This window comes from Patescibacteria group bacterium (assembly GCA_018897195.1).
In the GTDB taxonomy this organism is placed as follows: Bacteria; Patescibacteriota; Patescibacteriia; order Patescibacteriales; family UBA12075; genus JAHILH01.
The window spans coordinates 1-55,511 of record JAHILH010000002.1; the positions used below are offsets into that span (position 1 = coordinate 1).

Here is a 55,511-nt window from a genome sequence, read left to right on the forward strand (position 1 = left end):
AGGTTCCTGTCCCGCTAATTTTAATCCTAAAACTTGTTGGGACGAAAAGGAAAGAAAATTCGCCGACAGCGATCCAAATAATTCACAAGTAAATCTACCAGCCGGTAGCAGCGCCTTTGTTTATCAGACAGATAGCAAGGGGCTCGCTTATGATTTGTGTTCCACAATGGAATCTGGTTATATACAAGGACTAAATAATGGCTCTTGTAATATAGTTAATAATTATCATTTAACTGAATTAAGAGATGAGCATGCTCCGCAGTTTATTGGTGTCAGTCTGCCAACGATTAACTCTGGCTTAGAGTTTGTTGGTTTTGTCAAAGCTACAGATCAAGATGGTGATGATTTGATTTGGACTTTTGATTTTCAGCCATCATTTGCTCCGGCCAATCAATGGTCATCTTGGGGTGATGGCAAAGCACCAACTGTTAGTAATTCACCCAATGAAAATGAAAAAAAAATTATCGCACTAAAAACTGGCAAAAGGGGTTCCTATGTTTTCACCGCTAAAATTAGTGACGGTAAAGCCTCAACAACACAAATATTTACTATTACAGTTGTTAATTTTGGTCCCGTTGTTTTATCTACTGATAGGGAGTATGTTGCTAGCACAACTAATCCTCTTAATATTTCATTTAAGGTTTATGACTTGATTACTGACTATCCCCTTGGACGTGCCTTGAGCTACGGTGTTAGTTTTTTAGAATCTAGCGTAATCGATTTTTTTGAAAAAATTGCTCCAGATAATAAAGAATATTTATTTTCATTTTCCGGAATTATAAAGCCGGATAATACTAGTAATATTGCCGGTGTTTATCCATTTACACTTAATGTGAATGATCAGTATGGCGCAACCACCTCTAAGGAGTTTAATATTAAGGTTGTTAATAATCCGCCAATGATTACCGTGCCCCTGGGTTGTCAGCAAAGTACTAGGCAGAATAATCTCTATCAGGCTTGTCAGATTAAGGCTACTGATGTAGATGGAAATTTGGTTAATAAATTTGTATTAACTCAAGCAGCTCTCGGTGTTAGTATCGATAATAATGGCTTGATTCAGGGCGCGCCAACTACTGTTGGCATTCAGCCGATTGAAATTACCGCCACGGATGAGTACGGCGCTACTAGTCAAGCAGTGAGTTATGACATGCATGTAAATAATTATTGCGGTGATGGTGTTCGGCAGAATCAAAATACTGAGGGTAGGGGCGGTGTTAATGATAATGGGCAAGAGCAATGTGATGGAAGCGATAATGTGGCGTTTACTCCAGGTGAAAGCAGCTTCACCATGCAATATTCGTGTAGTGGCACCTGTCCTATTGGTTCTATTAATTGTGGCGGTTGCCTTTCTGTTGGTGGTTGGTGTGGCGATGGAGGCACTCCGCAGTTTTCTTATGGTGAGGGTTGTGATTTTGGACTGACTAACGGTTTTATTTGTTCTGCTGCATATGGAAGTAGTTGCGCGTATTGTGATGGAATCTGTCAGTGGCAGACTGAGATCGGTCCTTATTGTGGTAATGGTGTAAAAGACGGTCCAGAACAATGTGATACCGGATCGTCTAACGGCGTTCTTTGCACGGCCCCTTATGGAGGTAGCTGTTTGTATTGTGATGCAAGTTGCCATTCACAAACTATACAGGGTTTGAGCTGCGGTGATGGTATTGTTAGTAATGGTGAGCAATGTGATGGTGTGAATGTTAGTGGTAATACGTGCGCCGCATTGGGATTCACCGGAGGCACATTGAGTTGCGCCACTGACTGCTCCTCTTTGAATACGGCTAATTGTTATAATCAAATTTGTGGAAATAATGTGGCCGAAGGGAGTGAGGCATGTGATGGTTCCGACCTAAAGGGTAAAACTTGCGCTGCGCTTGGGTATAATGGAGGATCTTTAAGTTGTTCGGGTTGCTCATTTGTTACTTCAAATTGTTGCTCGACTAATTTGGCAGGAATACAAGTTTGTGCTGATAATTGGCATCAAACATATTTTAATGGTGCATTTATTGGCACGTCTGCTGACTGGCACGATGTGACATCATATAGTGTTACAGTACAACCAGGAAAAAATGTCATCGCCTTTAAGGCATCTGACGCAGGCGGTTGGTGGGGCGTTTCATTGACATTAAACAGAAGTACTTGTAATAATATGACTACTAATGACTTGAGCAATTGGAAATGCTCCGGTACTCCTGGTGCGAGCTGGGAACAGATAAATTACGATGATTCATCTTGGCCGGCGGCGACATTTGGTTATCCGGGAACGGTTGGCGTCAGACCAGGTAATTACATGAGTGGCATTAGTCAAATATGGGCATCAGGGTATGGTGAGTATGCGACGGTTTATTGTCGTTATACATTTATGTATTAATTAGAAGTATTAAGAAATTTTATGTCAGCAAAAACAACAACAATTTATACTTGTGCAAAATGCGATGCTCAATCTCAAAAGTGGAGCGGGCGTTGTTTGTCGTGTGGAGCGTGGGGAACGCTCGGAGAAGAAACTTTGAATCGGCAGGAGGTGGAGAAACGAGGAACGGCAGCAACGGCACCAGCTGAAATCATAAGATTGGACCAAATCAAGAATGATAATTATGAAAAACGCATCAAGACTGGTATTTCAGAAGTAGATCGCGTCTTTGGCGGCGGCATTGTGCCTGGATCTTTAATCTTGTTGTCAGGTGAGCCGGGAATCGGTAAGTCGACGATTTTGGCACAGATTGCGAATGCAATTGCATTGAACAGTGATAGTGGGGAAGTGTTTTATGCGAGTGGCGAAGAATCAGCGAGTCAGGTAAAGGCGCGTTTGGCACGCCTGAGTTGTGATTTCGCTAAGATTGGTTTTATTAGTGAGACGAACGTTGAGAAGATTGTGGCGGCGGCGAAGAAGCACAAGCCGAAATTATTAATCATTGACTCGATTCAAACGATGTATTCATCTGAGGCAATCTCAGAGGCGGGTGGTGTCAACCAGATTCGCGTTTCAACGGTGAAGTTTTTGGAACTAGCCAAGATTGATGGTATTTCGATTATTTTGATTGGGCATATTACCAAGGATGGATCAGTGGCTGGGCCGAAGAGCTTGGAGCATATGGTGGATACGGTGATTTATCTGGAGAGCGATGCGAATAAGGATTATCGGATGTTGCGTTCGACGAAAAATCGTTTCGGCTCGGTGAATGAGTTGGGCGTATTTGAGATGACGGGAGCGGGTTTCGTGGAAATAAAAAATCCCTCGGCGATTTTTATGCACGAGGGTAATGAGTTGATTTCCGGTTCCGCGGTGTGCTGCGTCATGGACGGCACGCGACCATTCTTGGTCGAGGTGCAGGCTTTGGTAACGAAGACACTCTTTGGCTATCCGCAACGCAAGGTGTCTGGTTTTGATTTGAATCGTTTGCAAGTCCTGACCGCGGTCTTGACCAAACGTGGCGGTCTGAATCTGACCACGCAAGATGTGATTTTAAATATTGTCGGCGGCATGAAAATTACGGATCCAGTCTTGGATCTCTCGGTTTGCGCGGCCATCATCTCGGCGCTACTCAATCAAAAGATCGACCACAAAACAATCTTCCTCGGCGAAGTGGGTCTGGGCGGCGAGGTGCGTAATGTTGGCAAGTTGAAAGAAAGACTGGCTGAGGCGGCTAAATTGGGCTATACGCGCGCAATTGTTCCCAATGTGGATGTGAAGGCGGGGAAGATGGAGTTGATCAAGGTAAAGAATTTGAGTGAGGTGGTGAATCGGATTATGCATGCTGCTTAACTCGCTTGTCTTGCGGGAAATAGTCGAGGTGAGGCGGGAGACACGATGATTTATAATTTTTTAAAAAAGAAAAAAGCAGACCACGAATGATCTGCTTGTTTTTTTGTTATTTGCGTCCTCCTTAGTAAAGGAGGTGTACTTTTGAGATGTTGATTGGCTGACCAAATGTTTTCTGGAATTTTTTTGCCATCAGATCGACATGTGCCAAGGGATGTATTGCGGAAGTAGTATCCAGGATTTCCCTGGCGATTTTCCGCGTTGCCAGTATACCGTAAATATTGACCGGGCTTCTGAAGAAGTCCTGGTGTAGGGCGTTTACCAGATCGATTTTTTTTTGGTCTGGTTTTTTGTCGTAAAAAAGAGTGGCAAATGCCTCTTCAAGGGTTGCCCTGGGAGAAGATGACATTCGTGGCACTGACAAGCCGGCTTTTTTGAAAGCCGCCATGATGATTTTGTGCAGACAGTCATTGTGCACAGTACCAATAACCGTTTGGCTTCTTTTTTCGCCGTGACCAATGGTCATGAAGCATTGGCAACAGTGGTCGTTGCTACTTTTGATTAGCGACCTGGTAACGGTGACAGTATGACCACCTTTGCCTTGTTTTTCATATATGATTCTTGTCTCACCCATCTTTATCTCCTCTTTAGTTTAAGAAATGCAAAAAAGTTAAAACAACCACTTGTATTATACATTAAAAATTAAAATTTGCAAAGAGCATACAGTCCTAGAGGGTGTTTTTGTTTTAATTTTACTAATTTTATGCTATACTATTATTAGCTGTTGATAACTTTATTTTATTAATTTTTGGCTAATATTGAAAAATATTGCAACATCTGAATAATTTTACTATAGTTAGTTTATACAATTATTTAAAATAATTCATAATCTTTATGAAAAAAGATAACAATAAAGAAGGTTTTACCTTAATTGAGTTGTTGATCGTTATTGCCGTGATGGCGATTTTGACAACCGTGGTCTTTGTGGCCTTAAATCCTTTGGCTAGATTTCAGGACTCAAGAAATTCTCGTCGTTGGTCAGATGTAAATGCTATCTTAGGAGCCATTAAATTAAATCAAGTTGATAATGGTGGTGCATATTTACCGTCGGTTACCACGAATGGGTTTTTGGATGGTGTTGGTAATCAAAACAACTTTTTAATAAGTACTAAAGATGATAATGCGCTCGCTACTGGCGTTACTTGTAATGGTGGCACTCTTGCGGGTGTTGTAGATCTAAAAGAATTAGTAGATAAAGGATATTTGCCGAAAATGCCGTTTGATCCGAATGATATTCAGGTTGTTCAGGCTGACGGCGATGTTGATAAGTCTATGTATTATTTGAGAGTGGAGGCTAATAGTGCAGTTACTGTTGGTGCTTGTAGCTCCGAGAAGGGATCCGCAGCTACTGCGCCGATCGTTGAGGTAACAAGATAGGGAAAATATAATAATTGAATAGAGCTTATAAAAACTGTTCCAAGTATTTGGAACAGTTTTTTATATTGTAACATCAGAGTCTTCCGAACGGGGATTTTGACGCGGTGGTTAAGCACTCAGAATGTCGGAGTCCTGAGCTGAGAGACTCAGACTTAACCACTTTGAGAGACTTTGATGATGTTGGATAGATTTTTTTTGCGTGATATTCTGGGTTTGCAGTTTATAGTTAAAAAATGGCATAATATATTTCATATTTTGTAAATTTTGTGATATAATATAGGCATCTGTTGATAACTTTTTATCATCAAATTTTCCCTAATATCACAAAAATATTTCCGTTTTGAAATATTTTATTTTCCATGCTAAAAATATTTATTCGAAAAAATAAAATATGGTGGTTTTTTTTGCTGTTTTTTGCGTTTACGCAGGCAGTTTTTTTGTTTAAATTTGATAATTTTGACTACTCAGCGCTTAAGGCTTCAGGTGGTGATAAGATTAATATTTATCCTGGTAAATTTAAATTAGAAAAAAACAAGCAAATGGTTGATTGGCAGAATGTGTCAGGTGGCTTGGGTCAAGACTTGGATGATATGGCCGACGTTTCCGCTTTTACTGCCATGAATTCAATTTTTATTGCTATTGGCCAAGAGGCGCAAGTTGAGACTGTGGCTACGGGGACAGTTGTTGAAATGCCATCGTCTGATACTGGAGAGCCGTTGGTGTCAGGGTTAGCGCAGGATCAAGATCAGGAGTTGCTGGTAGCGCCGGTTTTTAATGAAGCTCTTGAAAATCAAGAAAGTGGCTCAGTTGAATTGGTTGTTCCTGGCGGGCAATGTTATGAGCCAAGTACGGAGCAACTCGAAAAAATTAACAATGAAGCCAATATTGAAGCAGTTTCTGGTTCCAATATTGAAGCAGAGCCAGGTGTTGAGCAATTTATTGCACCAGAGTCGGCACCTATTCCAGATGTGGTGCCGGCGTCAGAATCAGTGCCTACGCCTTCGTCAGATGCTAGCTCAGAATCTAGTGGCGAGGTTTCGGTTTTGAATCGTCTTTGGGGTAACACCAAGACATTGTTTTCTTATTTTAAATCTGGGGAATTTGCAAAATCAGAGTCAGTTAAGGCGGATGAAAATCTAATAAGCGACACGGATGGCGATAATGCCACTTCGACTGTTGAGATAAGTGAGCCTGTTTTTAATAAACAGAGTTTTATTTATTCTGATTTTAGTATCCCGGGTGATTATGAAGAATCTGATATTAGCAATATCCAATTGCGCTTATCAATGTCAGCGCTCAGCAATAAACAAAAAGATGCTTTAGTTTTTGAATATCGCATTGGCGGGGGTGGCGATTGGGCCTTGTTAAATGATTTTTTGATTAATAATACTATTTCTAATGCCAACAACGGCGGCTACTTCCTGATTGGTATGCCAGTTTTCCAGGATTGGAGCAATATCAATGACCTGCAAATTAGGGTTAGCTACAAGAGTGAAGACAAGGAAATCATTGACCAAAAGACTAGTATTTACATTGATGCTTTGTGGTTGGAGATTGATTCCAGTTTATCAGGTCAACATTTTCAAGCGGAAACCGACGACGCGGAATTACAGGCCCTAAAAGAACAATTTTCTCTAGATTTTTTATCAGATAAAAGCAGTTTTAAAATCGGTGATAATCCAAAATTCAAATTTAAATTTAAGAAAAATCGAGGTCTATTGGATGGCATTGGGGCTGGACTCAAGAGCTTGGTGAACGATGAATATAAAAATATCGAAATTATTGCGCGTTTAATGCGTGGCGATGAGGAGGTGCGAACTTTTGATTTGACTGCGCAGTATTTGAAAAATGGTGAGTTTGAGATTGATTTAGGCAAGCAACCACGCGAGTTTAAGCCGGGTGAGTATCGTTTAGAGATTGAGATTAAGGAAAATAATTTGACCTTGGGGCGCTTTATTGATTTTGTTCAGGATTTTTCTTGGGGCGTTCTGGCTTTCAACTCAAATAAATCCATTTACAGTCCGAATGAAGATGCTTATTTGCAAATGGGTGTTTTGAACGACTTAGGACATACGCTCTGCGACGCTGACTTGGTTTTGGAAATTACTGCCCCTGATGGCACGGTAACGACGCAAAAAACAGAAGTATCAGACAATGCTATCGTGCGTAATCCAGAGTGCGGACCGGATAATGTAATCAGCACGCCGGATTATTATAGCCATTACCAGACTAGCGGCGTAGGTATTTATGCGGTGCATTTGATTGCCAATACGGACAATGGACAAAAGGAAATCAAGGATCAATTTGAAGTGCGCGACTATGTGCCTTTTGATATCGACCGCACCGGTCCGACACGTGTTTATCCTTATGCGGGTTATGAGGTGACTTTTACCATTAAGGTGAATGAGGATTATCAAGGTGATTTTATCGAGAAAATGCCCGTGTCTTTTAAAGTGGTTTATGCGAGTGGCACAGTGGAAACGATAAATGGCGAGGATCGGGAATTGAGCTGGGCAGTTGATTGGAAGAAAGGGGAGTCGTATTTTTATCGCTATATCTTGGATCCGCCCAATGTGTCACCGGAGTTTTTCTTGCTTGGTCCGGCAGCTTTTTCTAATAATACTTTTATCGAAGCACGTCAGTGGCAAATCGCCTCTGATGCTGATGTTGGTTATGTCTTGGCTCAGTCAATCGCTTTGAGTGCTGGTTCAGCTGATACAGTGAATTACACAACGGCGGTAACAGCGGCTTCTGGTGCCTTTGTGGGTGGTAAGAAATATTTTGTCTATGTAACCGGTGGTTTTACCGGTTCTGGTACAACGGTGAATAACGATTTTGAAATTCGCTATGATACGACAGTGCAATACACGGGCTTGGTCGAAGCGCCAGGTACGGCGGCCGATGCTTTCCAGATTTCCTGGATGGATGTTTATGATCAGCCGAGTACGCCGACGAGTATTGATTTGCGTTATCGTCCAAATTCCGGAACGACGAATTCTTTACATGCCCAGATATTGGCAATCAATCTGAGCGACTTACGTCCAACAGATTGGTCTTATGCTGTTGATGCGACTCCAGCGGTGCATACCACTACTTTTACTGCGAAAACGAGTGTTACCCTGGATTATGCCAATGGCGTTAAGGATTGGTTGGTGTTTGGCATGGGCGATGTTGGGGTTAACGACAGTAATGGCGGCACTAGTTATGCCGGCCACATTTGGAATGGCTCGACAGCTTATATGCAATATGTAATGGAGGGCGAAAACAATGCGGAAATTTTACCCTATGTCTTGATTGCGCCCTTTACCGCGGTGGCGACCAGCACCACTTTTAGTATGCGCGTGGCCGATGTTGGTTCAGCGGCCAATGATTATAATAGTAGCAAGCTCTTTGCCTTGAATATGAGCGCCTTTGAATCGCATAAGTCGATGTATACCGGCACAGATGTGACCTTTCCAGCGCTAGCAACTTGGTATAATATTGGCAATCTTAATGCCGGTAGTAATTATCAGCCGACTTCAAGTGGTAATCAATTTGTCTTTACTTCTTGGATTGATAATGCCGCTAATGCAAGTGCGGGAACTGATGATCGTTTGCAAATTAATGGGGCAATTGCGCCGGTTGGTTGGAGTTGGATGCAGGGGGCGGCTTTGGATAAAACCGGTCATGGTGCGGCTGATTATTCTTTGTTTAATATTATGACCGTGGCCAATATTCCAACTACCGGCTATACCATTAATGCGTCAGCCTTGGCTAACTCACAAACAACTCAAAGAATGGATCAAATCTCGATGGCGGTTTTTAGTACAGCCATGGCACCGAATATTTTGCCGACAGGTATTTTTAATTCTGTGAGTCAGGCGACTAGTACGCCTGACGTGGTTGATATTTCTATCAAAGTTAATGATCAAAACTTTGATGAGGTGCGGGTGAAGATTGAATATGCGACTGGTACGACTTGTATTTTTTCACCGGCTGGCGATCCAACCTTAAATGAAAATGCGGCTTCGACTACAGCTGATTTTGGCACGGTGCATGTTGATAATATCCAGCCTTATCAGGTGGGCACAAGTACTTATAAAATTATTACTTCTTCGGGAGCAAATAATGTCAATTTTGATTGGAATCCGGTATTGGATATTCCGAACCAAGAAGGCTATTATTGTTTACGCTTAACCGCTAATGATGGTTATAGTGATCAAACAATGCCAGCAACAACAACGGTTTATATTGACAACAAGTCGCCTACGGTGCCTGGGTCTTTGACAGAGTATGCCAAGACAGACACTTCAATTACTTTGAAATTTGGGGCTCAAGCCAGCGATCCTAATTTTTCTGAATATCGAATTTTTTATAAGGTTGGCACGAGTGGGGTAACTGAGGGTGACATGGAGCAGGTTGACAACAACTTGAACTTTATTAATTATAACGGTTTTACTACCACAGAGGTAAGTGGTTTGGTTTCAAATACGGATTACGTTTTTAATATTTGGGCTTATGATGCTTATGGGCACAGGTCTTCATCGACAGAAAATTATATCAAGACAGAATTAGGCTTTAATCCGCCAACGGGTATATTTAATTCGGTTGCGCAAAAAACTGACGGCTCGGGAATAATTGATTTATCAATTGAGGTTTATGACATGGATCATGACAATGTGCAGGCCAAATTGGAATATCAACCAGGCTTGACCTGTAGTTTTTCACCAAGCAGTGACCCAACTTTGGATGAAACTGATGCCAATATCACGGCTGATTTTGGTGATCCGCGTATTGATAATAATAGTGTCTATCAAATCGGTACCAGTACGTCTTGGATTACAACTGCTTCGGGGTCCAACTCGGTGATGTTTGATTGGAATTCAATGGCGAATGTCCCGACAGCGGATGGTGATTACTGTTTGCGCTTGACCACTAACGATGGAGTTCAGGACCAAACAATAGCGGCAACGACGACGATTACTATTGACAATGTGGCGCCGACAACGCCAAGCTCTTTATCGTTAGTGAGCGATGAGTGGGGTCAGATCACCTTAGCTTTGGGCGCACCAGTTACGGAAGCAAATTTTTCCGAGTATAAGATTTTTTATAAAGTTGGCACCTCGGGTGTTACCGAGGGGGACACGGCTTTTACAAAGGCAGATAATCCAAATTTGGGGGTCAAAAATTTTAACGGCGCGAGCTCAGTGGTTATTAGTGGCTTGGCAGCCAAGACCCAGTATGTCTTTAATATTTGGGCTTATGATGCTTATGGTCATAAGGCAAGCGGAGCGCAGGAATTAGCGATTACCACTAATACAGTGGTGTCAACTGATGCTCAGTACTGGTTAACACCGAATAGCGGCACGAATGTGGGAGCTGATATTACTGATACAGTTTGCGGTTCTTTGTATACCAATGTTATTCCGAAACGCTCATTATTGATAACCACTCCTTCGACTTGTGGTATTCGTACCAGAACGCGATTTACACCGGCAGCGGCTGGCTCTTATTTAATGAATTTTTCCGTTTATAATACGGCCTATGCTAAGGATACTTTTATTTCTGGCACCAGTACGGTTTCGGCTATTTCAGTAATCCAGGCCACAGCGAATGCAGTGAATTGGTATTATGAATTTTGTGAATATGATCCAAATGGCTCACCTTTAAATTGTAATTCACTCGGTACCTCCACTTCGGTAACTGCCCCTGGAACAGTCTTGGTTACGCTTTATCCATCGACACAAAATATGACTGGTGGTGTGGTTCGTGCTGGTTATAAGTTGGCTGTCAAAACCTGGTTAGTGGAACCACGAACATCGGGTTGGACTTTGTCTACTTTTTACTTGGATACAAGTGCTGCCTCTAACGTGACTTATGTTAATGTGAAGCAATCGGTTATTTACGTGGCTCCGGATGCGGCCATGTCTTTGCAACAATATCGAAGTGATGGTGTAAGTACAATTGCAAATGGGTCCTTGCATAATGAAAATAATGTTGTCTTGGGCGCAGCGGTCAATGATGGTGATACTAGCGATACCGTATCGCTTTATTTCCAAATGGCGACCACAAGCGGTGCTTTTGAGACCTCGTCGGGCGTGCCAGGTGCGACTTGCGCGAGTGGAGTAGCTTATGATTCGTGCGCGAGTAAGATTTGGAGCCGTACCAGTGCGCTTGGTAATTATAGTGTTACACCATTTACGGCGACGACTAGCATTATTAGCATTCCTGATTCGTTGATTGGTTACAAATGGCAAGTTAAAGCGTGTGATAGCCAAAGCTCTTGTTCGGTTTGGGTTAATTTTGATGACTCGATTCCAAATTTTACTATTGATACCAAGCCGGCTGACGCGACGATTATTGGCCAATTTAAAAATAACGGCACAACAACAATTGCAAATGGGGCTTGGACAAATGAAGATAATGTGAAATTAAAAGCATCTGTGACTGATCCGGATGCGTCTTCAGCTTTGAAGATTTACTTCGAGTTGGTAGATAATACTACTGCTTTCACTAGCGCCACTACTACAGCTTGTGCTTCAACCACGACCTGGGCGGCCTGCACTAGCAAAATGTGGGTGGCGACCTCAACGACGGCTGATTATCGTATTGCACCTTATGTAGGAGAAGTGAATCCAAACACAATTCCTGCATCGGCGATTGGTTATAAGTGGCAGGTGATGGCTTGTGATAATGATAATACTTGTTCAAATTGGCAAGATTTTGGTTCCGATCCTAATTTTAGGATTGACTTGGCTAGTCCAATCGCACCTGGGCCGTTGTCAATTATTAGTTTGTCGACGACTGGAGTGGTTCTGGGGTTGGGGACACCAGGCTCGGATGTTAATTTTGCCTCTTATAAGCTTTATTATAAAGTTGGCCCAACAGCTCCTAGTGAAACTGATAATTTACTTATAGATCCAAGTTTTACCTTGGTTGATTTTGGAGGCGCTACCACGACGGCGCTTAATAGTTTGGCAGCCGGCACTCAATATAGTTTTAATATGTGGATTTATGATTTGGCGGGCAATAAAGCGAGCTCGACGCCGTATATATCGACTACAACAATTAATTCGGTAACACAACCAAGTGGTTCAATTTATATGGCAACCCAAGAGGGAGATGGTTCTGGGGCGGTAAAAGTGGTTATTAGAGCTGATGATTCCGATAATGATGATATTTTACGCGCCAGGTTGTTTTATTCAGCGGGAACGAGCTGTGTTTTTGGGGCCAGTAGTGATCCAACAATCGATCCTTTGGATGCGCGGACAACAGCCACTTATGGAGATCCCAAGGTGGACAATAATGCTGTTTATCAAATCGGTACTAGTACTGGGTGGATTATGACTTCTCCCGGGGAGAACTTCATCGTGTCCTACTGGACGTCAAAAACGGAGGTGCCGACAGCTAACGGTGATTATTGCTTGGGCTTGGTCGTTTATGATGGTACAACTGCACCAACCGCGACAAGTACTTATATTGTTTATGGCTTGGATAATGTGGTGCCGACAAATCCGGGGTCTTTAACTTTTAATAAAAAAAATGCAACTAGTGTAACGGTGAATTTTGGTTCCCAAAGTACAGATACCAATTTTAGAGATTATCGGATTTACTACAGTACGACAACGCCACCAACACTAGCAAGTAGTTCAGAGTTTTTTGAAGCCAATATGGATTTTGCGAATTATGGTGGAGCGGCAACAACAACAATTCCAGGTTTGTTGCCAAATACGCAATATTATTTCAAGATTTGGGCTTTTGATAATGCGGGTAATAGTGCCAGTTCTTCTGCTGTCCTAGGTGTAAAAACAAACGCTTATCCAACCAATGTTTTGGCGATTGATCAGTATCGAAATACTGGGATAAAAACAATCGCGAACGGTGGCTGGACTAATGATGTTAATGAGTTATTATATGCTTCAGCCAATGATCCTGATGCTAGTGAATTGTTGACAGTCTATTTCCAATTAGTGAGCAATGGCAGCTCGTTAGCCTCGGCAACAACAACGCCCGCGGGAGCTTGTGTTTGGGGAACAGCATTTAATTCTTGTGCTAGTAAGATTTGGTTTATATCTTCATCAACGGCAAGTGATTACTCTGTAACTCCTTTTGTGGCAACAACTAGCGTCACTAGTCTCCCTCAGGATTACGCCGGTTATAAGTGGCAAGTTTTAGCATGTGATGACGATGGCGATTGTGCAAGCAACTGGACAATCTTTAATGTTGCTCAGCCGAATTTTAAAGTTGATTTAACCAATCCAACGGCACCGGGAGCTTTGACAGAAAATAGTAAAAACCAGGTCAGTGTTACCATGAATTATGGAGCAGTCGGGTCTGATACTAACTTTGCTTACTATAAAATATTCTACGCGACATCTTCAGCTGTGAGTGAATCAAGTTATGAGGTAGTTGATAGTAATTTGAATTATATTAACTACAATGGCGCCTTGACCACTACCGCTAGCGGCTTAAGTCCAGGCACGGATTATTACTTCAATATCTGGATTTACGATATGGCGGGCAATAAGGCCAGCTCGACAGTGGCTTTAATGAGAACTAACGGAGGTATTTCCACCAGTAAGCAGTATTGGTTGATTCCAGACTCGGGTACTAATGTTGGGGCAGATACAACGAATATTAGTTGTGGTACTAACATGTCAACCTTTGAGACATCAATATCGTTACTTTCCGCAACTGACTCTACTTGTAATACAAGAACAAGACTTCGTGCGACGCCAAATTCTAATGGTGTTTATCAAGTATTTTTTTCCGTCTTTGATACGGCATATATGGCAGATACTTATATTTCCGGTTCAGCAACAAGCTCAGCTATTTTCGCCTCTGATCCTTCAGTCGCGGATTACTTGTATTATGAGTTTTGTGAATATAATCCCGCTGGTTCACTGCAAAATTGCACATCATTGGGCACTTCAACGTCAATTTTGGTGCCAACGACGGCAGCTACTCTACTTCCAGATACTACCAACTTGTCTGGTGGTTATATTCATGCTGGCAAAAAATTAGCCGTGAGGCTTATGCTTTCCGATTATAGCGGATCAGCCTGGGGGCAATTACAGACATATTTAGATGAAAATGCAACTCCTGGTGTGGCTTATGTGAACATTACTGAGACTGCAGATGCTACTCCATTAAATCCTGCTAATTTAATTCAGTACAAGAGTGATGCAATTACGGTTATTAATAACGGTGCCTGGGTGAATCAAAATACGCTTGTATTCAAGGCTTCAGCTAATGATCCGAGTGTTAGTGACAAGGTAGCTCTTTATTTCCAGGCTACTTCCACGGCGGGGATATTTACCACTATTACTACACAGCCGGTATCGTCTTGTGTAGCTGGTACGACCTGGGCGGCTTGTGCAAGCAAGATTTGGCAGTCGGCTAGTTCGACCGGTGATTATCGGGTAACGCCCTATACAGGTACTACCACTATTTCGACGATTGTTCCCGATGGTGATTATAAGTGGCAAACAATAGCCTGTGATTTGTCAGCAAATTGTTCTAGTTGGGTGACTTATAATTCAGTGGTGCCAAATTTTAAGATAGACACTACTAATCCAACGGCGCCAGGGGCTTTGACAATTACAGCCAAGGATTCACGAAGTGTAACCTTATTATTTGGGGCATCCACCACGGAGGCGAATTTTTCGCAGTATAAGATTTATTATAAGATTGGTGCCAGTGGGGTATCAGAGTCTGATTTACTATGGTCATCATCATCTGCTGCAAGCCTTGGCTTTCAAAACTATAATGGTGCAACTAGTACGACTATAACTGGATTGGCTTCAAGCACGCAGTATGTCTTTAATATTTGGGCCTATGATTTGGCTGGCAATAAGGCTAGTTCCACTACGCAAGTGTCAACAACAACTGATGCAGCCTATATCATTACGCAGCGGTCATTTTTATTAGAAAATGATGATGGTGTGACGGTTAATACTAATACAGCAGAAGTGGCAGCTAGCACCTCTTTGACAAATCTGAATATCGGTGAGCGCTTGAATGCTCGTATCCAAATTGATAATACTGGTGGAGATTTAACTGGCAATAAGATTTACAAACTGCAGTATGAAAACGTGACCGATGCGCCTGGCACCTGGGTGGATGTTGGGGCAACGACGCAGATTGCTTATTCAGATGCTTTGTCTGGAGCGAGTGGTGATATTGCCAGCACTTCAAAGGCAGTCGCTAGTGCATACACCTGGGTTAATGGTCGTTTTTACAAGAACACTAATTTAACGGCTAATTTTGACTTAGGCAAAAATGTTTACACAGAATTTATTTTTGCGCTTAAGAATGACGCTGCCTTAGCCGGAAAGACTTATCGTTTGCGTTTGTTTAATTCAACTGATAATTCGCCGCTGAATGCCTATTCCAATTATCCGATTTTTACCACAATTGCGACGGAGACTAAGGCTTATTCCAAGGAATCAATGGTAGCCTTGCCATCTAGTAAGGCGGGTTTGAATTATTATCTTGATCCGCAGGGCTATGTTGATACAGTGGCTGATGATGCAGTGCGAGATTCAATATCATCATTTGCGCAATATGCGGTTTTCAATTTTGCGACTAAGCACTCAACCAACACGAGCGCGATTACGGCAACTTGGAACGGTCAGTCTAGTTTGTCGCCGTTGTTTGGTAACATTGTTTTGCAGGTTTATCGTTTTGGTACAGTTAATAATTGGGTAACCGTGAGTACTGAGGCAATGGCGGCGGCTAATACAGATTTTAATATCTCTGGTAATATTAATGCCAAGGTCAGTGAATACTATAGTATAAACAATTGGACTTATTGGCGCGTTTATCAGGTGTCTGGCACGCAGACCTTGCGTACTGATGCTGTTAATGTGGTATTTTCAGCACCAACGCCAACCGTTAGTCAGCGTCATTATCGTTGGCGAAATAATGATGGCACGGAAGCAACCGCAACTTGGCTTGAAACTGAGGATATTGGTAATCCGACCGTAGGGGCGGCTTTGGCGATTGGCAGTAGCACGCGTGTTCGTATATCCGTTGCAGATATTTCCAGTGGCGCGGCTAATAATTATCAATATCGTTTAGAATATGCACCGACCGCTGCTAATTGTGCGACTGATCCAGGTGGTTGGATAGCAGTACCGGCGACAACGGCAACGACTGAACATTTTGTGATGGCGACCAGCTCTCTAACAGCTAATGGTTCAACAACTGTGATGCGCTTGGCTAATGCAGAGGGCTACACATCAACTAGTGGTTTTATGGTGGCTAATCCATCAAATGCAAGCGCTAATCTTTCCTTGGTTGAAAATCAATATACAGAAAATGAATATATCATAAAAACAACCAGTAACGCCTTAATGGGGAATACTTATTGCTTCCGTGTCACTAATGCCGGCGTGGCTTTAAATAATTATAATATTTATCCGGAAATAACCTTGGCCGGAATTTCCAACAATGCTCCGACTTTTACCGTTAATCCAGTGGATAACGGTTCAGCCACAGGCTCGCCAACTAATTATGGTGGGATGGTTAATTTTGCGGCGACAGCCCAGGATGCCGATAATGACAGTTATTATTTAGCGATTTGTAAAACCAATAGTATTACTGGTGGTAATGCGGCGCCACCAACCTGTACTGGTGGTAATTGGTGTATTTCAACGTTAGCTTCATCCTCGGTTGAGGCTGATTGTGATTATACAGTTGCAACAAGCACGGAGAATAATGCCTGGTACGCCTATGCTTGTGATTATCGATCCGGTGTTGGTTCGTCTCGTTGTTCTGTGGTTTCGCAGGGTGGTTGGGACAATGAAGACGATTCTCCTTTTGTGGTGAATAATCCACCAGCTTTTTCAGCGGTTGTAACGACGAATAATAATCAAAATCCAGGCAGTAATTTCACCATCACTACAACATCTTCTGATACGGACAGTGTGGGCGGTGCTGATACCTTGACTTTATTTGTTTGCACGATTAATTCCGCCGATTATAACGGCTGTACGATTGCGACCAGTACTGTTTGTTCAGCGATAGCCACCAGTTCGCCAAATGCCAAATGTTACTACCAGGATACAGCACCGTCTCCATCAGGACCGACAACTTACTATGCCTTTATTTTCGATAGTCATAATTTAGCCTCAACGGGTAATTCTAAGAGCAATTCTTATTCCATTAATAATGTCGCACCGACTATTGGTCCATTGGTTTTACATAATGCCACTGATATTACCTTACTAATGAAGGGCAGTGATACAAATGTTCAATCAATTAATCAAACTGTTACCGATACGAATGGTTGTCAGTCGTTAGTGAGCGCTACCGCGGTTACCTATATGTCTAATGTGGCCGGTGGTTTTAATTGCGCAGCCAATAATAATGACTGCTATTTAATTGGCACTAGTAATTGTATAGTGAGTGATTGCATTGGTCCCGATGATGATACGGCTAAATACACCTGCTCCGCTAATTTAAAATATTATGCAATTCCAACCGATGATCCGCCAGGAACGCCTAGTAATCCTAATCGAAACTATAATTGGTTATCAAGGATTAATATCTATGATGGCGCGACCTATGTAGCGACAACTTCTGCTGGCGTGGAGATGATAACAACCACCGCCCTTGATGTTAATGAAACGCAAATTGATTTTGGTAATTCGATGTACGTCGGTGAAGATAGTGGTTCAAGAAATTCCACCACGACGATTGAAAATTATGGTAATTCACCGATTGATGCTAGATTATCAGGTACAGATATGACAGCCGCTCCAAGTACCCCTATTCCAGTAAATAATATCGAGTGGAGTGTTAACAACTTCACTTGGTCAACTGGTAGCGATTTGACTGTAGCCGGAGTAGATGCTGGCTTGGGCATACTAAAACCAACCAGTGCAACAGCTGAATATAAGAAAGTTTATTGGGGCATTGGTATTCCATGGGGTACGGACTCGAAACAATTTACTGGTACAAATAATTTTGAAGTGACTTTGTATAGTGCGGGGTGGTAGAGGTTTGTTTTCCCTCTCCTGATGGGGCGAGTGAATGCGATGCGTTAATATTATAAAAATATATGTTAAATCAAATTATAGCAACTTTAGAGAATCTAAATATTTTTAGTTATTGGTTAATCTTTTTTGCCATATTCTTTTTGTTTATTTATTTAGCGGAAATAGTGGTTATAAAATTCGGTCAGCCGATTGTTCGCTTTGCACTTTCGCTTTTAAAATCTATTAAAGAGGGAATAAGCAATAACGATGATGTTAAAAGTTTTTTCACAAAGCATCCGAAAATTTCGGCTTTCCTTGATCGTCGCCTTGATAAGACTCATTTTTTCGGTTTTCCGCTGACGATGTTTGCACTTGCTTTTTTCTATGTCCTTTTTCTTTTTAGTGGCGTGGTCGATGGAATCATACGTGCTAGCACAATAGTGTTTGTCGACACCAGGGTGGATAATTTATTGATGATTTTTCGAGACGAAACGCTGACCACTTTTTTTACCTGGGTGACTGTTTTGGGAAGGGGTCGAGTAGTCTTATTCTTTATAATTGTTACAACCGTGCTGCTGTGGCTCTGGAGGAAGCGTTATTATATTATTCCTTTTTACGTGGTCCTGGTTGGAAGTGAAGTTTTTACTTATTTGGGTAAGATTATTTTTCAACGAGCCCGACCGGCGTCAGCGATTTATTTTGAACCTACTTATTCATTTCCCAGTGGTCATGCTACCACGGCTGTGGCTTTTTATGGTTTTGTAACATATTTGCTAATGAGCTTAATAAAAAGCAGACGACGCAAGATACATATATTTTTTGTCGGTTTTGTTTTGATTTTTTTGATTGACTTTAGTCGTTTGTATTTGGGTGTGCATTATCTGAGTGATGTTTGGGGTGGGGATTTGGTTGGCTTGCTGTGGTTGATTATTGGGATTAGTATGGCAGAATGGGCATTAATTAAAATTGGCAAAGGACCAAAAATATTACCTTTTGCAAAAAAGAAAAAAACATCAGCATCTTTAATAATAGCTTCGTTGGTGGTTTATATTGTTTCAGTTATTTATTATCAACCAGAGCTAATGACTGTTCATCCGCCACTTGCGGAGAAAGTAGTAAATAATATTGAAGAGATATTTAGTGATAATCATTTGCGTTATACCGAAACTTTATCTGGCGCCAAGCAAGAGCCACTTAGTTTTATTATCTTGGCCAAAGATGACGATGCTTTTATTACCATTTTTGAGAAAGCGGGCTGGAGTCTAGCTGATAGCATTAATCTGCATTCAACAATAGAGATTGCCAAAACGGCTATTGCCAAGAAGCCTTATCACACTGCGCCCATGACGCCATCTTTTTGGAACCTAGAAGTCCATAATTTTGGTTTTGAAAAGGCAACTAGCGCTAATAGCGTTCGCCAGCGACATCATGCCCGTTTTTGGAGGACCAATTATATAACAAAAGATGGTCAGCAAATTTATATTGGCACAGCGAGTTTGGATAGCGGTATTAAGTGGGGCATAACTCATAAAATTAGCCCTGACATCGACACCGAGCGTGACTATCTTTTGGCAGATATAATCAGAGAGAATCCGGAAATGAGCTATAAAAAAAAACCCTTTGTTGATCCAGTGCTAGGACAAAATTTTGTCGGTGATCAATTTTTCTCCGATGGGCAAGCCTATTTCTTGCAGTAAAATTACTCAAATAGCAAACTAAAAACGGGCCGCGAAGAGTGGTCCGTTTTTTTGAGCCTGATCGCCAAATAGTGATATTCAGCAAGAGGTCTCGGTCATAAGATCTGTTCGTGAGAATGCTATTTTTCAATATTATTCTCGCGACAGACCTTATGAGAAGTCTTTATTTTAAATTGTTAAGCGTTTTTAAAACATCAGTGCCAAAGCCGTCGTTAGCCAATACCATTGAGCTTGAGGCAAAGCTAATACTAGATGTGGCTGTGTTGAGTTTTTCAAAAGTGATTTCAGCAATAGTTGCCTCGGTGTTAACGCCCGGATAAGGCTTGCCGCACATGATATTGATTTGTCCGATTTGATTATCAATTGTGTTGGCAATTAATAAGGCACAGAAAGAATTTTTTAAATCTATGTCAGTTGCTTTGACAGTGCTGGTGGAAAAATTAATCAAAGCGCCTACGGCATTGACAGCTTGTCCGTTGGGATTGGTGCTGACACGAATTGTGAAACTTGTTGATGTCGCGCTAGGATTGATAATGTTCATGTCCAGAGAAGCGGTTTTTTCAGTTGCACGTACCGGAATTCTTTCAGTTAGATCGGCACTATGACCAAAAGCAGGAAAGGATAAAGTAATGGAAACTATAATCAGGCCGACGATAAAAGTTTTTGCAAAAGAACTTATGTCGTCATAATAAAAAGGCAACCGTCCTTGAGAAAATATTTGATTTTGTTGGTTAAAAGATTTCATATGATTATTTTTTTTAAAATAGAATGCAATTTCAGAGACAACCTTCGCATACTTTTTTTTTCGTGTCAATCTTTTTGGCAAATTTAAAACTGCAAAGCATTATCAAGATTTGCAGTCTTCATAATTTTAGAAAGTGGCACTACTTTTTGGCCGTTAACAAAAACCTCCATGTTGGTAGCAATATCTAAACGCTCATTGCTAGTCTGGGCTGTTTTGAACCAACCAGGCACCGTAGCCGTCATTTTGACATTATTGGCTACACTTTGAATAATATTATTTCTAATCGGAATAGAGATATTTCCACTAATATCAGCGCTTACTTGAGCATGAACGTAAAAAACAGAAGCGGTGATGAAGATTAGAGAAATTAGGCCGATTATGACGAATTTAAAGCGATTATTGGCGCTTTTTTGAGGTATATTAATACTTCTTAAATCAATGATGAAATCAGTCGCATTAAAATCAATTGTAAATTTATTATTTTTCATAACAGTGGCATTAATAATAAATTTTATTTTGATTTCGGTATTTATTTTAGTGTTTGCAAGGTGCTTACTATCTCTTTGTTATTAATATAGCATTAGTTAATTAAGCTTAAGTTACAAAAATATTATAAATAAATTAAGAATATTTGAGTTGCAAAATTTCAATTTATAGGCTAGAATAGTATTAAATTAATAAAATATATTAAATTTATGTCAAAAGTTACTACAGATAAAGAGAAAATTGCGGAGTTATTAGATCGCGGTGTCGAGAAAATTTACCCGAATCGGGAGATGTTGGAAGCGAAATTGTTAAGAGGTGAGAAAATCAGACTTTATGGTGGTTTTGACCCCTCAGCACCTTCGTTGCACATTGGTAATGCCATTTTAATTAATAAATTGGCGCAATTTCAGAAAATGGGACACGAAGTGATTTTTTTGATTGGTGATTTTACGGGTATGATTGGTGATCCGACGGATAAGACAGCGACACGCAAGAAGTTAACACGTGAAGAAGTTTTGGATAATTGCCATAGTTACCAAAAACAAGCGGCGGCTTTTTTGGATTTTGAGGGCGAGAATGCAGCACAGGTGAAATATAATAGTGAGTGGTTGGATAAACTAACTTTCCGAGATTTAATTGAAGTGTCTTCACATTTTACGGTGCAGCAAATGATTCAACGTGATATGTTTCAAAAACGAATTGAGGAGGAAAAGCCGATTCATTTGCACGAATTTTTATACCCACTCGCGCAAGGCTATGACTCTGTGGTTATGGATGTTGATTTGGAAATCGGCGGTAATGATCAAATGTTTAACATGATGGCTGGTCGCGACTTGATGAAGTCGATGGGTAAGAAAGAGAAATTTGTAATTACATTGAAATTATTAGCGGATGATAAGGGCAAAAAGATGGGTAAGAGTGAAGGCAATGCCGTCTTCTTAGACACTGATGCGAACAATGTTTACGGCGTTATTATGAGTTGGCCAGACGGCATCGTGCCAGTAGCCTTTGAATTGTGTACTAATATTGATATTAAAGAGGTTGATGAAATTGCCAATGATATGAGGGGCACTGAAGTTAATCCGCGCGATTACAAAATGAAATTAGCCCACGAATTAACCAGAATCATTCACGGTGCCGAGGCCGCTGACCAAGCGCAGGAGCATTTTATCAAGACGGTGCAAAAGAAAGAAATTCCCGACGAGATTAAGCATTATGTATTAAAAGTTGACACTATGAACATTAAATCTAAATTTAATGTTGTTAATTTATTGCACGAAACGAGTTTAGTTGCAAGTAAGAGTGATGCGCGAAGAATGATTGAGCAGGGAGCAGTGAAGGTTGACGGGGAAGTGATTAATGATGTTGATAAAGAAGTTGAAATCGGCGATGAGGGCGTGCTTTTGCAAAAGGGCAAACGTGGATTTGTGCGTGTTATTAAAAAATAAAATTTCAGTTATTGTTAATTCGTAATTGAAGATTGAAAATTGATTAAAGTATGTATTTCCTAGAAAAAATAAAAAAAGAAATAGCCGATAAAATCAATATCACCCTGGGCGATGATTTGGTACAGGTGTCTGATTTTTCCTATCCAATGCAAGCGAGCTACGGTGATGTAAGCTTGCCTTGTTTTGAGTTGGCAAAGAAATTGAAAAAAAGTCCAGCGACTTTGGCGAGTGAGTTAATAGGGCAGATTGAGCGCGGCAAGGTGATTTCTGGTATTAGCGCAGTTGGTCCCTATTTAAATTTTGCTTTCACGAAGAGCGAATTATCAAAGGGGATTTTGAAAGAGATTGAGAAGCAAAAAGAAAGTTTTGGACAGAATAAGGAAGGCAAGAACAAGCGTGTGATGATCGAGTATTCCAATATGAACACGCACAAAGAAGTGCACATTGGTCACTTGCGTAACATTTTTTTTGGCGACAGCGTTAATAAAATTTTGGCAGCCAATGGATACAAGGTAATTCCAGTTTCATATATTAATGACTTCGGCATTCATGTGGCCAAGACTTTGTGGTGGACATTCAATCCGGCGAACAAGCGAGCGAGCGAGGCGCGTGTTGAGCATTTGATTGAAGATAAGGGTGATTTTTTGGGCACGATGTATGTTGAATCCTGCCAACAAGCCAAGGATGATAAGACCGCCGACACCTTGATCAAGATGACGATGCGCAAGATTGAAACACGCGAAGGCGAGGAGTATGCGCTTTGGCAAAAAACACGCGAGTGGAGCATTGAAGGCTTTGAAAATTTGTATAATGATTTAGGAATTAAATTCGACCATATTTTTTACGAATCAGAATATATTGATCAAGGACGCACGATGGTGAATGAATTGATTAAGAAGGGGATTTTAAAAGAAAGCCAAGGGGCGGTGATTGCCGACCTGGAAGCGGAAAACAATAGCGTGCTCGTAGTCTTGCGCTCCGACGGTACCGCGACTTATCCGGTGGCTGATTTAGCTTTGGCCTATGCCAAATTTGAGGAGTATAAGCTTGATAAATCTATTTACGTCATCGACAATCGTCAAAGTCTTTACATGAAACAATTGTTTAGCATTTTGAAGAAGATGGGCTACAAGCAAGACATGGCGCATTTGAGCTACGATTCTGTTAAATTGCCGAGTGGTCCAATGTCTTCGCGCAGCGGCAATATTATTACCTACAAAGAATTAAAACAATTACTAACTGATAGAACCGAACGTGAAATTCGCGAACGTCATCCGGCCTGGGAGGAAGAAATGATAAATAAGACCGTGCGCGTGATTGTCAACGGCGCCATGAAATTCGAAATGTTAAAAATCGGTTCTGACCAAGTGATTACTTTCGACATCGACAAAGCCGTCGAATTCAGCGGCTTCACCGGCGTCTATCTGCAATACACCTACGCCCGCATCCAAAGCATCTTGCGCAAGGCGGGGGATTGGACAGCCGAGAAGAACGACTACGAACTGGGCGAAGAAAAAGAAATCCAGCTATTATTGAAATTGGCCAAATACCCAGACATCGTCCGCAATGCCGGCACCAAAAACGACCCAAGCGAATTAGCCAAATACTTATTTGAAACCGGTCAACTGTTCAACGACTACTACCACAGCGTCCAAATCCTCAAATCCGAACCAGAAAAACGCATCGCGCGTTTATCATTAATCTCAGCCACGGCGGAGGTTTTGAAGATTGGTTTAGGGCTGTTGGGGATGGAAGTGGTAGAGGAGATGTAAATTTTGTTTGACTTCTTTAGATATTTTTTATATAAATATAATAGATTTATTAACCAGAGGTTAATTTTCGTAGTTCGTTCATTCCAATTACACAAGGAGGAAACGCTATGACGACAGATGTGGAAGAACCAGGTAGTCCGAAGATTGGGTATTTCTTGGGTACGGTTGAGATTGGCACCCATCAAGATGGACATGCATTGTTGATGGATGTCAGAAGTCATGGTCGCGTGGTTGACCAGCAGACAGCGCAAAGGGTGATCGATATTGAAATTAGCCCTGAGAAAAAAAAGATTCATCTCTATGCGATTACCGGCAAAGAACTTGGCGTGCCTGATGATGTAGACTATCTTTTGAACGGTGTATATTACTTGGCTCATCTACATGGCTTTAAGTCGTTTCCAGATGAGGTGGCACCTCTTATCTCTATGCAAGGTAACGGCCTGAGACCAGCATTAGTAGCCTCATCCTCTATGTCGTCGCACAAGTTTCGCGTTCATGGTGAAAAATTGAGTGGCATAGTGGTAGGCGACAAAACCTTGTTCACTTCGGAAGATATCGCAATATTTGCGTATCCTAGCCCTAGCCCTGGTCATTCCTAATTAGGTTGTCACAAAAAATCTCAAGCCTCGGCAAACGCCCGGGGCTTTTTTCTTAGGACTTTATGCTTTACAAAAAAATATTTTGTGGTATAATTTACTTATAAATATTTACTCAAATTTATGTCATTAACTCCCGAACAATTTAATAAATTAGCAACAAAAAAGGATTTTGATGACCTTGAGCAAAGAATTGATGAAAAATTCCTTGATAAAAAAGAGTTTCATAGCGTTATGGATGCGGTTGTGAAGAAATTAGATAATATTGAGCACGCTTTTGTATCCAATCAAGCTGCGCATGATCGATTTGAACAACGAATTTCTAGAATTGAAAAGAAGTTAGAAATAAACGCCTACTAGTCTTGACATTTTTCTCAAACATGTTAATATAAACAATATCAATCAAATATAACCATAGACAGCAGGCACAAAGATAAGTCCTGCCGAGGTAAAAAAAGCTAGTTTTAGTTTATTTTTTGTCAATCTGTGGTTATGCCACAGTTTTTTTATATACGCGTCATTCCCGCGAAGGCGGGAATCCAGGCGCCACAATGAGTGGATTAATAATTATAGAGACTAATTTAGATTGAATTGTTGATAATAATAAAACTTTGTTTGTTTATTTTCCTTATATTGGAATCAGTGTACGAGGTACCTGGATTCCCGCCTTCGCGGGAATGACGAATGAGCGGGCTGGTTATTTTAAAAATATTTTAATAATTTAAATATAAAGAGTATGCCAAAATCAAAATTGCAAAAAGGTGAGATCTTGAGAGATCTTGCTGCCAAGGTGAAAAAAGCAAAATCGGTTGTTTTTGCTGAATACAATGCCTTGACTGTAAAAGAGAATGAAGAGTTGCGTAACAACTTGAAAGCAGAAAATAGTGAATACTATGTTTCGAAGAAGACTTTGTTGGAAATTGCCTTCAAGGACATGGGCGTGGAGAATTTAAATATCCGCGACATGGCTGGTAAGATTGCTGCCATCTTCGGTTACGAAGACGAAGTAGCCCCAGCGAAGATTGTAGCTAAGTTTCAAAAGAGTCGTGAAGACAAAATGATCTTTGCCGGTGGTATCTTGGAAAACAAGTTTATCAGCGCGAAGGAAGTTGTGGCTTTATCAAAACTACCAAGCAAGCAAGAGTTATACGCTCGTTTGGTGGGCACAATGAATGCACCAGTATCTGGATTCGTCAATGTTTTGGCTGGTAATATCAGAGGTTTTGTTACTGTTTTGAAAGCGATTGAGGAGAAGAAGGCGTAAAATGCCCCTCACCCCGACCCTCTCCCGCCGGGGCGAGGGAGATTAAAATGAAATTTATAATTTAAATAATAATTAATTTTTGTTGACAGTTGAATTGGATAATTTAGTTTAATTCGTTGCTCAACTATATAAAACTATGTCAGAAGAAAAAAAAGACGTTGTTGTTCCAGAGAAATTTAAAACTTTGGTTGAAACAATCGAAAAAATGTCAGTTCTAGATTTATCAGAATTGGTAAGCATCTTAGAAGATAAATTCGGCGTTTCTGCTTCAGCTCCAGCTATGATGATGGCTGCTCCTGCAGCTGCTGGTGAAGCTGTTGAAGAAAAAGACAGCTTTGATATCGAGATCACAGAAGCTGGTGCTAACAAGATTGCAGTTATTAAAGCTGTAAGAGTTATCACTGAAATGGGTCTTAAAGAAGCAAAAGATTTAGTTGATGCAGCTCCAAAAATGGTAAAAGAAGGCGTAAAAAAAGCTGACGCTGAAAAAATTAAAGCTCAATTAGAAGAAGCTGGTGCAAAGGTAACTTTGAAATAGTTTTCATCCTATACGAAAAAAAGCATCCGCCTCGGTGGGTGCTTTTTTGATTAAGGACCGTTTTTTGCTAATTTATAATTTTTTATTTTAAATATGTGAAAAACTACTAAAACAGTAAGGCTAAAAAACGCATTATTTATTAAAATAAAAGCATTATTTATACCTAATATTAAACAAAATATATCAAAAAAAGCCACATTATTCATAAATAGAGCCTTTCTCTTGACAATAAAATAATATAACTATATAATTATTTTATAAATTAATAATATTTAAATATATTATAAGTTTACTGAAAGTTTTTGGTAAAGTTTTTTTGAATTTTACCGAATTTTTTTGTGTTAATGAAGAAATATAAAAAAAAGGAAAAAGAGGCTGAAGTAATTGACTCTAAGGATTTTGTCGAAGTTATCGGTGAAGTCGTAGAATTGATGCCAGCGTCGTCATTTAAAGTTTTGCTCCCTAACGGGCACGAAATATTAACGCATTTATCCGGTAAAATGAGAATGAATCGCATTCGCTTGTTGCCTGGTGATAGGGTTAAGGTCCAAATGAGTCCCTATGACTTAACAAAAGGACGTATCACTTTTAGAATGTAAAAATTTATCAATAATATGAAAGTAAGAGCATCAGTAAAGAAAATTTGTAAAGAATGTAAGATTGTTCGCCGCAAAGGCAGAGTGAACGTTCTTTGTGCAGTAAAAAAACACAAGCAAAGACAAGGATAATTAAATTTTAAAGATTATAAATAGTAAACAATATGGCAGTTAGAATCGCAGGAGTTACAATTCCAGATAACAAGAGAGCAGAAATTGCTTTGACTTATATTTTTGGTATTGGCTTGACCACATCAGTTAATATTTTAACCAGAACAAAAATCAACCCAGATACTAGAACTAAGGACTTGTCTGAAGACGAGGTGGCGAAATTGAGAGAAATTATTGAAAAGGAAATGCGCGTTGAGGGTGACTTGAAGCGAGACGTGGTTACAAATATTAAAAGATTAAAGGAAATCGGTTCTTACAGAGGTTTGAGACATATCAAGAGATTACCAGTGCGTGGACAAAGAACAAAGACAAACAGTCGAACAGTTCGTGGTAACGTACGTGGCCTAGCTGGATCCGGTCGAAAGAAGACTGATCAAAAAACATAAGGTTTAACAAAGATACTTAAAAGAAATTTTATTATATAGATTAATTATGTCAGACGATAACACAACAAAAGAAGAGGTTTTAGAAAAGAAGGCTGTTAAGGTTGCAAAAACTAAAAAAGCTGAAAAAACAGAAAAACCTGAGAAGATTGAAAAATCTGAAAATTCTGAGAAAGAAGAAAAAGAATTGGATATTTTAGCTGTGGGCAAAGACGCTCTTGGCATGGAAGAATTACCAGACGAAATCAAGAAGAAGATGGAAAAGAAAAAGGCAGAAGTAGCAAAAATCAGTAAGAAGGGTAAAAAGGCAGTTAAGAAAAAGAAAGTTCAACGAAAAGTAACAAGCGGCAAAGTTTTCATTAATGCCACTTATAATAATACAATCGTAAGCATTACTGATTTGCAAGGAAATGTTATTTCTTGGGCAAGCGCAGGTGTAGCTGGTTTTAAAGGACCAAAAAAATCTACTCCATACGCAGCGCAAATTATTTCTCGTTTGGCAGTTGGTAAAGCTAGAGAAGAATTCGGCTTAATGGATGTTGTTGTTTACGTAAAAGGCGTAGGCACTGGTAGAGAATCAGCAATTAGATCATTGAATAATAACGGTTTAAATATAACTCAAATTAAAGATGTGACCCCTGTGCCACATAACGGTTGTCGTCAAAGAAAACCTAGAAGAGTTTAAAATAATTATATATGGGAAACATTCACGAACCAAAATGTAAAAAGTGTAGAAGAATCGGAGAAAAACTTTTTCTTAAGGGAGAAAGATGCAGTTCAACGAAATGTGCGATGGTAAAGAGAAATTATCCGCCAGGATTCCACGGTCAAAAAGGCAAGAAAAGAGCGAGTGACTATGGTGCACAGTTGAACGAGAAACAGAAAATCAGAAACACTTATAACTTAATGGAAAAACAATTTAAATTAACATTTGATAATGCTAAGAAATTATCTGGTAACGTTGGTGAAAACTTCATCAGCTTATTGGAGACTAGATTGGACAATGTTATTTTCAGAGCTGGTTTTGCAAGTTCAAGACCGATGGCTCGTCAATTGGTTGGACATGGTTTGTTCACATTGAACGACAAGAAGATTGACATTCCTTCAGTGCAAGTTAAAACTGGAGATGTTATCAAGATTAAAGATAATAAGAAAAACAGTCCGTTATTCAAGGATTTGGCAGAAAGATTGAAGAAGTATGATGTGCCAGGATGGTTGAATGTTGAATCTAAGGATGTAATCGCTGTGAAAATTCTACATAAGCCAGATTTGAAGGATGTAATGAGAAACTTGAATGTGCATGTGGTAGTGGAATATTACTCAAGATAAATTTAATTCTAATTTATTCATAGCTACGAATCAAATTGTAGTTTTTGAAAAACAATATGCAAATTGCTTTACCAAACAAAATAGATTTTAAAAAAGGTACTAATGAGAATGAAGGTCAAATCATTATCGAACCTTGTTTTCCAGGCTATGGTATCACTTTGGGCAATGCGCTAAGGAGAGTTGTTCTTTCATCTCTACCAGGTGCAGCCCCAATCGGTATCAAAATCAAGAATGTGGATCATGAGTTTTCAGCTTTGCCACATTTGAAAGAGGATGTATTGGAGTTTGTATTAAATTTGAAACAATTAAGATTAAAACATTTCGGTGAAGGTGTGGAGAAGTTGGAATTGAAAGTGCATGGTGAAAAACAGATTACAGCTGGTGATATTGCGAAGAATGCAAATATTGAGATCGTTAACCCGGAATTAGTATTGGGTCATATTACAAGCATGGAAGGGAATTTGGACGCAGAAATCTACGTTGGCAAGGGCATGGGATATGAATCAGTTGAAGCGAGATTGCAAAAGAGTGATGAAATCGGTTACATTGAAGTTGATTCTATTTTTTCTCCAGTATTGAGCGCCAGCGTAAGCGTTGAAAACGTTCGTGTTGGTAAAATGACAAACTGGGAAAAATTGATTTTGACAGTTAGAACTGATGGTACAATTACACCAGATAAAGCTTTCGAAGAATCAGTAGAAATTTTGAAAGAACAATTCGGTGCTTTGAACATCGGTGGCGCAGCTACAGAAGAGGTTGCTAGCGAAGAATAAGATAATTAAGGAATTTAATATAATCAAATGAGACACAGAGTAAAAACTAAAACATTAGATAGAGAAAAATCACCAAGAGAATTGATGCTTAGAAACATGGCTTCAAGCGTTGTTATGTATGAAAAAATTCAGACAACAACTGTGAAGGCAAAAGTGGTAAGATCATTGGTTGAAAAGTATATTAGCGTTGCCAAGAAAGGTGATTTAGCTAGTCGTAGAAAATTAATTGCAGAATTGCCGCAAAAAATGGCAGTGATGAAGTTGATGGATGTTTTGGGTGCAAAATATAAGGAAGTGCAAGGTGGTTATACCAGAATCGTTAAAATCGGCAACCGAAAGGGTGATGGCGCTGAAATTTCACAAATTGAATTAGTATAAATAAATAGTTTTAAATAATATATATGATTAAGGCAGAAAGAAAATTACATAAAATTGATTGTACTGACCAAGCTGTTGGCAGAGTAGCAAGTGAAATTGCTATCCTTTTACGAGGCAAAAATAAACCGGAATTTCAACCACATATTGATGCTGGTGATATTGTTGAAGTAACTAACGTTGATAAGTTCAAATTTACAGGTAAGAAATTGGACCAGAAGAAATATTTTAGTTATTCAGGTTACCAAAGTGGTTTGAAAGAAAAGAAAATGAGCGTAGTGAATGAAAAAGACCCAGGTGATATTTTGAAAAGAGCGGTTAGAGACATGTTGCCTCCAGTTAAATTTAGAGTTGATATGTTAAGAAGATTAATTATTCGATAAAATTATGAATTTAGAAGAAAATACAACAAAAGACGTAACAGATTTAGCTGAGGTAGAGGCACCAATCGGATCAGATGAAATCGTGAAGTTTAAGGGTAAATACACCGAAACTGTTGGTCGTCGAAAGACTTCCGTAGCTCGTGTTCGTGTTTACAAAAACGGTAACGGTTTTGTGATGGTTAACGACCAAAAATTAGTGAACTATTTTGCTAATGATAAAGTTGTAGTTGTAAGACAACCATTAAAATTAACAAGTCATTTACGAGATTTAAATATTTCTATTATTACCAATGGTGGTGGATTGAAAGGTCAAGCGGAAGCAATCAGACACGGTATCGCCAGAGCCTTGGTAGAAATCGAGCCAGAAGTAAAAGATTCTATCAAATCAAAAGGTTGGTTGACAAGAGATGCAAGAAGAAAGGAAAGAAAGAAGCCAGGTTTGAAGAAAGCGAGAAAAGCGCCACAATGGTCAAAACGTTAAAAATCAAACGATTATATATAAAAAATCCTCTAGAAATAGAGGATTTTTTTATTAGGCAATTTTTAATCTTTTTTTAATTATGATGTAATATGATATTAACATCCTCGTAAGTTTGTTCAGATAAATAGTTTACATATTAATAAAATTTCGAGATATTTCATATAAGAAATATTTCACCTTTTTAAATTTGATTATATGAAACAAGCGACTTTTAAAAAAATGAGTAAAAAATTCAAAGACTCTTTGGCTGCGGTGATGATTTTCACGCTAGTCATGAGTCTTTTTTCATTGAGCTTTGTTACAACTTCTTTGGCTACGGCTCAATCTACATTTACGGCGTCTGAAACAGTTCCTAATTCCGCAGTCGGCGCTGATACGCAAGCCGCAGTTGCGGCAACCACGGTTGCTAATATAACTAGTTCGGAAGCAGGCTTAGAGGCGATAACCGGCATAGTTGGGTATACTGTAAGTACTGGTGCGGCTGGCGATATTGTCTTCACGCATACAGGGACAGCCATTGATGGTAATCCGGTCTATGAAGAAGATCTTGATGGAAATGGCACATATGATGATGTGGTGGCCAATATTGCTAATACTGATAGTGTGGTTGGTAATGCCGCCGTGCAATCACAGACAGACATTACGATTGATACCGCCTTTGCCGATGGTCATACCTTGGTTATTGATAATTGTACGATTTCATTTACTGATGGCGCTGTCGTTGATACTGATTGTTCAGATGATGCTGCTGCCGTGGATACAACTGCTGCGGGTAGTTATGACACCGCTGTCGAACAGGCTGATTATCTAGCTACTTTTAGTGGCTTGGATAATTATGCATTTAGCAATGGAGCTGGAGCTGGAGATGCGGTATTTCGAATTACGCATTCAACTGTAGCCGTAGATGGTAATCCAGCTGAAAGCAGTGGAATAACAGATGCCGACGGTAGGGTAACGGCTGCAGTTGTGGTTGCTGGTGAGGCGATGATTCAGTCAGTTAATACAATTGCTATCACGGGCGATATCACTAGTGGAGCAAAGATAAGGTTTAATGGAGTTTTGGTAATTACGTTTACCGGAAATACTTCAACAGATACGGATGCTAGTAATGACACGGCTTCAATTAGTCCTTTTCAAAGCGCGGGCGCTCAGGTTGATACTGTAACCCCTGCAAATATTGAAGTGGGCGATGTTTTTACGGTCACAATTGGTGGCACTGATTATGTAGCTACTGCCACTGCGGCGACTGTTCTGAATATTGTGGAGTTATTGCAACCCTTAGTTGATGCTGATGCAGCGGTGACCTGTACTGAAGATGACACTAAAATTACTTGTACTGCTGATACGGCTGGCACTGCATTTACTTTGACGGCAGCGGCTGTTAATGCAACCGACATTGCTCAAGAAGTGACATTTACTCCCTCCAGCGTTGTTAGCAGCGAAACGTTTAATGTGGTAATAAATGGCACTACTTATAGCTTTAAGGCGACCGCGGCGACTGCGCAAAATGTTGTTGAGGGTTTGCAACCTTTGATTGATGCGAATGCGGCTGTGACTTGTACCGAGGATGACGTTATGGTTATTTGTGTGGCGGATGTGGCTGGTACTGCTTTTACTTATAGCGCTAGTGTTACCGAGGCGCCATCATCTGGCGGTGTTATTACACCTACGCCCTTACCGCCAATAGTTACAGCAGTCAATGTTCCGTTGACAATCTCGACAGGACAATCAGGGACAATGACGTTAACCTTTGAAGATGCTACTATGATAAAGATTGAGGTGCCAAAGGGTGCAGTCGCCGGTCTGACGACGTTTAATGTGGAAATGAGTATGGCAACTGGCAATGAGATGCCAGCAAGTGGCACGGTAGCTGTCTTGGTTGGAAATAAAATTTTCAATATTAATGCCAGGGATAGTAAGCATAATATTGTAAAAAATTTTTCCGGCGATTTAGTTGTAACTGTTTCTTTGCCAGAATTAACCACTAATACATCGGGCCTAGGTGTGTATTGGCTTAATGAGGTGAGCGGACTATGGGTTTTGGTGCCAGGCGCAGATTTCGCAAGCACTGCTGGTTTGGTTACCTTTAGCATAAGTCATTTAACTAAGTTTGCAGCGATAAACGCAATTAATACACCTGGGCTAATTTCAACTCCAGGCGGAACTAGTGTTTCTGTCGAAGAGCCAACTTTGATTAGTAAGAAAATTTATACTGATGGTACCTTGGTACGAACCCCAGACAAGAGAATTTATGTAATTATTAGTGGCAAGCTACAACATATAACAACTTTGCAAGAACTTATTCAGTATATTGGCAAAAAAATTATCAATGTTGGTTATGGCAATCTTGGTGGCTATGAAAAAATTGTTCCAGCGGCAAAGAAGTATGCTGATGGCACTCTACTTCGCGCCACTAACAAGAAGATCTATGTCGTTATGAATGGCAAAAAGAAGCAAGTTATGAATCTGGTTGAATTGCGAGCAAAACATGCTAATAAACCAATTCATAATGTTTCTGAAAGTATTTTGGGTCAATATTAAAAAGGCTTAAAATAAGTATAAATACGTCTCATTACGATGAGACGTATTTATTTTGTCTTAAAAGCAAAATATGCTATAATATATCCACAAGTAAATAATCCCCAAAATGAAGTCAAAAATTTTATATTTCAATCTGGCTATTTTTATTATAGTGGCAGCCTCTGTGTTCGCGGCTGGTTTTTTGTTGATAAAAAGCACATTGCCGACCTCAGCTGCTGATACTGACACGACAACAATTGATGATAAGGTACCTCCCGTTATTTCTAATATTAAAATTGAAAACACAACAGCAACTTCAACGGAAATTTCATGGGAGACTGATGAGAATGCCGATTCGATGATTAATTTTGGCCTGGATAAGCGCTATGGTGTTGAGCGTGAGCCGCGAGCTGACAAGATTAAACATACTATTCTTTTGGAAGATTTATTGCCGGGGCAGAATTATTATTTTCGAGCTATTTCAACTGATGCAGTTGGAAATCAAGGTATTTCTAATGATTTTAGTTTTTTAACTACTGGTGAAAGTAATAATAACGTCAGTTTGGATAGTAAAACTGGTTACGCAGCCAAGATATTGGAAACTGGTTTTGGTGGCTTGCGTGAGAAGATATTAGAATTGGGCAAAGGTGGCTTGAGCGCGGTGGAGAAAGAACAATTATTAAATATGGTGGATGAGTTAGCCAAAGAGGTAAGCTTGGATAAGGGCTATAAGGATAGTCGTATTGGCGACCAGGCAGAAAATATTACGAACCAAATTGTGGAAAATATCGGTCAAATTACCAGTGAAGGTGACTTGAAAGAAATTGATCAGGCAGTCAAGCAAAGAGCAGCGGAAATTTCTAAGCCACCAGAGATTATTTTGGATAATGCAACTGTAGAGGTCGGCATTGATTATGCGATTATTTCTTGGGCGACCGATCGAGAAGCAAACTCAATGGTGTCAATTGCTAAAGAGGGTGACTATGAACCAGATGCCGAAGATCCATATGTTTGGAAAGAGGGCGAGCCAACTGAATATGTTCTAGGACATCAAATAACGATAACTGGTTTGATACCGTCAATGGTTTATCATTTCCAAGTATCATCAGCTGATGAAATGGGCATGACTGGCAAGAGCTCGGACAAGAGTTTTAAAACTAAATCAGTAGCTCCGGAGATTTATAATGTGCATACGTCTAAAATTGAAGAAGAGTCAGCCACGATTGGTTTTATGACCAATGTGCCATGTTCAGCTATTATCGAGTACAAAAATTTAAATACCAACGAAACAAAGATGGAAGGTAACTCTTCATTTTTGACAGTACACTCTGTGCATTTGAAGAATTTAACCTTTGATACTTATTATTCTGTTATTGTTCGAGTTGAGAGTGAATCCGGCGAAAAGGCGGTGAGTGCGCCAATTACCTTTATCACCATCAAGGATGAGTATGCGCCCGTAATCACTAAAGTAAACACTGAGTCAACACTTTATCCTGGTTCGGAGAATAAAGTCCAAACTATTGCTAACTGGTGGACAGATGAGCCAGCTAAGTGTCAATTGTTTTATCACCAAGGCTTAATATCAGCTGATGAGCCATCAGCCTTGCCTATTGAGGATGGTTATAATTTGAAACACGTGGAAGTAATGACTAACTTTTTACCAGCTAGTGTTTATAAATATTGGATTATTTGTGAAGATTCAGCAAGGAATAAAAAGAAGTCTGACGATTTTACAATGTTAACGCCGAGTCAAGAAGAAAGTATCATCGATATTATTATCAAGAACTTTGAGCAACAGTTTAGTTGGCTTAAGAAGAAATAGAATTAATGCTCCCTCACCCCAGCCCTCTCCCGGCGGGGCGAGGGAGATACAAAAAATGCCAGAACCAATTATACAAGCTAAAGGATTAGAGATTACCTATAACCTTGGAAAAGAAAATGAATATAAGGCGACTTGGGGGGTAGATTTTGAAATCTATCCTGGGGAGTTTATCGCTTTTTTTGGTCCATCCGGTTGTGGCAAGTCAACAATCATGTATACTATCTTGGGAGTGTTAGCGCCGTCGGGCGGACAGCTCTTAGTGAAGGGTGAGAATCCTTATTCGTTTTCGCCGGAAGAAATGGTAAATTTTCAAACACAGACAATCGGGATTATTTATCAAGCCTTTTTTCTTATCCCGTCGTTGTCGGTAGTGGATAATGTCGCTTTACCGCAAATTTTTCACGGCACCTCACCAGCCAAGCGTAATGCCTGGGCACTGCAATTGTTAAAGCGTTTTGGCATGGATGGAGCAGGCAACAAGTTTGCTGATAACTTATCGGGTGGACAGAGTCAGCGTGTTTCTGTAGCCAGAGCCTTGGTAAATAATCCGGATATTTTATTAGCGGATGAGCCGACTGGTAACCTTGATAGTGTATCTACAAAACAAGTAATGGACTCCTTGGAGGAGATTAATATGATTGATAAGCGCACGGTAATATTGATTACGCACAACGCAGCGCAGTTGTCTTACGCGCATCGGGTCTTTTATTTTAAAGATGGCCTTTTGCAACGTGTGGTGCCGAATCCCGAGAAAAAACAAATTGCCAAGATTGATAGACAAAAGATTCTAATTACCGAAATGGATAAATTATCTAAGATTTATCCTTATAATACGCCAACCGAGTTAAAGGTAAAAAGTATTGTTAATTTTTTGACGCAAGATTTTACCTTTGATCAAATATTAAAATTAGAGGAGTTTACACAGTTAATGGTGGAGCGACTAATTGACAAACCGAAATATCTCAATGCCCTGATTCAAAGTTTTGCCGATGGTGGCGTTGGTATTGATGAGGACGTAGCCATGGTAATGGCGGATAAGGTGGAAAAAGTATTGATGCAATCAGAGGATGCGCGTCGTTTCCGTCGCCGCTTTTCGACTAATAATTTTTTTTCCCAGGAGAACGTTTTGATAAATAGACTGACGGGTTATGTTGTTCAAGAATACCCAGAAGTAATGACCACGATTCAAAAAAGAAGATTAAGGGAATTAGTTTATAATCGTATTGCCGGTTTGATTAGTCGAGATGAGTTTGAGGCCTCCCTGGCGACACCTTTAGAAGGTGGCGGTTTAGGATTTGTTAAGAAGAAAGCGAGAAAATTAACTTTATATTTTGAAAAAATATTAATTCAGGGCTCAGAAGATAAAGGGCACGGACACTAATTTTATGATGCGACCGCAGGATACAATTTCATTAGCAACGCGCATGTTTCGAACGCGACCGGCACGAACCTGGTTGACGATTTTTGGTATCGGCGTTGGTATTGCGGCGGTGGTTATTTTGGTGGGCCTGGGTTATGGTTTGCAAGGTGTATTGTTGGAGCAGATTGTGTTTGGTGATGCGATGTTGAGTTTGAATGTGGTGACACCACCATCAAAGGTTGTAGTGATTAATAAGGAAGAAGTTGTTAATTTAAAGAAGCTTGATAATGTTGAAGATGTAGCGCCGATGGCCGCTTTTGCGACACAGATTACTTTCGGTAATTTGAATGGTAGTGCCATGCTCAACGGTGTTGATCCAACTTATTTCCGTTACGCCGGCGTGGTTGCCCAGGAGGGAAAATTATTTGACAAGGGGGAGAATGATGCAGTTGTTTTATCATCAGCCGCCTTAAAACTCTTTAACAAGGAAGCGAAGGAGATTATTGGACAAAAGATGAGCTTTAAGGTTTTTTTGCCGATTGAAGGGACTACGGACACACAGGAAGTGCCATTAAATAAAGAGTATATAGTAAAAGGTATAATTGCTGACGAAACCTCAATTTTTGCTTATATTCAATTAGGGGAGTTTACTTCTAATTTTTCAATCCCTTTTTATGAGAAAGCCAGGGTCAAGGTGACTGATCGTGCCTATTTGGATACCGTGGAAGCAGTTATTATTGGTAAAGGCTTCGTGGTGTCATCTCTGTCTAAGACAGTTGATCAAGCTAATAAAATCTTTAGTGGTATTCAGGTGATGTTGGCTTTGTTTGGTGGTATCGCCTTGATTGTATCGGCGATTGGTATGTTTAACACGATGACGGTAACACTCTTGGAACGTACCAAAGAGATTGGAATTATGCGGACGATTGGTGGATCGCCCCTGAAGATTAAAGTCATGTTTTTAACTGAGTCAATGTTGATGGGTACGCTCGGTGGCCTGGTTGGCATAGGAATGGGCGTTGGTGGGGGATTAACGATTAATTTTATTTTAAGTATTGTGGCCGTGAACATGGGCGGTATGGCCATGAGTTTATTTAGATTTCCAATTTGGTTTTTGACTTTTATTGCCGTGTTCTCGATGGTGATGGGATACCTTACTGGACTATTTCCGTCTAAGCGAGCAGGGTCACTTAATCCGCTAGACGCGATTCGAGGATAATTTTTATGCAATTAAACTCTTTAACTAAAAACGAAAAACAAGTTGCCATTATTTCGATTATCATGGCTTGTTTTTTGCTTGTTTGGCATATTCATGGTTTTTTTCCTAAAAGAGTTGCAAAAAATATTGAAATAGATGAGGCAGTGGGGCAACAAATTCCTTTGCCGCCAAAATTTTCACGCATAACTTTTTTTCATTCAGCTAAGCCGATTTGCACACTGGCAATTCCTGAGGCTTGGGAGGGAAAGTATCGCTTACGAGACAACGGTAGTGAAGCTCATTTTTTGTATATTCAAGAGGAAGGTGATCCAGAATTATTTTATATTAAAAAATATAAAAAAAATGGAAAGATGGATGAGGTAAATGAGAAGAAAATTTTGGAAACTAAAAGTAATGTATATGTGGCTGGCTTATCCACACAAGGTGTTGACAAGTTTGTGCACAAAGACGAATTTGAAAAAATGACAAAAGAACTTGCCGAGGTATTGAATAATTTTAGATGTTTCTAGGGGTATTTTTTATTTTATATTAGCTTTTTTTCTATCAATATTTTAATGTCAAAGAAATATTAAAAATAGATTAAGGAGCTTTTGAACAGAATTGCTTTTTATGCTATAATAATAGTAATCTGTGGATAAGATTTTTCCACGTTAAAATCAAATTAAAATATTTTATAAATTAAATACATCCCCATGTCCAAAAAAATAAAAATGCACATAAAGAGGTCGATGCCGTATTTCATGATTTTGAGTTTGATCATGAGTAGTACTGTTATTGGTCTAGTCTTTAATTTCAATACGAGTACCAAAAAACTGGTTAATGAATTATTTAGACCAGAGGCGCAGGCTCAAAACGACACTGCGACCACTACGGTTACGGTTCGAAACGCGGCCCCGACTATCACTATTAAACCAGCCGAGGTTTTTGCGGCTGGCCTGGGTTCAACCTCTACTACGCCAGTTAATATCGGCGCTTCGATTGGATTTTCAGTCACGGCTGATGATATGGAAGATAATAGCTATTACTTGATTGTTTGTACTTCGACTACTGCGACAGCTGGTGTTGCTGGTGCTGCGCCTACTTGTAGTGGCGGGGTTGCTAATACGCTCTGTGTTTCTGGCCTTACGGGTGATACGATTCAGGCAACTTGCACTTATGGTTCAACTGTGGGCGCGAACGAAACCAAGGATTGGTACGCCTTCGCCTGCGATAATCATGCTACTGAGGCCGATTGTTCTCCCTATAGTCAAGGATCGGCGGTGGGCGTAGATGCAACATCCAGCCCGATGTATATTAATCACGCTCCAGTTTTTACAACCGGTTCAACAACAGTTGATTTTCGACAAGCGGGAAACAATCCTTTTACATTTACGGCTACAACTACCGATACAGACACCTTGGGTGGATTTGATGTGATACAATATGATGTGTGTTCGACTAACTCTTGGGCAACGACTACTGGTTGTGCCGCGGCAACTGTTTGTTCAGCAACTTCAACGATAAGTGGCGGTACGGCCGTTGTTTCTTGTCAGGCGACCACTACTATCCCAACTGTTGATAAGGCTTACCACTATTGGGGTTTTGTAAAAGATTGGCATGCCCTAGCTGCCTCATCTGGAAATGCGGTAGATAGAACTTATACGGTTATTAATACAGCTCCGGTAGTTTCTAGTGTTGTGGTTAATGGTGGTAATCCATTTACGCCGAATATGAAGAATTCAGCTACGACCACGATCCATATAACAGCAACGGTTAGTGACGACAATAGTTGTAGTGACTTGACTCAGGCTACAAGTACTTTGTATTTATCCAACGTTGTTGGTTTACAGAATTGCACCGCTGATAACGATAATTGTTACCAAATTTTATCAGCATCGTGCACTCAGAGTGCTTGTGGCGGCTCAACGACAACCAAAGACGCTTTATATGATTGCACTGCTGGTATTGCTTTCCACTCTATTCCAACAGATGCCAGCGCTAATAATAGTCATGTTGCCGAAAACTGGCTGGGCGCAGTGGCAGGAAAAGATGAAGGTGTTGCAACTGTGGCCACTTCAACCATTGGTCAAGAATTAGCGACAGTACAGGCTATTGCTGTTACTGAGCTAGCTATCCCTTATAATACTATTAAGGGTGGTCAAGATTCGGGTGCTTATAATGCCACCACTACGGTTATTAATTATGGCAATTGTCCGATAAATTCGCAAGTTAGTGGAACCGACATGACGGGTCCAGCGATAATTCCGATTCTTAACCAAAAATATGATTTAGCTCCGGCTACTTATGCATCCTTGACTAATGTTGCATCAGCAGTTCCTACGACGCTTGATATTAATGCGCCTAAGCCAACTACTAGTGTAATTAACATACAGGCAGGGATCTATTGGGGTATTAATATTCCCGCCGGAACTCTTTCTGGTAATTATGCAGGTACAAATGCCTTTGACTCGATTATTGACGGATCAGTTAGTTGGTAAAATATATACAACATATTTTTAAAAAAAACGAGAAGATTTTCTTCTCGTTTTTTGATATTTAAAAGTTGTTTAGATAATTTGCCTTAAAATTATATTTTATGTATAATAATATTAAATTTACCATAGATGTGGATAAGATAATATATAAAAAATTTAGTACATTAATTGCATAATTTGCACGAAATTTACTAATTTATTTAATGCGTAATGATTAAACGTTTTGTTTTAGCTGTAGCATTGATAGGAGTTTTTGCCTGGAGCGGTGTTGTTCAGGCTGGTTTTGGTATTTCTCCGCCCTATGTGAAGCCTAAAAAAGCGGTTTTCCCTGGTTCTCATTATGAACAAAAAATAACCTTGCTAAGGTCAGAGGCTGATAGCGCAATGACGGCTGTAATTACAGTTACAGCTCCAGAGATGAGTGGTTGGGTGACCGTAGACAAAGGTTTTGAATTCGATATGCCTGCTGGTGAATTGCAGGTCCCAATGGTTGTTAAGGTGGATGTGCCGGCGAAGGCGGAAATAGGTAACTATAAAGGAAATTTTAATATTAGAATTGTACCTAAGGGGGCTAGTAAAAATCCTGGAGTGGCAATCGCCCTCGGTGCGCGCGTTGATATGGATATCGACGTGACCAATGAAAGGTTTTTTGATTTTGCTGTGCGCATGACGACTATTCCCGATATTGGAGTTTTGAGTCAGCCTTGGAATTGGAAGATTTTTTCTTACTTTTTTTATCGTATCGCCGTTGTGCTGAAAATTGAAAATATTGGTAACGTGGCTGCTGGTCCGACCAAGGTACACTTGGATGTGTATGACGTCGAGGATAAGAAAATGCTCGAGTCTTATGATGACACTAAGATTGAGAAAATAGATCCATTTGTTACCAAAGATGTTACGGCTGATTTTCCAACTAAATTAGGAAAGGGTTATTATTGGGGAAGGATAACTGTCTATAATGGCAATGATATTGTTCACAAAGATAAAATTACTTTTGAAATTAAAGATCATGGTAAATTGAGCGGTTATAAGCATTGGTTGATGTTGGCAGGTCTTATTTTACTGGTATTATTGCTCGGTCTTTCCTTGGTTAAGGTTCGTGTTTGGAAATATATTTTTATGATCGTATATGTTCTACTTTGGCCATTGCGTATTATTGGACGCTTATTATTGGGAATAAAAAATAAGGCAGTTGAGGGTTTTTGGGATAAAATGGGGCAGAAGGCTGAAAAATATAAATCTGGAACCAGAAGAAAGCGATAAAAATAAGTAGTATATTTTCCTATGCGAATAAATTTTAATAAAATATATTATATTGTTTTTGTCGTATTTCTGATTATTTTTTTATTCAGATCTTCTGAGGTAGTAAGAGCTGATCCAAAATTTTTACCAACCACTGTTGAAGTTTTGGTTTCTTGCGGTGATGGAACTGTTGATGCGGCTGCTGGTGAGATTTGCGATGTTGGCACACTTGGATCTTGGCCTGAAAATGTGGGCACAACTACCTGTCAGATGTTTAAGGATGTTTTTAATAATCCGTTCGTAAGCGGAGTAATGCACTGTGCTACTGATTGTTACGCTTTTAATACAGAGGCTTGTTATACTTGTGGTAATACATACAAGGAGAAAGAAGAAGGTTGCGATAAGCTTGATTTTGGTAATAGCACCTGTTTGACGCTTGGTTTTGATAGCGGGTCCTTGATTTGTACCCCACAATGTCAGATTAGTACGATTAATTGTGTGGCGATGGCGCACGAAGGGGGCACCCCTGGTGGTGGTTCAATAGGTGGTAGCACTGGTGGAAGTAGTGGTTTGTCAACGGGTTTTAATCCTGGCGCCGATCAACCTAAAGCCGAGACTAAGATCACGGTTAAAGGAAAGTCTTATCCTAATTCCGATGTTCATGTATTAGTTGATGGCGTGGTGATTGGTATTGTTAAAGCAGACTCTAAAGCTGATTTTTATTTTGAATCAATTGACATAGCGCCTGGTGTTGCTAATTTTGGCTTCTGGTCCGAAGATGTGAGTGGTCTTAAATCTACTTTATTAACCATAACCCTTCGTATTGTCGCGGGCGCGGTTACAAATATTTCCGGTGTCTATATTGCACCCAGCATTGACGTCGATAAGCAATCGGTTAAACAGGGCGATAATGTAAAGATTTATGGACAAACAGTGCCGGGGTCAGACATAAAAGTTCATATCAATTCACCGCAGGAGTTTATTGAGAAGATTGACAGTCAAGATGATGGTCGATACGAATTAGTTTTTAATACAGCGCCCTTAGAAGAAGATTTTCATACGGCTAAGGCATATTTCGAAGTCACCGCCGAGGGTAATATTATTAAATCGGGATTTTCTAAATTAGTCAGCTTTCATGTGGGCAAAGAGGGAATTGCGCCAACACCTTGTCCAAACGGAGATTTAAATCATGACAAGCGCGTAAATATTACAGATTTTTCTATTTTGCTTTATAATTGGGGCACTAACAATGCTTGTTCTGACCAAAATCAAAATGGCACTGTCGACTTGATTGACTTTTCAATTATGATGTATTACTGGACAGGCTAGAATTAATTAAAAATTTTAAACAATGTTTCTCCCTCGCCCCGCCGGGAGAGGGTTGGGGTGAGGGAGTCGTCAACGAATAACTACCTCACCCTGTCCCTCTCCTGGCAAGGAGAGGGAACTATGTAATTATCTTCATATATGTTAAAAAAAATCCTAATCATTTCTATATTTCTATTACTTCCATTTGCAACCAAGGCGTCTACGCTTTATTTTGAGCCAAAAGATGCCGAGGTTGGCAACGATAGCAATTTCACAATGGATATTAAAATTGATGTCGAAGATTGTGTTAATGTGGTTGAGGGCTATATAGGTTTTGATAAGGACCATTATAAATTATTGGATTTTATGACGGGAGTCTCAATTATTAATCTATGGGTAGAGCAACCACAAGAGACTGATTATGAAAAAATAAACAACAATGGACAATTCCATTTCTCGGGAGGTATTCCTGGTGGTTATTGTGGTAAGATTCCCGGCGACCCAGGTCAAAGTAATATTGTTGCGCGTTTAGTTTTTGCTAGCAAGAGTATTAGTCAGGGTATTGATGAGGTGGTTGTTAGTGATGTGGTAATGCTGGATGGGACAAGAGTCTTGATGAATGATGGCCTGGGTACCGAGGATGCTAATTTGCAAAAAAATGATGCTAAGGTAACTATTTCAAAGAGTATTATGCCCAATGACAAGGCTTGGCAGAATGAGATAAATGCAGATAAAACACCGCCAGAACCATTTGTGATTGAGTTACATCATAGTCCAACTATGTTTGATGGTAAATATAGCTTGGTTTTTTATACAACCGACAAGCAAAGTGGTGTTGATTATTATGAGGTTTTGGAAATCAGGCCAAATGAAGTAATTGGTGAAAAGCAAAAAAGAAATCCCCTTGATTATTTTGGGGTAGGAGAAAAAGTTGTTGGTTGGAAAAAGGCGCAGACACCGTACTTATTAGAGGACCAGGATATGCGCAGCACGATAAAGGTTCGGGCCGTGGACAAGGCTGGTAATGAGCAAACGGTGGAGTATACACCGCCAGAATCAATAATGAAGAAACCTTTTTATTTAAGGTGGAAAGTGTTTGGGCTGGTTATTGGCGTCTTGGTGTTTTTGTTGGGTTTTTTATATTTTAAAATAAGAAGAAATAATAAATATGAGGAGGAAAATTATCAACACAATCTTCGGTAATATAATAATTGCATCTTTGATTTTTGGGGCGGTTAATATTTTTACTAATTCCGCGAGCGCTGCCGGCGCTTCATTGTATCTGACACCATCAACCGGAACCTATGTGATTGATGGGGAATTTACAATCTCGGTTAAATTAAATACAGGTGGTCAAGTGGTTAATGCAGCTGAGGGCGCATTAAGCTATGACGCTGCTCTTTTGGAGGCGGTTAGTATTAATCGCAATGGCGCAGTCTTTAACTTGTGGACCACTGAACCAGTTGCCACGGGTGGTAATATTAAATTTGGTGGCGGTGTGCCGATGCCTGGTTATAATGGTGTAAGTGGACATGTCTTGAGCGTGAAGTTTAAGGCTAAAGCGCCAGGCGTGGCCCAAGTTAATTTTACCTCTGGTGCAGTTTTGGCCAACGATGGTAAGGGTACAAATATTTTGGCTAGTATGGGTGTCGGTAGCTATACAATTTCTCCAAAAATAGAAGCACCAACGTCAGGCTTGGAAGATAAGACTGTTGATAGTGACAAGGCACTGCAATTAATAAATGAGAAGGTTGTGGCTTCTGGTGAGGAATATAATCATCCTAAAATTGAATCAATAACCAATCCTGATCAAAATACTTGGTCAAAAAATCCTAATGTAAAATTTAATTGGATACTACCAGCGGGTACTAAGGATGTAGCTTTTGTTTTAAATAAAGAGCCGGTTTGGAATTTGGCAGCAAAATCTGAAGGGGCTTTGTCTGAGAAGGAATATGTTGGCGTAGAGGATGGTCTTTGGTATTTTCATTTGCGCTTTAAGGATGCGAAGAAGTGGGGCACAGTTGCCACTTATCGTGTCATGATTGATACGCGTCCGCCTAATCCCTTGAATGTGAAGATTAATGATATCGGCGTTGGCGAGTGGCCGGAGTTATTGTTTAACGCCGCAGATGCTGAATCAGGTTTAGGTGATTATGAAATATTTATTGGTAGCCTGGAACACCAGTCCTTTACCTTATCTGGACAAGAGACGATGTTAAAAATTTCGGCTTTAAGCGTTGGTGACCATACAGCCATGGTAAAGGCCAAGGATAAGGCAGGTAATGAAATTGTTTCAACAATAAAGTTTGTTATCAATCCAATTGAATCTCCAAAAATCTTAAGCTATCAAGAGGAAATGAGATCAGCTAATGATTTTTATCTCAGCGGTACAGCTTTGCCAAATGTTGGCGTGATTTTATATTTACAAAGAGATAATGAGTTGGTGGCGAGTAGTACGGTGCGAAGTGATGCCAATGGCGCTTGGTTCTTTGTGGGTGATAAGAAATTAGCTAACGGACGTTATGTGGCCTGGGCCGAGGCAGTCAATGCCAATGGTATCAAGAGTAATCCGAGTGAGAAGGTGACCTTCATTGTTTCGCCACCAATCTTTGTTACGATCGGCAACTTTGTAATTAATTATTTCACAGTTTTCACAAGCTTGTTGTTCTTGATTGTTTTAATCATATTTCTGGTTGGCAAGGTTCGTGGTAGGTTAAAAAAAGAAACAGTTGAAGTGGAAAATGTCTCACGTACAAACCTAGACGAGTTGGAAGCATTTATTGATCAAGAGTTTGCAAGATTGAAGAAATTTGAGGGCAAGGTTAATTACACGCAAGAGAAGAAAAAAATGAAAGACGGCTTGCGGGCACGGGTGGGGGCAGTTGAGAAGAAGATTTTGAAGGAAGTGAAGGATGTGGAGGATATTTTGAAGTAAAAAATTATTTAGATAAAAAAGTCGCTAATTATAGCGACTTTTTTGTTTTTTAAAACTATATTGACAAAATGATAAAAAAGTGCTATTATTAAGCTTCGTACCTTGAAAAATGGTTATTTTTTAGAAAATTAATCTATATAGAAAAAGGAGAATGAATTGCGGAATCGAACTTTGCATGAAAGAGTGATGGGGGCTTGCATGATTAAGGCCTTGAATGTTGCCAAGAAAGCGGCAACGCTTGAGGAAATGATTGCAATCTACAAAGAAGAAATGAGGGCGTTTAACGCTATTGAATCCGCCAAAAAAACGCCTGACATCAATACAGCTATAAAAATAGTGCGTTTGAAAACCGGTTCGGTGCGGTCTCGCTCCGGCAAAACCGGTTTTATGCCGGAACAAGGAGATCTTGTCAGGGGTGCTGTTGAGCATTTTGATGGCGCTTATGTGCCCGGACTCGGTATTGTTAACAATGAAAACCTTGCCAATGCGCTGGGTCATGACGAGAGTTCAGTAGTCGTGGCGAAAGGTTGGCGCCAACGGGAAGCTCTGACCAGGGATATTCTCGATCAGCAGGAGGTAGACAATCTTCTGCAGGCTATGTGAATGATTTTATTTTGAAAATTTAAGGAGGTTTTCGGATATGAAACAGAAAGGTTTTGGTGGGAAATTTGTTCTTACGCCTGAGGAGAAGGCTATTTTAGACCGGGAGATGTTAGGTGAGTTCGAAAGATCAAAAGCCTTTCTAGTGGTTGATGTGAATATAAGGCAAGTTGATATTTCGAAAGTCCCTCGGGATATTCAAAATAAGATTGCTGCGCTTTGCGGAAAGACGGGAACAATTATTTCGTTCGTCGCCGTAAAAACTTCAGACTGGATTCCGTCTCATCGCCATAAAGATGACTGCGAGATTTATTTTTACGGCAAAAATGCCAGTGTCCGGTTATTTGATGTTGATCAAAAAATCATTAATGACCATGACCTGGGCGCAGATGATTTTGCAGTGACGTTCAAGGGGGAGTCGCATGGGACAAATTGCGGTTCTGGAGCGCATTCTGTATTTGGGGTAAAATTTACCTGAATCAAATTTGGTTCCGTCAGAGTTCTTGCAAAAAAACTCTGACAGAACAAAGGAGAACCGCCATGCTGATAAATATTATTGCCGTCCTGATATGTATTGTGATGTTTTTCGAATATCGTGAAAAAAACAAAAAGACCTTGGAAGAACTTGCCGAAACCAATAAGTGGTTTGATGGCTGCAAGGATGATTTGTCTGATGTAACTGCAATGAGACACAATGTTGAAATCGTGAAGTTTCCCGATGGAAAACATTATGCCGTGCTCAGCATCTATTCCGCACTAAAAAGTCTCGTGCGCATGGACATGCTTGTCCAGGGCAGAGGTGAGCAAATGCATCATGACCCAAAAGATGTGGTGCAAAAAAGAAAACAATACGATACTTGCTACCTGGTGTATGACGAATCTACTTCGAGTGAGACCAGAATTCCCAGCATGGCCGTTGGTGAGCGGATGCTCATTTTTCCAGTTCCGGAAGGTCGGGAAAAAGATCTCTCATTCAAAGTTAGGGCAGTGTACCAAGAAGAATACATGGGGAATATGCAAACATTTGTTGAGAGTGATTTGTTTCTGGCTACGCGGACACATGCAGTTCGTCAGTAACAGCAAACAGACCCAAGAAAGAAGGTTTCAAAAGGGCCAAAGACGCAATAACGTCTGAGGTCCTTTTTTATTTGTATTATTTTAATTGAATATTTTTTTTGACTTTAATATAGCTTTAATTTATAATATGTAGAATATAAGGGAATATAAATAATATTAGTTGAATTTGCAGAAAATATCGCAAATTCGTATTTTTTTTCTATGGAAAATAACGAAAATAAGAGTAATTTTGCCAAGATGGAGGAGGAAGTTTTGGGATTTTGGGACAAGGGCGATATATTTGAGAAAAGTGTAAAAAGAGAGGCGCCGAAGGGGGAGTATGTTTTTTATGACGGACCGCCGTTTGCGACGGGTTTGCCTCATTATGGTCATATTGTCGGTAGCGTCATGAAAGACGTTGTGCCGCGTTTTTGGACGATGAATGGTTATCGTGTTGAACGTAAATGGGGTTGGGATTGTCATGGCTTGCCGATTGAAAATATTGTTGAGAAAGAATTAGGCTCGAAGAATAAAAGTTATATCGAGGAACACGTGGGCGTCGCCAAGTTTAACGAACTGTGCCGGGCTAATGTTTTGAGTTACGTCAGTGATTGGGAAAAGATTATCAAGCGCTTGGGTCGTTGGGCGGATATGAAAAATAGTTACCGCACGATGGACTTGGATTATATGGAATCGATCTGGTGGGTCTTTAAAGATTTGTTTGACAAGGGCTTGATTTATGAAGGCTATCGCTCAATGCACGTCTGTCCGCGTTGTGAGACAACTTTGTCGCAATCAGAAGTGGCAGAAGGGTATGCTGACATTAAGGACTTGTCGGCGATTGCGAAGTTTGAATTGGTGGACGAGCCGGGAACTTTTGTGTTGGCGTGGACGACTACGCCTTGGACATTGATCGGAAATGTGGCGTTGGCGGTTGGCAAAGACATTGATTATGTTAAAATTCGTGAAAAGGGAATCGTTTCCGTTGCTCCTATTGGTCAGGCATATCAGACATCTGAAAATAGAGAAATTTATATTATGGCAAAAAATTTATTTGCCAAAGATGATCAAAAATTGGTTCGTTATGAAATAGTTAGTGAATTCAAGGGCACTGATTTGATTGGTAAGAGATATCAGCCCTTGTTTGGTTATTATGCCAAAGATCAAGAATTAGAAAATCACGCCAATGGTTGGCAAATTTACGATGCCGATTTTGTGACAACTACTGATGGTACCGGTGTGGTACATATTGCCCCAGCGTTTGGTGAAGATGATATGAATTTGGGTAAGGCGAAGAATTTGCCGTTTATTCAACACGTGGCAATCAATGGTACTTTCAAGGAAGAGGTGCTTGATTTCCCTGGCTTGAATGTGAAGCCGATTGGGGATCATATGAGCACGGATATTGAGATTATAAAATATTTAGCGCATCACAATGGTTTGTTCTCGAAGGAAAAATATGAGCATAGTTATCCGCATTGTTGGCGCTGCGATACACCTTTGATCAACTACGCGACTTCTTCTTGGTTTGTAAACGTAAGCAAGATTAAATTGCCGATGTTGGAATTGGCGCAGGATATTAATTGGTCACCGCAACACATCAAGGAAGGCCGTTTCGGCTCTTGGTTAGAGGGCGCGCGTGATTGGTCAATTTCACGTCAGAGATTTTGGGCATCAGTAATGCCGGTGTGGCGTTGTGAAAATGAAGGTTGTGATCATCAAGTAGTCTTGGGTTCAGTTGCTAAATTAAAAGACTTAAGTGGTGTGCAAGTGACTGATTTACACAAACATGTGGTTGATGAGGTGACCTTTCCTTGTACTAAGTGTGGTGGCGTGATGCATCGCATTCCTGATGTCTTGGATACTTGGTTTGATTCCGGTTCAATGCCGTATGCACAGATGCACTATCCTTTTGAGAATAAAGAAAAGTTTGAAAAGAATTTCCCGGCGGAATTTATTGCTGAGGGGCAAGACCAAACTCGCGCTTGGTTTTATTACCAACATGTCTTGGCGACTGGCATCAAACAGAAGCCGGCTTTCAAGAATGTTATCGTGAATGGTATTGTCTTGGCCGAGGATGGTAAGAAGATGTCGAAGAAGTTAAAGAACTACCCTGATCCATCTTTATTGTTTGACAAATACGGCTCTGACGCACTTCGTTATTATCTTTTGACTTCACCGGTGATGCTGGCTGAGAATTTGAATTTTTCGGAAAAGGGAGTATTGGAGGCAGTGCGTAAAGTGAATATGATTTTGTGGAATGTTTATAAGTTTTATGAATTATTTGCAACTGATGTTGTTTTGGAAGGAGTGGAGCAACCAACGGAGTCACAGAATGTTTTGGATAAATGGATTTTGGCACGTTTGAATCAGTTGATAACTGAAGTGACAAAAGGTATGCATGAATATAATTTACCAAAAGCGACACGACCGATTATAGAATTTATCGACGATTTGTCGACTTGGTATATTCGTCGTTCAAGAGATAGATTTAAGGGTGATGATGAGGCGGATGCAAAGAACGCCTTGGCGACCACGAAACACGTCTTAATTGAATTAGCAAAATTGATGGCGCCCTTTACGCCATTTATCGCTGAGCAAGTTTGGCAGAAGGTAAGTGGACATGATTTTGGCGATGTGAATCAATCAGTTCATCTTGAAGCGTGGTCTAATGCGGGTCAAGTGAATGTGACTGTTCTAAAAGAAATGGAGCAAGTGCGCAAGATTGTGGAGATGGGACTGGCTGAGAGAGATAAGGCGGGAATAAAAATTCGTCAACCATTAAATCAATTGTTGATTAAAAATTATGACCTACGAACAGACTATGAAAATCTCTTAAAAGATGAATTGAATGTTGAGAATGTGATAGCAGAGCCGGGAACTGAAAATTTAGTAATTGAATTGGATTTGGAAATCACGCCAGACCTTAAACAAAAAGGTATCAAGCGCGAACTAGTTCGCAATATTAATTCCTTGCGCAAGAATGCTGATTTATCAATCGGCGATGACGCGGAGATTTATTATGAGACTGAGAGTGAAGTCTTAAAGACTGTCTTGGAAAAATTCGCGGCAGAGATTATGAATGATACTCTTGGTAAGGCAATCAAATTTGGCGTTGAGCAGGTAGGTGATTCAAAAGAATTTAAAATTGATGGTGAAATGATAAAGTTGGGAGTACGGAAAATATAAATTATTTTATTAAAAAATATATAAATTAACGAATTTATTAATTGGAATTTAACAATTGTCTGCCCTGAGCGGATCGGCCCTGGCCTGAATAATTCTTAGTTTACAGAAAAGTATGGCAGTAAAAAACATTGGAGCTCGAGAAATGAAAGAGCTTTTAGCAAGCAGAGAGAGTGTCGAAATAATCGATGTTCGTGAACAAGACGAATATGACATTATTCACATCAAGGATTCAAAATTAATCCCCATGAGTCAGATTCAGGAAAGAGCTGATGAAATTGATTGGAGCAAGGAAGTGGTCTTTATTTGCCGATCTGGAGCACGCAGTGGCGTAGTTGCTAACTTTTTAGCCGACAATGAGAAAAAGATTTCCAATCTTCGTAGTGGTATTTTTGAGTGTTATCGTGATGGTGATTGTCAATTAGAGATTTTGAAAGAGCAAATTGGAATGTATTTCTAATTAAATCTTTGTCATCCTGGAGCAAAATATGATGTCGTAATAGAATCTTCCGCTTTGGATGTTTTAAATTTCGAAGATCTTATCGCTTCGTTCCAGGATGACAAGACAGTCTATGAATAAAAAAATTAGAGCTTTAGTATTACTTTCCGGCGGACTCGATTCGATGCTGGCAGTTAAAGTTTTGCAGGAGCAGGGGATAGAAGTTGTTGGACTTAGTTTTAAGAGCTGTTTTTTTGATACGCTCAAAGCGCGCGAGTCGATTGGGCAGTTGGGAATTGAGCTTAAGGAGGTGGATTTTAGTATCGACCACTTAAAAATGACCAAGAATCCTCCGAATGGTTATGGCAAGAATATGAATCCGTGTATTGATTGCCATGGCATGATGTTGCAATATGCCAAAAGAATTATGGAGGACGAGGGTTTTGATTTTGTGGCGACAGGCGAAGTCTTGGGACAGAGGCCCATGTCGCAAAATCGAACCGCCCTGCAACGAGTGGCGAAAATATCTGACCTGGGAGATCGTCTCTTAAGACCTTTATCTGCGAAATTGCTAAATGAAACTGAGTTGGAGCGCATTGGAAAGATCGATAGAGGTAAATTGCAGAACGTTGAAGGGCGCGGACGCGATAAGCAATTTGAATTAGCCAAAAAATATAATATCACAGAATACCCATTTCCCGGTGGTGGCTGTTTATTAACAGATGTTAGTTTTGGGCAAAGATTGAAGACTTTGTTTACTAATTGGCCAACATGCGATATTAATGATGCCGCTATCTTAAAGACGGGGCGGATTTATTGGTTTAATGTCCAAAGTGATCGTATTTTAGCCTTGGTGGGTAGGGATATGCAGGATAATGAAAATATGTTAAAATTAATAAAGGAGGATGATGTTTTGGTTGAATTGGTTGACGAGATTGGTCCAACTACTTTAATCAGAGGATTAAAAAATTTAAACAAGGAGGAACAAATATTAAGTATTGATGTTCCTAATGCTCTAAATTTTGCCAAAGAAGATTTTTTGGAAACAAAAACCGAGGCAGATATTCTCCAAATAGTAGCCACTCTTACCGCTTATTACGCAACCAGACTAAGAGGGAAAACTGTTAAAGTTCGCATTAAATAATCTTAAAATACTTAATTTTTAAATTTATGCCAATCAAAGATCTTTCATCGACACAGACATATATTAATCCTGATACCGATGTAATAAATCTTGTTAATAGAATTATTAATAACGCCATTAAAGAAGGCGCTAGTGATATTCATATTGAACCAGGAAAGGATAAATTAATAGTTAGAATTAGAGTTAATGGTATTCTGAAAGTTTTGTTTGAAATCCCTAGTGATTTAACAAAGTCGTTGATATCACGAATTAAGGTGATGACGGAATTAAACACCACGGGTATACCACGACCGCAAGAAGGAAGCATTAAGGTTCAAATTGCCGATAGAGACATTGATCTTCGTGTTTCTATTTTCCCAATTATATATGGTGAGTGTGTGGTAATGAGAATTTTGGAAAGTATTAATAAGTATGAAAATTTTGAAGACCTTGGTTTTTCTGTCGAACAGGCAGAAATGCTCGAGGGAGTTATTCACAAACCATTTGGTTTGATATTGGTAACGGGTCCGGTCGGAGGCGGTAAGTCAACCACGCTTTTTTCAATTTTAAATAAATTAAACGAACCGACAAAGAGTTTGGTTACCTTGGAAGATCCGGTTGAGAGAAAAATGGACCATGTTCGACAGACACAGGTAAATCCAGATGTCGGCTTGACCTTTGCTTCTGGTCTGCATTTTCAACTTAGACAAGATGTGAATGTGATTATGGTTGGTGAAATTCGTGATCAGGAAACGGCTAATATCGCTATTCAAGCGGCTATGACCGGGCAATTAGTGTTGGCGACAATCCATGCTAATAGCGCCGCCGGTGTAATTGTCCGTCTGCTGGGTATGGGCATAGAGCCTTATATGATTGTTTCCGCCTTGAAGTTAGTTACTTCTCAGCGCTTAGCGAGAATAAATTGTCCGCATTGTCGAAGAGAGGCAATACCGCCGTTGAGTGCACTTACTAAAATGGGAGTTTCTCAAGGTACTAAGTTTTTTAACTCAAGCGGATGTGATAAATGCGGCGGAAAGGGAGTCGTGGGAAGATTTGGTATTCATGAGGTTTTGCGAGTCTCTGATAAGATAAAGGAGGCAGTTTACGAAAATTATTCTGAGAGTAAAATAGTAGAAATAGCGAAAAGTGAAGGGATGGCTCTTATGAAAGATATTGTGTTACAAAGAGCGGAAGAGGGAACTATTAGTTTGGAAGAAGCTATGAGATTAGCGGAATAACAATAGATATAAATTTATTTATAAATTTAAATTTTTTTACAATCGGGAGGGTTGTAAAAAATAAACAAAATTATATGAATACAACCTTATTAATCATTCTTGGAGTTGTAGTGGTGTTGATCTTTATTGTAGTCGGCATGTACAATTCTTTGGTTACTTTAAAAAACAGAGTAGAGGAGGCGTTGAGCGATATTGATGTGCAATTAAAAAGACGTTATGACTTGATCCCTAATTTAGTAGAAACAGTGAAGGGTTATGCGGGTCATGAGAGCGCAACCCTGGAAAAGGTGACAGCAGCTCGAACGGCGGCGATGAGTGCACAGTCAGGCGGTGATGCTAAGGCGCAGCTTGAGGCGGAGAATGCCTTGTCTTCAACTTTAAAATCAATTTTTGCCTTGAGTGAGAGTTACCCTGATTTGAAAGCAAATCAGAATTTTTTGGAATTACAAAAAGAACTATCTGACACAGAAAATAAAATTCAGGCTAGTCGTCGTTTCTATAATGGCAATGTACGTGATTTTAATACTAAGTTACAGGTTTTCCCGACTAATATGATTGCTAATATGCTCGGCTTTACAGCTCGTGAGTATTTTGAAGTTGAAAACGGAGCAGAGCGGGAGAATGTGAAGGTAAATTTCTAAATATGTCGTCATTATATAAGAATAGTGATTCAAATAAAACAAAAACTTGGTTCTTGTTAAGCGGGTTTTTCGTCTTTGTCATTTTGGTTGGTTATGTTTTTAGTGTCGCCATGAATGACTCGGGAATTTTGTATTTTGTAGTCATTTTATCATCAATGATGAGTATTGGCTCGTACTGGTGGAGTGATAAGATTGTTTTGGCCATGAGTGACGCCAAAGAAATACAACACGATGATAATAAAGATTTGTATCATTTGGTGGAGAATTTATGTATTACAGCCGGCTTACCTTTGCCGAAAATTTATATTATCAATGATACGGCGCCGAATGCTTTTGCGACTGGTCGCGATCCGGAGCATGCTGTGATTGCGGTGACAAGTGGTTTGTTAATAAAGCTGGATCGTAGTGAGTTGGAGGGGGTGATTGCGCACGAGCTTTCACATATTGGTAACCGTGATATTTTATTAGCGACAATTGTTACGGTGTTGGTTGGCGTGGTTGTCTTGTTGGCTGATTGGTTTCGTCGTTGGACTTTTTGGGGCGGAGGTAGGAGAAGTAATGACGAAAGAAGTAATGGTCAGGTGCAGTTAATAATGACCGTAGTCGCAATCGTTTTGTCAATCTTGGCACCAATTTTTGCTTATATGATGCAATTTGCTATTTCGCGAAAGCGAGAATTTTTAGCGGATGCTGATGGTGCTTTGCTAACTAGATATCCAGAAGGCCTAGCGAGCGCTTTGGAAAAAATCTCAGCCGATAGTGAGCCGTTGGAGGTGGCCAATCGAGCGACGGCTCATCTTTATATAGCCTCACCATTTAAATCAGATACTGATAAAAAAGTTGGTTTTTTTGCTAAAGCTTTTATGACACATCCGCCAATCAGGGAAAGAGTCGCGGCGCTACGCGGTATAGACATTTCTTAATGTATTTTAAATTTGTAATTTTCTCTATGAAAAACAAGCTACTCCACATAATTATCGTCACCACTTTCGTCTCCCTGGCGCTAGTTGTCCGTGCCCAAACCTCTCCCGATGCCATCGCTATCCGCATAATGCAAAATCCCAACCATTATTCCGCTTTGCGCTGGTATCAAGAAAAACATTTCGCTGGCTCTCCGCAATCAATCGTCGTTGACGGCTACAACGGTATCCGTGA

At 40.0% G+C, this 55,511-nt stretch carries 43 protein-coding genes and 1 other annotated feature; of the genes, 40 read left to right on the top strand and 3 right to left on the bottom strand.

Annotation, left to right across the window (positions count from 1 at the left end):
• Together KKD45_02770 and radA are read left to right on the top strand one after the other, a co-directional pair.
• A partial coding sequence (locus KKD45_02770; protein MBU4309424.1) for a hypothetical protein occupies nucleotides 1-2,368 on the top strand: 2,368 nt, incomplete at its 5' end.
• A gap of 21 nt (nucleotides 2,369-2,389) precedes the next feature.
• A complete protein-coding gene (gene radA, locus KKD45_02775; protein MBU4309425.1) occupies nucleotides 2,390-3,760 on the top strand; it encodes a DNA repair protein RadA in 1,371 nt (456 codons plus the stop codon).
• A 121-nt stretch (nucleotides 3,761-3,881) separates the two neighbouring features.
• Here the strand turns inward: radA and KKD45_02780 are convergent, their stop codons facing one another.
• Nucleotides 3,882-4,391, bottom strand: coding sequence for a hypothetical protein (locus KKD45_02780; protein ID MBU4309426.1), 510 nt, complete (start codon nucleotides 4,389-4,391; stop codon nucleotides 3,882-3,884).
• 260 nt (nucleotides 4,392-4,651) lie between these two features.
• On the opposite strand from KKD45_02780, the gene KKD45_02785 reads away from it, so the two are divergent.
• The 3 genes from KKD45_02785 to KKD45_02795 all read left to right on the top strand — a co-directional run bounded on the left by KKD45_02785 (nucleotide 4,652) and on the right by KKD45_02795 (nucleotide 19,853).
• The gene (locus tag KKD45_02785; GenBank protein MBU4309427.1) at nucleotides 4,652-5,194 is read left to right on the top strand and encodes a type II secretion system GspH family protein; all 543 of its coding nucleotides are present in this window, start codon (nucleotides 4,652-4,654) and stop codon (nucleotides 5,192-5,194) included.
• Between the two features lie 359 nt (nucleotides 5,195-5,553).
• A complete protein-coding gene (locus tag KKD45_02790) occupies nucleotides 5,554-18,177 on the top strand; it encodes a fibronectin type III domain-containing protein (protein MBU4309428.1) in 12,624 nt (4,207 codons plus the stop codon).
• Between the two features lie 62 nt (nucleotides 18,178-18,239).
• Nucleotides 18,240-19,853 (top strand): LssY C-terminal domain-containing protein, encoded by a 1,614-nt coding sequence (locus KKD45_02795; protein MBU4309429.1) that lies wholly within the window; start codon nucleotides 18,240-18,242, stop codon nucleotides 19,851-19,853.
• 163 nt (nucleotides 19,854-20,016) lie between these two features.
• On the opposite strand, the gene KKD45_02800 is transcribed toward KKD45_02795, so the two are convergent.
• Both KKD45_02800 and KKD45_02805 read right to left on the bottom strand, forming a co-directional pair.
• Nucleotides 20,017-20,598, bottom strand: coding sequence for a hypothetical protein (locus KKD45_02800; GenBank protein MBU4309430.1), 582 nt, complete (start codon nucleotides 20,596-20,598; stop codon nucleotides 20,017-20,019).
• Between the two features lie 83 nt (nucleotides 20,599-20,681).
• Nucleotides 20,682-21,086, bottom strand: coding sequence for a hypothetical protein (locus KKD45_02805; GenBank protein MBU4309431.1), 405 nt, complete (start codon nucleotides 21,084-21,086; stop codon nucleotides 20,682-20,684).
• Nucleotides 21,087-21,293: 207 nt separating this feature from the next.
• Here KKD45_02805 and KKD45_02810 point away from each other — a divergent pair, with 207 nt between their 5' ends.
• The 35 genes from KKD45_02810 to KKD45_02980 all read left to right on the top strand — a co-directional run.
• The gene (locus tag KKD45_02810) at nucleotides 21,294-22,532 is read left to right on the top strand and encodes a tyrosine--tRNA ligase (protein MBU4309432.1); all 1,239 of its coding nucleotides are present in this window, start codon (nucleotides 21,294-21,296) and stop codon (nucleotides 22,530-22,532) included.
• A gap of 50 nt (nucleotides 22,533-22,582) precedes the next feature.
• A complete protein-coding gene (gene argS, locus KKD45_02815) occupies nucleotides 22,583-24,304 on the top strand; it encodes an arginine--tRNA ligase (protein MBU4309433.1) in 1,722 nt (573 codons plus the stop codon).
• Between the two features lie 107 nt (nucleotides 24,305-24,411).
• On the top strand, nucleotides 24,412-24,903 hold the full coding sequence (locus KKD45_02820) for a hypothetical protein (protein MBU4309434.1): 492 nt from the start codon (nucleotides 24,412-24,414) through the stop codon (nucleotides 24,901-24,903).
• Between the two features lie 120 nt (nucleotides 24,904-25,023).
• Nucleotides 25,024-25,260, top strand: coding sequence for a hypothetical protein (locus KKD45_02825; protein ID MBU4309435.1), 237 nt, complete (start codon nucleotides 25,024-25,026; stop codon nucleotides 25,258-25,260).
• 34 nt (nucleotides 25,261-25,294) lie between these two features.
• Nucleotides 25,295-25,416, top strand: a sequence feature (ribosomal protein L10 leader region).
• 220 nt (nucleotides 25,417-25,636) lie between these two features.
• On the top strand, nucleotides 25,637-26,164 hold the full coding sequence (rplJ, locus tag KKD45_02830; GenBank protein MBU4309436.1) for a 50S ribosomal protein L10: 528 nt from the start codon (nucleotides 25,637-25,639) through the stop codon (nucleotides 26,162-26,164).
• A gap of 136 nt (nucleotides 26,165-26,300) precedes the next feature.
• On the top strand, nucleotides 26,301-26,702 hold the full coding sequence (gene rplL / locus KKD45_02835; GenBank protein ID MBU4309437.1) for a 50S ribosomal protein L7/L12: 402 nt from the start codon (nucleotides 26,301-26,303) through the stop codon (nucleotides 26,700-26,702).
• Between the two features lie 383 nt (nucleotides 26,703-27,085).
• Entirely contained in the window at nucleotides 27,086-27,301 is a 216-nt protein-coding gene (gene infA / locus KKD45_02840) for a translation initiation factor IF-1 (protein ID MBU4309438.1), read from the top strand.
• Between the two features lie 15 nt (nucleotides 27,302-27,316).
• Nucleotides 27,317-27,430 carry a 50S ribosomal protein L36 gene (gene rpmJ / locus KKD45_02845; protein MBU4309439.1) on the top strand — a complete coding sequence of 38 codons (114 nt, stop codon included), beginning with the start codon at nucleotides 27,317-27,319 and terminating at the stop codon, nucleotides 27,428-27,430.
• A 32-nt stretch (nucleotides 27,431-27,462) separates the two neighbouring features.
• Nucleotides 27,463-27,855, top strand: coding sequence for a 30S ribosomal protein S13 (gene rpsM / locus KKD45_02850; protein MBU4309440.1), 393 nt, complete (start codon nucleotides 27,463-27,465; stop codon nucleotides 27,853-27,855).
• Between the two features lie 253 nt (nucleotides 27,856-28,108).
• Complete coding sequence (rpsK, locus tag KKD45_02855) at nucleotides 28,109-28,537, top strand: 30S ribosomal protein S11 (protein MBU4309441.1); 429 nt, start codon at nucleotides 28,109-28,111, stop codon at nucleotides 28,535-28,537.
• Between the two features lie 11 nt (nucleotides 28,538-28,548).
• Nucleotides 28,549-29,181 (top strand): 30S ribosomal protein S4, encoded by a 633-nt coding sequence (rpsD, locus tag KKD45_02860; GenBank protein ID MBU4309442.1) that lies wholly within the window; start codon nucleotides 28,549-28,551, stop codon nucleotides 29,179-29,181.
• A 56-nt stretch (nucleotides 29,182-29,237) separates the two neighbouring features.
• Nucleotides 29,238-29,954, top strand: a complete 717-nt coding sequence (locus KKD45_02865) for a DNA-directed RNA polymerase subunit alpha (protein ID MBU4309443.1) — start codon at nucleotides 29,238-29,240, stop codon at nucleotides 29,952-29,954.
• 27 nt (nucleotides 29,955-29,981) lie between these two features.
• The gene (gene rplQ, locus KKD45_02870; protein MBU4309444.1) at nucleotides 29,982-30,332 is read left to right on the top strand and encodes a 50S ribosomal protein L17; all 351 of its coding nucleotides are present in this window, start codon (nucleotides 29,982-29,984) and stop codon (nucleotides 30,330-30,332) included.
• A gap of 23 nt (nucleotides 30,333-30,355) precedes the next feature.
• A complete protein-coding gene (rplM, locus tag KKD45_02875; protein ID MBU4309445.1) occupies nucleotides 30,356-30,712 on the top strand; it encodes a 50S ribosomal protein L13 in 357 nt (118 codons plus the stop codon).
• Nucleotides 30,713-30,716: 4 nt separating this feature from the next.
• On the top strand, nucleotides 30,717-31,193 hold the full coding sequence (gene rpsI, locus KKD45_02880) for a 30S ribosomal protein S9 (protein ID MBU4309446.1): 477 nt from the start codon (nucleotides 30,717-30,719) through the stop codon (nucleotides 31,191-31,193).
• A gap of 219 nt (nucleotides 31,194-31,412) precedes the next feature.
• Nucleotides 31,413-33,734 carry a hypothetical protein gene (locus KKD45_02885; GenBank protein MBU4309447.1) on the top strand — a complete coding sequence of 774 codons (2,322 nt, stop codon included), beginning with the start codon at nucleotides 31,413-31,415 and terminating at the stop codon, nucleotides 33,732-33,734.
• Nucleotides 33,735-33,840: 106 nt separating this feature from the next.
• A complete protein-coding gene (locus KKD45_02890) occupies nucleotides 33,841-35,535 on the top strand; it encodes a hypothetical protein (GenBank protein ID MBU4309448.1) in 1,695 nt (564 codons plus the stop codon).
• Between the two features lie 55 nt (nucleotides 35,536-35,590).
• On the top strand, nucleotides 35,591-36,916 hold the full coding sequence (locus KKD45_02895) for an ABC transporter ATP-binding protein (GenBank protein ID MBU4309449.1): 1,326 nt from the start codon (nucleotides 35,591-35,593) through the stop codon (nucleotides 36,914-36,916).
• A 4-nt stretch (nucleotides 36,917-36,920) separates the two neighbouring features.
• Nucleotides 36,921-38,114, top strand: coding sequence for an ABC transporter permease (locus KKD45_02900; protein ID MBU4309450.1), 1,194 nt, complete (start codon nucleotides 36,921-36,923; stop codon nucleotides 38,112-38,114).
• 5 nt (nucleotides 38,115-38,119) lie between these two features.
• Nucleotides 38,120-38,623, top strand: a complete 504-nt coding sequence (locus KKD45_02905) for a hypothetical protein (GenBank protein ID MBU4309451.1) — start codon at nucleotides 38,120-38,122, stop codon at nucleotides 38,621-38,623.
• A gap of 183 nt (nucleotides 38,624-38,806) precedes the next feature.
• Nucleotides 38,807-40,591, top strand: a complete 1,785-nt coding sequence (locus KKD45_02910; protein MBU4309452.1) for a hypothetical protein — start codon at nucleotides 38,807-38,809, stop codon at nucleotides 40,589-40,591.
• A 207-nt stretch (nucleotides 40,592-40,798) separates the two neighbouring features.
• The gene (locus KKD45_02915) at nucleotides 40,799-41,851 is read left to right on the top strand and encodes a hypothetical protein (protein MBU4309453.1); all 1,053 of its coding nucleotides are present in this window, start codon (nucleotides 40,799-40,801) and stop codon (nucleotides 41,849-41,851) included.
• A 21-nt stretch (nucleotides 41,852-41,872) separates the two neighbouring features.
• Nucleotides 41,873-43,159 carry a hypothetical protein gene (locus KKD45_02920; GenBank protein ID MBU4309454.1) on the top strand — a complete coding sequence of 429 codons (1,287 nt, stop codon included), beginning with the start codon at nucleotides 41,873-41,875 and terminating at the stop codon, nucleotides 43,157-43,159.
• 138 nt (nucleotides 43,160-43,297) lie between these two features.
• Nucleotides 43,298-44,341, top strand: coding sequence for a hypothetical protein (locus KKD45_02925; GenBank protein ID MBU4309455.1), 1,044 nt, complete (start codon nucleotides 43,298-43,300; stop codon nucleotides 44,339-44,341).
• A complete protein-coding gene (locus tag KKD45_02930; protein MBU4309456.1) occupies nucleotides 44,307-46,073 on the top strand; it encodes a cohesin domain-containing protein in 1,767 nt (588 codons plus the stop codon). Before KKD45_02925 ends, KKD45_02930 begins: the two co-directional genes overlap by 35 nt.
• A 156-nt stretch (nucleotides 46,074-46,229) precedes the next feature.
• A complete protein-coding gene (locus tag KKD45_02935) occupies nucleotides 46,230-46,676 on the top strand; it encodes a hypothetical protein (GenBank protein MBU4309457.1) in 447 nt (148 codons plus the stop codon).
• 37 nt (nucleotides 46,677-46,713) lie between these two features.
• Complete coding sequence (locus KKD45_02940) at nucleotides 46,714-47,151, top strand: hypothetical protein (protein MBU4309458.1); 438 nt, start codon at nucleotides 46,714-46,716, stop codon at nucleotides 47,149-47,151.
• A 62-nt stretch (nucleotides 47,152-47,213) separates the two neighbouring features.
• Nucleotides 47,214-47,750, top strand: coding sequence for a hypothetical protein (locus KKD45_02945; GenBank protein MBU4309459.1), 537 nt, complete (start codon nucleotides 47,214-47,216; stop codon nucleotides 47,748-47,750).
• Between the two features lie 201 nt (nucleotides 47,751-47,951).
• Nucleotides 47,952-50,918 carry an isoleucine--tRNA ligase gene (ileS, locus tag KKD45_02950; protein MBU4309460.1) on the top strand — a complete coding sequence of 989 codons (2,967 nt, stop codon included), beginning with the start codon at nucleotides 47,952-47,954 and terminating at the stop codon, nucleotides 50,916-50,918.
• A 112-nt stretch (nucleotides 50,919-51,030) separates the two neighbouring features.
• Nucleotides 51,031-51,375: a rhodanese-like domain-containing protein gene (locus tag KKD45_02955; GenBank protein MBU4309461.1), complete on the top strand. Its 345-nt coding sequence runs from the start codon at nucleotides 51,031-51,033 to the stop codon at nucleotides 51,373-51,375.
• A gap of 112 nt (nucleotides 51,376-51,487) precedes the next feature.
• A complete protein-coding gene (locus tag KKD45_02960) occupies nucleotides 51,488-52,498 on the top strand; it encodes a tRNA 4-thiouridine(8) synthase ThiI (protein ID MBU4309462.1) in 1,011 nt (336 codons plus the stop codon).
• Between the two features lie 26 nt (nucleotides 52,499-52,524).
• Complete coding sequence (locus KKD45_02965; protein MBU4309463.1) at nucleotides 52,525-53,715, top strand: GspE/PulE family protein; 1,191 nt, start codon at nucleotides 52,525-52,527, stop codon at nucleotides 53,713-53,715.
• A gap of 74 nt (nucleotides 53,716-53,789) precedes the next feature.
• Nucleotides 53,790-54,356 carry a LemA family protein gene (locus KKD45_02970; protein MBU4309464.1) on the top strand — a complete coding sequence of 189 codons (567 nt, stop codon included), beginning with the start codon at nucleotides 53,790-53,792 and terminating at the stop codon, nucleotides 54,354-54,356.
• A gap of 2 nt (nucleotides 54,357-54,358) precedes the next feature.
• A complete protein-coding gene (locus tag KKD45_02975) occupies nucleotides 54,359-55,279 on the top strand; it encodes a M48 family metallopeptidase (GenBank protein ID MBU4309465.1) in 921 nt (306 codons plus the stop codon).
• 26 nt (nucleotides 55,280-55,305) lie between these two features.
• Nucleotides 55,306-55,511 (top strand): hypothetical protein (locus KKD45_02980; GenBank protein ID MBU4309466.1); only part of this gene is annotated, 206 nt, incomplete at its 3' end.

Bases quoted from the DNA above. Each gene is read 5' to 3' on its own strand.
- radA (MBU4309425.1), top strand. From the start codon at position 2,390: ATGTCAGCAAAAACAACAACAATTTATACTTGTGCAAAATGCGATGCT.
- KKD45_02780 (MBU4309426.1), bottom strand. From the start codon at position 4,391: ATGGGTGAGACAAGAATCATATATGAAAAACAAGGCAAAGGTGGTCAT.
- KKD45_02785 (MBU4309427.1), top strand. From the start codon at position 4,652: ATGAAAAAAGATAACAATAAAGAAGGTTTTACCTTAATTGAGTTGTTG.
- KKD45_02790 (MBU4309428.1), top strand. From the start codon at position 5,554: ATGCTAAAAATATTTATTCGAAAAAATAAAATATGGTGGTTTTTTTTG.
- KKD45_02795 (MBU4309429.1), top strand. From the start codon at position 18,240: ATGTTAAATCAAATTATAGCAACTTTAGAGAATCTAAATATTTTTAGT.
- KKD45_02800 (MBU4309430.1), bottom strand. From the start codon at position 20,598: ATGAAATCTTTTAACCAACAAAATCAAATATTTTCTCAAGGACGGTTG.
- KKD45_02805 (MBU4309431.1), bottom strand. From the start codon at position 21,086: ATGAAAAATAATAAATTTACAATTGATTTTAATGCGACTGATTTCATC.
- KKD45_02810 (MBU4309432.1), top strand. From the start codon at position 21,294: ATGTCAAAAGTTACTACAGATAAAGAGAAAATTGCGGAGTTATTAGAT.
- argS (MBU4309433.1), top strand. From the start codon at position 22,583: ATGTATTTCCTAGAAAAAATAAAAAAAGAAATAGCCGATAAAATCAAT.
- KKD45_02820 (MBU4309434.1), top strand. From the start codon at position 24,412: ATGACGACAGATGTGGAAGAACCAGGTAGTCCGAAGATTGGGTATTTC.
- KKD45_02825 (MBU4309435.1), top strand. From the start codon at position 25,024: ATGTCATTAACTCCCGAACAATTTAATAAATTAGCAACAAAAAAGGAT.
- rplJ (MBU4309436.1), top strand. From the start codon at position 25,637: ATGCCAAAATCAAAATTGCAAAAAGGTGAGATCTTGAGAGATCTTGCT.
- rplL (MBU4309437.1), top strand. From the start codon at position 26,301: ATGTCAGAAGAAAAAAAAGACGTTGTTGTTCCAGAGAAATTTAAAACT.
- rpmJ (MBU4309439.1), top strand. From the start codon at position 27,317: ATGAAAGTAAGAGCATCAGTAAAGAAAATTTGTAAAGAATGTAAGATT.
- rpsM (MBU4309440.1), top strand. From the start codon at position 27,463: ATGGCAGTTAGAATCGCAGGAGTTACAATTCCAGATAACAAGAGAGCA.
- rpsK (MBU4309441.1), top strand. From the start codon at position 28,109: ATGGAAAAGAAAAAGGCAGAAGTAGCAAAAATCAGTAAGAAGGGTAAA.
- rpsD (MBU4309442.1), top strand. From the start codon at position 28,549: ATGGGAAACATTCACGAACCAAAATGTAAAAAGTGTAGAAGAATCGGA.
- KKD45_02865 (MBU4309443.1), top strand. From the start codon at position 29,238: ATGCAAATTGCTTTACCAAACAAAATAGATTTTAAAAAAGGTACTAAT.
- rplQ (MBU4309444.1), top strand. From the start codon at position 29,982: ATGAGACACAGAGTAAAAACTAAAACATTAGATAGAGAAAAATCACCA.
- rplM (MBU4309445.1), top strand. From the start codon at position 30,356: ATGATTAAGGCAGAAAGAAAATTACATAAAATTGATTGTACTGACCAA.
- rpsI (MBU4309446.1), top strand. From the start codon at position 30,717: ATGAATTTAGAAGAAAATACAACAAAAGACGTAACAGATTTAGCTGAG.
- KKD45_02885 (MBU4309447.1), top strand. From the start codon at position 31,413: ATGAGTAAAAAATTCAAAGACTCTTTGGCTGCGGTGATGATTTTCACG.
- KKD45_02890 (MBU4309448.1), top strand. From the start codon at position 33,841: ATGAAGTCAAAAATTTTATATTTCAATCTGGCTATTTTTATTATAGTG.
- KKD45_02895 (MBU4309449.1), top strand. From the start codon at position 35,591: ATGCCAGAACCAATTATACAAGCTAAAGGATTAGAGATTACCTATAAC.
- KKD45_02900 (MBU4309450.1), top strand. From the start codon at position 36,921: ATGATGCGACCGCAGGATACAATTTCATTAGCAACGCGCATGTTTCGA.
- KKD45_02905 (MBU4309451.1), top strand. From the start codon at position 38,120: ATGCAATTAAACTCTTTAACTAAAAACGAAAAACAAGTTGCCATTATT.
- KKD45_02910 (MBU4309452.1), top strand. From the start codon at position 38,807: ATGTCCAAAAAAATAAAAATGCACATAAAGAGGTCGATGCCGTATTTC.
- KKD45_02915 (MBU4309453.1), top strand. From the start codon at position 40,799: ATGATTAAACGTTTTGTTTTAGCTGTAGCATTGATAGGAGTTTTTGCC.
- KKD45_02920 (MBU4309454.1), top strand. From the start codon at position 41,873: ATGCGAATAAATTTTAATAAAATATATTATATTGTTTTTGTCGTATTT.
- KKD45_02925 (MBU4309455.1), top strand. From the start codon at position 43,298: ATGTTAAAAAAAATCCTAATCATTTCTATATTTCTATTACTTCCATTT.
- KKD45_02930 (MBU4309456.1), top strand. From the start codon at position 44,307: ATGAGGAGGAAAATTATCAACACAATCTTCGGTAATATAATAATTGCA.
- KKD45_02940 (MBU4309458.1), top strand. From the start codon at position 46,714: ATGAAACAGAAAGGTTTTGGTGGGAAATTTGTTCTTACGCCTGAGGAG.
- KKD45_02945 (MBU4309459.1), top strand. From the start codon at position 47,214: ATGCTGATAAATATTATTGCCGTCCTGATATGTATTGTGATGTTTTTC.
- ileS (MBU4309460.1), top strand. From the start codon at position 47,952: ATGGAAAATAACGAAAATAAGAGTAATTTTGCCAAGATGGAGGAGGAA.
- KKD45_02955 (MBU4309461.1), top strand. From the start codon at position 51,031: ATGGCAGTAAAAAACATTGGAGCTCGAGAAATGAAAGAGCTTTTAGCA.
- KKD45_02960 (MBU4309462.1), top strand. From the start codon at position 51,488: ATGAATAAAAAAATTAGAGCTTTAGTATTACTTTCCGGCGGACTCGAT.
- KKD45_02965 (MBU4309463.1), top strand. From the start codon at position 52,525: ATGCCAATCAAAGATCTTTCATCGACACAGACATATATTAATCCTGAT.
- KKD45_02970 (MBU4309464.1), top strand. From the start codon at position 53,790: ATGAATACAACCTTATTAATCATTCTTGGAGTTGTAGTGGTGTTGATC.
- KKD45_02975 (MBU4309465.1), top strand. From the start codon at position 54,359: ATGTCGTCATTATATAAGAATAGTGATTCAAATAAAACAAAAACTTGG.